Raw genomic sequence first — 57,671 nt, forward strand, 5'->3', positions numbered from 1 at the left:
ACGACCACCTACCGCATCCGCGTGGTGCCGCTGGAGGTGAACCCGTGGTTCCCCTTGGCAGACTGCAACCGCGTTATTCGTCGCGCGCAGGGTGGGCGGAAGCCCGTGTTCATAGGTGCGGACGAGCGCCGGACGATCCGTGAGATGAACGGAGTTCTTCTTAAGGGACACGGCCTCCTCGTTGTCTCGGAGAGCGGCCTCTACAAATACATCATGCGTTCCGACAAGCCGGAGGCTCGGGAGTTTCAGGAGTGGGTGACGCGAGAGGTTCTCCCCACCATCCCCCAGCGCCGGGGGCGCCTGCAAGACGGGCGGCTACGTCCTTCGGGGCGCCGACCGGGCGACCGTGGGCGAGGGCACGGTGGCCGAGATGCCGGACGTTGGGGGAGGCTTACGGGTCCTGTAGAGGGAGGGAAGGTTGTCCCCTAAGGGGCGACGCCCTCACCATCGCCAATATCAACGACAACCCCGCCTCCTCCACACGGCCCCGGAAAGCCGGCCATCCGCCCCCTCAGGAGTGCGCTTCAGCCAAATCGCCGCTGACAGCCTCCTCGTCCGCCTCCACGCTGACGACCGTGAGCGTGTGAACAGTGCCATCACGAGCCGTCCACTTCATCGACTGCCCCCCAGAAAGCCCGATCAACGCGACCCCCATGGGCGTCATCACGGACACCTTCCCCGCCAAGATATCCGCCTCTCCGGGGAGAACGAGCGTCACGGTGCGGTCGTCCCCGTCATCCGTGGTGAACCTGAACCGCGAGCCGAGGCGCACGAACGGGGAGCCGGGCTTCTCCGGGGCGACAACCCGTGCACGGTCCAGCTCGGTGTAAAGCTCTTCGGCAAGGTCGGGATGGCTGGTCGCATAGCTGTCCGCGAGCTTCGTCAGGCGAGCATGGTCGTCGCGGGTGATGTGGATGGCCGGCTTGCGGCTTGCGAGCGTCATTGAAGTCTCCAATTGAGATGAACGCAGAGCGCGGCGCGCGCTTCGCGTGTCATTGGTCCGATGGTGTGGAATTGTGCCGCCTAGGGCGGCTTCGCGGTCTACAGCCTGTGACCACGCGCCCCGGTACTAGGGCGCAGGACGGCCCAGCCGGGGGCTAGTGTCCCGCGATGGGACACACCCGAAAGTGCTGATGCTGTGCGCGCGCAATAGTCATAGCCGGAAATTGGGGGCTGCCACCGCCAAAGTCAAATCTCTGCCGTAGCGGCAGGCGGGAGAGGCGTTCTGTGCCCCATGGCGGTAGAGCAGGGCGGCGCTTTGAGGCGGCCGGGTGGCACCGAGACACTCGACATCGACCACCCGGAGCGGGTGCACCTACTTGGAAGCACCCTAGTGGATCACTTGGGTGCCCCTCTCCGTTTTGGTTCTGCAACCTTCCTCACCCGCGCGGGCGTTCATCAGCTCCTCATGGCCTCCACCAAACCGGCCGCTAAGGAGTTCCGCGAGTGGCTCGCGGCGGGTGGCGCGCACAAGGGTAGCACGCTAGGAGTGGCGGTGCCCTGATCCGCACGTAGGAGAAAGCCCCGTGTCGCTGCTTACACTGTCAGATCAGCCGACGTTCTTTCCCGATGAGGTTCAATGGCGGCTCGGCATGTACGTGTACCGGCTGGTCGATCCACGCAAGAACGAGACCTTCTATGTGGGTAAGGGGACCGGGAACCGGGTCTTCGAGCACGCTCGCGGTGAGATAGAGCCTGATCCGGAGGCGCTTCTGCCGCCCAAGCTCGACACCATCCACCAGATAAAGGCGGCGGGGCTTGAGGTCGTCCATCTCATCCACCGCCACGGCCTTACCGAGACGGAAGCATTTCTCGTGGAGGCGTCGCTCATAGACGCCTACCAAAACCTCACCAATGCCGTTGGCGGCCATGGTTCGGGTGAATTCGGCCTCATGACGACCAAGGAAGTCATGATCAAGTTCGGCCTCCCTGAGCTTTTGGAGAACCCGCCGCACCGCCTCGTGTTGATCAACATTCGGAAGCTCACCGCACGCGAAAGCCAAGAGGATATCTACCGGCTGGTCCGCTACTGCTGGCGGATTAACAAGGTGCGCGCAGAGCGCGCAGACTATGTGCTGGCGGTTCTAAGGGGCGTCGTCCTTGGAGCCTACAAGGCCCATCAGTGGCTCCCCGCGACGCCCGAGAACTTCTACCCCGATATTCCCTATGCGGACGGCTCGGAGGCGCATCGCTTCGGATTCAAGGGGGACAAGGCGCCTGCTGACATTTGGGAGATGTACGTGGGGCAGTATGGCAAGCGCATCACGCAGCCAGAGCTGCGGCATGACCAGTACCCCATTCGTTATTGGCAATGCTGAGGGGGCTGAGCGCGACACCGCGTGAAGTTGCGGATTCCGCGCCTTGACCCTGAATCCCCTTGGATTCATACAGTTAGGGCACGCTAGGGGAGCCGCTCGGGGATGCCGAAGATAGCCACGGATGACCTTCTCAGGTCCCTCATCCAAATCCGTGAGACCTTCTCAGAGATGCCCCTGCCGCTGGCGATAATGCTCCTCACGGTCGCGGAGAGGGAGGGCGCCACGTCCTCCGAGATAGGCCGGCGGGTTGGCGTAGGGCGGCAGTATTTCCGGCAGCTCCAGCGTCTCGGAAGTGGTGACTACACGGGGCCAGGACTGAACCTCGTGGCGGCACTCCCCCATGAGGATGGCCGGGCGGTGGCGATACACCTCACCAAGGCGGGGAGGCGGGTTCTGGAGCATATCGAGGGCGGCGGCAGCGGGAAGAGCACGGCGCGGAGCTGATGCCGATCCATCAGCATCGTGAATCCAAATGGCGGATGGATTCCAAAAACTCGTTGGACGGCAGATTCTCGACGCCATTACTCAGGTGCCCTCACGTCTCCATAAAGGGCTCCTCCGATGACCTTTCGTGCCGCCTCCGATGCCCCCGCCACCACCGAACAGCCCCATACGGCGGAAGGCCCGGCCGCCCGTGGGCGCTGGTATGAGCATCGATCCCTGCGCATACCGGGCATCGGTGGCGTTGTGGCCGAGTGGTGGCCGAAGGCTGAGGGCCCCTTCTTCGATTGCTGGAGTGACGGTAGGGGCGATTTGGAGCTTCGCGCCGGACGCCTCCATATCCTGCTTCAGCGCCCGTGGTCGTTCCTCAGCGCCGATGAGCGGGGGGCCTACATCGCCGCCACGTGCCCGACCCCTCAGCGGCTTGGGGTATCCGTGACCCTGCCGCTTATCGGCGGGGCGTTCTTCGACTGGAACTTCTACCGGCAATCAGCCGCCGTGACGTGGCGTGATTTCTTCTCGCTCGACCTTCAACGGGCGGGCTCCATTGAGATTGGATGCGGGCGCGCGACGATCCAAGCCGACCTCTCGGAGCCGGCCTATCACTGGCCTCGCGCGGCGCGGCTGGCTGCCTCTGTGCCGTGGTTCCTTCTCGGCTTGCCGCTGCTCATCGCCATCGTGCTCTTTGTGGCGCTTCTTACCGCCCTCACTAACCCCTTCCGGTGGCGGCTGAAACGCCTTGCCCTGCGCCTCGCGTGGAAGATACGGCCGGAGCAATTGGATACCAAGGCACGCGCGTGGGCGACGAAAGCGAGCGACCACGAGGAAATGGTGCGGCTCTATGTGGCGCGCGAGGCTGAGCGGATGGTGGCCGAAGAGGCTGCACTTGAGGCTGAGGTAGAGCGCCGCCTCGCTGAACGCCTCGCGGCCGCTGGAGCGTGACCCATGAGGGACCTCATGGAACGCCTCGGGTCCTTCGGGATGCTTGTTCTCGTGCTCGGCTACATCGCCAGCGCGCCCCTCGGGATGATCTATTGGGGCGCGAAGGGCTGGCTCTTGGGCGTCGTGCTGTCGCTCATCCTGCCGGGCTATGGGCTCGTGAGTACGATGTTTGGGGTGCTCGGGTGAAGGGAGAGAAAAGGTGGAGACGTCTCCACCTTTTGTAGTGACAGAAAAGGTCTGGACGTCCAGACCTTCCAGCAGCCGATGGCTAACCCCCCACTATCGATGTTCTCGGCCTATCGCCGCTGCCTGTCACAAACATGAGCCGCCGATGGGCTGTTTGTAGTGTCATGAAAATGATCGGCGTCGAGCGTTTCGGTGATGTCGTGCGCGCGCGACATGCGTGACGCTTTCCTTGCCACTACAGGCATCGCGATGCATGAAACGGTGGGGCTCCATCGTTTTGGTGCCACTACCACCAACGCTCTGTAGTGACAAAATAGGCGCAGCACGCTGCACCTTTCATGACACTACAGCGGCGTGGGGAACGTGGACCCCCACATTTCCTCTGACACTACGATGGGCAGAAAACGGTCCTGCGGGGCCAGTCCTGTGACACTACGGGGATAACGATGTTCGTCAGAACGCGGAAAACGCCCACCGGCTCAACAGCAACTACGCTCATGGAGTCATACCGCTGCCCGGAGACTGGCCGACCTAGGCACCGCGTGATTGCCAACCTTTACGGTGCCCCCAGCCTATTTGAGGCCATCGTCGCCATCACAGGCAAAGTCTCAAGCCGCGCAAAGTGGGTTGAGTGGCACGAGAACAAAGTCGTGATGGCCGAAGCGGAAGTCGAGCGAGTGCGAGCGCGGGGGTATCGCTGGCCCTCGCGGGAGGAACGCGCGGTCAGCGGATGCAAAACGGGCTTGAAGGAAGCGCTCGCAGCAAAAGCGAGAGCCGAGGAGCAACTGGCAGAGTTGCGGCGGGTGCATCTCGTCCACTTCGGCCCGGTGGATGAGGCAGCCGTTCAGCGTTCCCTTGACGAGCGCCGCGTGACCAAGCCGAGTGAGGTAGATCAATTGGACCACCTCGCTCAGGAAATCCGAGAGGCACTGAACGGCGCACGTAATTCGTAGTGCGTGGCTGTCGTGGCAAAAAGGTTGCGGCGACGCGACCTTTGTAGTGACAGAAAAGGTACGGACGTCCGTACCTTTGTAGTGATAAAATAGTTCTCAGCGCCGAGAACTTTTGCGCCGGCGCACTCCCGACCTAACACCCCACTATCGGCAGACCCGAAACGCCGGTGTCGAACACCGGCTGACACCCGTCTGTCCCGGCTCCTCGTAGTGTGCGGGCGCCACCTCCTCAGTCATTCATTCTAGCCGTCGCGGAGGTACCTGTAGGTTCGAACCGCGCTCCTTATGGCTTTGCACCATTCGGTAACGACGCGAGCTGAAATGAGTGCCACACGCAGCACGGCATAGACCGCCGAGCAGGCCAGAATGATCAGGCTAAGAACTTCCAATAGACTCCTCAAAAGGTTCGGGCTCGTTCACGCGGGAACGTGAACTCCATCCGAAGCGGTTGAGCATGGAACCCATGAGGGCAGGAGGCGACGCCCACCGCCCTTCTCCACCACCTCCACGACTCTTTCAAGTTCCCCTCACGCCCCCGTTCAGCACCCCTGAGCGGGGGCTTTTCTATGTCCGGCCGGTCCCCCTCGCGACCGCCTAACGAGCCCCTGAACATCACCATGAACAACGAACTCGCAGACGCCATCCGCGCGTCGTCCCAACGCCTCGGGGTGGACCCCATCCACCTCGCCACGGCCATGTCCTACGAGACGGCCGGCACCTTCGACCCGTGGAAGAAAGGCCCCACCACGAAATGGGGCGAGCATCGCGGCCTCATCCAGTGGGGCGAGCCGCAGCGCGCCAAGTACGGCGTGTCGCAGGGCATGCCCGTCGCGGCGCAGGTAGAGGCCGCTGAGCGCTATCTGAAGGACGCCGGGGTGAAGCCCGGCATGGGCCTCCTCGACATCTACAGCGCCATCAACGCGGGCGGGGTGGGCCTCTACAATCGCTCAGACGCCGCCGCTGGTGGCGCTCCGGGCACCGTCAGGGACAAGGTGGAGACGCAGATGGCCGCCCATCAGGCCAAGGCTGCGGCCCTCCTAGGCGGCACCTATACGCCCTCCAGCGCCTCAGCGCCCGACATCCGGATGTCCGACCGTTCCCCCACACGGCCCATCACGGTCCCCGAGCAGATGGCCGCTGAGGCCGCTCCGGGGCCAGGTATCGGGGAGACCGCGCTCACCGCCGCCCGCGAGCACTCCCTCACCGGGTGGCTCGTCACCAAGCCGTGGCTGATGCCCGATGACCCCGATTTTCAGATGACCGATGAGCGCCTCAAGGCCCTCACGCAGGGCATCCCGAGCGACCGCTGGAGCGCCTTCGAGAACGCCTACTCGGCGGACCAAGCGGAGTCGATCCGGCGCGAGCTTATCGCTCAGATGGACCGGCAGCGGACGCTCTCCGAGGCCGGCATCACGGGCGCTCTGCTCTCCGTGGGCGCAGCCATCGGGGACCCCATCGGCATCGGCGTGGGTGTCGCCACGGCGGGCACCGGCAATGCCATCATGTGGGGCACCAAGCTCTCCCGCATGCAGCGCGTCCTCAGCGCCGGGGTGGCCGGGGCGGCAGTCAATGCCGGCCTCGCGGGTGCGGAAGAGAACCTCAAGCCGAACCCGGAGTGGGATGCGGTACTCCTCGCCGGGGCAGGCGGGGCGTTCCTCGGGGCGGGCTTCGGCGCGCTCTCGAAGATGCCGCACATGACCGATGAGGCGGCGGCCCTGAGGCAGCTCTCCAAGGAAACCGTGGAGGAGGTGGAAGGGGCCTACGGCGCCGTCCCGCTGCGGACCAAGGACAGCTCGGTGGGTGCGGCTTCCTCAGGGATGGAGCACAGCTCGATCCGCATGGATGCGGCCGATTACGTCCAGCACGCGAACCCGAAGAATGCCCCGCAGGCGGCCATGGGGAAGGTCCGCTTTGACGCCACCGGCCGGGCCAAGATGTCGAAGAACCCGCTCACCCGCATGTTCGCCAACGTTCTCGGTGAGGATGCGGTGGGCAGCGCGAACAAGGCGGACGCCACCATCTACACCGCGATGGAGGACCAAGCCCGCATCGCCCGCAAGATGGATGCTCGGCTCTCGCAGGAGCACGAGACCGCCTATCGGGCGTGGGTGAAGGAGAAGGGCTATGGCCTCAGCGAGCGGGACCTCGCCCGGCAGACGTTCAATGAGGAGGTGGCCCGCGCGGCCTCCTCGCTGGACCCCTCGGACAGCTTCGACACGCATGTGGTGAAGGCCGCGAAGGGCACGGAGCGGTTCTTCCACGACTACCATGCGATGGCGAGCGACCCCGGAGCGGCTATCGGCCTTGCCGGTCAACTCCGCCCGGTGGCCGGCTTCGGTCCCGGCGCGCCTCCCGCGAAGGGCTACCTGCCGCGCATCTTCGACTACGCCAAGGTCACGACCAGCTATGCCCGGCATGGCCTCCCGGCTCTCACGGAGGCAACCGCCGCAGCGATGCGCCGGCTCAACCCGGACATGGCGCCCGAGCTGCTCGACAAGGTGGCGCGGGGCTATGTGAGGAAGATGCGGGAGCTGGCCTATGGCGGCAACATCCGTGCCCATGGGGCCTTTTTCGGCAACGACCTTGAGGGCGTTCGCGGCCTCCTCAGCGACCTTGACGGGCTTTCCCCGGATGACGTGGAGAACGTCATGGCCCAGCTCACACGGCCCACGGACAAGGCGTCGGTGACGCGCGCGAAGCATCGCGTGCTTCTCGACGAGAACCTGCGTCTTGCGATGCCGGACGGCACGGTGACGAGCTTCGCGGAGCTGTTCCTAGAGCGGGACGTGCAGAAGCTCACCCGGACCTATAACCGGCAGATGTCGGGGCGCATCGCAACGGCACGCATGCGCGTGGAGAATGCCGTGGACGGTGAGCGCCACCTTCTCATTGACGGCATCACCCATGACGGGGAGTTCGACACCCTCATCACCAAGGTTCGCGCCGTGGCGGCCGAAGTGGGACAGGACCGGGCGGAGCTGGAGAGTGACGTGAACCTGCTCACCTATCTCTACAAGGGAACGGTGGGCATCCCGGTGCACGACCAGAACACCGGCATGGCGACGGCCGGGAGGCTGGCGCGGGACTATGGCCTCGCCCGCGTCCTCGGTCAGGTGGGCTTCGCTCAAATTGCCGAGCTGGGGAACATCTTCGCCTCCTCGGGGGTGAAGGCGGCCATCGCCTCCATGCCCGGCTTCCGGGTGCTCTCGCGCGATGCCGCTACGGGAAAGCTCGGCTCCGCCATCGGACAGGAAATCGAGGCCATTTGGGGCTTCGGTGCCGAGCGGCTCCGCAATGCCGGCAACTGGCGCCAGAGTGGCGACCCGGAATGGGGCACGCAAGCCGTCACCGCGCCGTGGGTAGGGAAGGTGGAGCGCGGGCTTGGTGTCGCCAAGCACACGACGCTTGAGGTGTCCGGCCTGAACGCGATCAACACCGGGCTGCATCGCTGGTCCACCAGCTCCATCCTGCACTGGTTCTCCCGCGCGGCATCGGGGGAGACGATCATCCCGGTGCAGCGGCTCCGCTCGCTTGCCCTGACAGACGAGATGGCGGAGCGGGTCTTCAGCCAGATGCGAACCCACCGCACGCTGGTGGACGGCTCGTCCTTCAAGCTGGAGCGCATCAACCTCGACAAGTGGGACGACCTTGAGGCCGCCGCTCACTTCGAGAGGGCCGTGGACAAGCGGGCGCGGCGCATGGTGCAGGAGAACTCGCTCGGCATGCTGGCGCCGTGGATGTCACACCCGGTGGCGCAGGTGATGCTCCAGTTCCGCACCTTCGTCATCGGTGCGCACTCCAAGCAGCTCCTCCACAACATCCACATGTGGGACCGGGAGAGCGTCTCGGTGTTCCTTGCGACCACCTTCGCGGGGGCCATGGGGCACATAGCGCAGACCGTGGCGAACGCTCCGGCGCTGTCCGAGCGGCAGCTTGAGGAGCGTCTGTCCGCCAAGGGCATCGCCTTGGGCGCCTTCCAGCGCACGGGAATGGCCGCCCTCGTGCCGATGCTGGTGGACACGGCGGCGCGCATCACGGGGCAGGACCCGGTGTTCTCCAGCCGCTCCACGGGCCTGTCCGCGAGCATCTTCGGGAACCCGACCATGGGCCTCGTGGACGACCTGCCGAACGCCGTGAGCGCCATCGTCGCGCCGTTCTCTCAGGGGCGGCAGATGTCCCGGCAGGAGATGCGCGCCGTTTTGCGCCCGCTCATCTGGCAGAACACGCTCCCCGTCACGACGCTCTTCGGGGCGATGTCGCAGGGCCGGCCGGAGTTCGCGCCGAAGGCGAGGTGAGGGCGGGATGAACAAGACCCCAAGGCGGTGTTAAGGCGCCGCCTTGGGGTTAGTATTGGTCACTGCATTGCCATCGATTCGAATGGGCGTAACCCATGAAGCCGCGCATTTTCATAGCCTCGTCAGTCGAGAATCTTGACATGGCATATGGCGTTCAGGAGAATCTTGAACATAGTGCCGAATGCACAGTATGGGATCAAAATGTATTCGTGCCGTCGAAATACTCCATCGAATCGCTGGTGGAGGCTCTCGATGCCGCGGATTTCGGAATCTTCATTTTTGCGCCCGACGATGTGCATCTAATTCGCGATGAAAGCAAAATGACGGTGCGTGACAACGTCATTTTTGAACTAGGAATGTTCGTAGGCCGGCTTGGCAAGGAAAGGAATTTCATCCTTATCCCCCGAAATGCACAGGATTTAAAGCTTCCAACTGATCTGCTTGGATTGACGCCTGCACTATATGATGCGGATCGACAGGATGGAAATATTGCCGCTGCGTTGGGGCCGGCGTGCAATCGTATCCGCAAAGCCGTGAGCAGTCTCGGAAAGCAAGATGTCCCGCCTGTAGATGCCGTAAATCATGAACCTTTGATATCTGACCCTAACGACTGCATTTCGCTTCTAGAGTCGTGGATGGGTGCGCGTCCATCCAGCGACAACAAGAGGGCGATTAAGTTTGATGATGTGGACCGAGAACTGCGCTTGGAACCGGGCTCGGCCCGCACCCATATTGAGACTGCTGCCCGCAAGTGGAATTACCGCGTTGTGCGGCGCGGACAAGACACGATCATGTTCGAAGACATACCCTACGAAAGGGGCTCGAATTACTTCTGAAATTTGGGATATCGTGAGGATGTTTCCGGGTAATTTGCTGGAGAAATCTGAGCGCCCATCTGAATAAGAGGCGGCGCGCGATACCCCCCTCGGGGGCCTCCCGTTCCGCATTCTGACCCCTTTAGGGCCGCCCCTGCGAGCCTCATATACGGCCGCTCTGTCCCGGCGCTCCACATCGTGCCCGGCACCGCTCCCGGTCGCTGGTGAGTCAATCTGACTCGCCCTGAGCACCTTCCTCGGTGTCGCCTTGCGCGGCATCCTCGCGGGCATCATGACACCCTACACGCCCGCCGAACCCCAGCCCCAACGCGCGCCGACCGAGCCCGCCCCGGAGCAGCGCGACGCGTTCCTCGATCAGCTCCGCACCTACCTCGCGGCCATGTACCCCTCAGCGGGCTACAGGACCCGCCGCAGGATACTCAGACGCGCCCGCAACAAGGGCCATTACGGCCGCCTCGGGGAAGTCGCGGGCATCCTCGTGAGCAACTATGTCCGGCACGAATGCACGGACTACGAGCGCCTCTTGCGGATCAATGGCGGCAATGAGGGGCTCACGCGGGAGGAGGCCCGGATGGTCGTGGCGCAGGAGGTGGAAGACATGGCGAACCGTTGGCGCCAAGGCTCGGCTGAGACCGATGAGGGCTATGCCCAGCTCCGCAGGCAGCTCAGGGAGCGGCGCCGCAAGAAGGGCAAGCGCAAGGACAATGCGGGCGTCATCGCTACGCAGAACGCGGCCCTTGCCGAGTACCTGAGGGGATGGCTGGAGCGGCAGGCGCCGGCCTAGGTTCGTTTCCGACCGTGTTGTGGGCGCGGGTAATGTACCTCAGCGAAACTCACGACAAACCAAAGGCCAGCCTGAAACGCCCCTTACGGGTCCAGTAGAGGGAGGGAAGGTCCATGCCTATAGGCGCCGGTGCCGGCCGGGGAGGGGTTCTTGGAGATGGTCCCCACCATCAACACCACCTCAGAGGCCCCAAGCCTCCAGCGCCTTCGCCTGTCCAGCAGGGTCGTCCTTGATCCGGTAGACCGTCTGCCGGGTGAGGCCGGTGTGCTTCGACACGTCGCTCACGCCCGCGCCCTGCGCCAGCATCTCAGCCACGCGGGTGAACTGTTCCCGGCTGAAGGTCGGCTTCCGCCCCTTGTACTTGGTGGCCCCCTCAGCGGCCTTGGCGTGGGCAATGCCGGCCTTCTGCGCCTCCTTGGTCGCCTCTGCCTGCGCCTGTGCGGTGGCCGCCATGAAGCCTATGAGGGCGTCTCTCACGGCCATCTGCACGGGGTCCTTGGTGGCCCCGTCGAAGGTCATGGCGTTGATGATGGTCTTCACCACCACGCCCCGGCGCATGAACTCGCGGATGGTCTCGGTGACATCGGCGTAGTTGCGGCCTAGACGATCCACCCAGCGGACCACGAGGGTGTCCCCGGAGCGCAGCACGTCGAACAGGCGGCGGCCCTCGGGGCGCTCCCTGAGGGGCACGGAGACACCCGACACGCCGTCATCGGCAATCACCATGTCAAAGCTATAGCCGGCCGCTTCGGCCTGCGTGCGCTGGTGGGCAAGGGTTTGGTCGGCAGTCGAGACGCGGGCATAGAGGATGGTGGACATCGGCCTCTCCGGTGTCGGCAAGGATGGTGTCCGCAGATAAGATGTACGTAGACTCGATGTCAACCCCAGCGGACGGGGTTTCTGGCGTCGCCAGAGATGTACGCTAGGGCATACCTCAGGGGTCGTTTAAGGCGCCCCTGAGGAAGCCGAACAGCCCCTAAAGCTTTTGAAGTTCGGCAGTGAAGGGCACGCCGGGTGCTGCCGGCGCTGAGCCCTGAAGACGCAGATGCCCCGCTGAGACTTCGCCATGGAGGTTGATAGTCACGTTATCCTTGCCAAACACCGAGTCCAGCCCGTGCGTATGCCTGCCAGTCGAAACGGTGGCAGTGAACTGATTGCCGTTCAACGAATACGTGCCCTTGTAAAAGAGGGCGCTGTCGCCGCCTTCGATTGTCCCTTCCCGAAGAACCACCACGCCGGCACCAGCGCCCAAAGGCGTTGCGAACTGAACCTTGTAAAAGCCATCGAGAGACATGCTCGTTCCCCTTGGTTAGGATGAGCTATGTAGGTGGGTGGGTGCCAGTCGCACACAAGATGTAGATCGGCGATTTTTATCTGCAATTTCGAACTTCTCGTATTCGCCTTGATTACCCCATCATCTGGAGACCACCGCATCATGACCGATGCCACCCCTATGCACGCCCCCACGTCCCCCGTCCTCCACAAGCTGCCCTTCGGTGAGAAGACCATTCGCGCCACCCGCCACCCCGCTCATGGCCGTATGCTGATGGCGCACGATGTCCTCCTTGCCATCGGCTACACCCCGAAGCCCCCGCACGGTGCCCGGCCCATTCTCGCGGGCCTCAAGGTCTCCGATGCGAACCGCATCACGCTCACCCGCGAGGACTTCGACACCACCGAAGGCCGCCCCGAGCCGACCTTTCCCAAGGCCACCTTCCTCACCCGCGCCGGGCTGGATGAACTGGTGGCGGGTGCCGCAGCGAAGAAGGTGAAGACCTTCGGCCCGTGGATGGTGGATGTGATGGAGAACGGCTCCCCGAAGAGGAAGCCCAAGCCGGTGCCCGAAGTGGCCCCGGAAGTCGCGCCTGAAGGGTTGCCTTGGGAGGAGTGACAGGCCCGGCGCGATGCCCGGCCAACCCCTCACTATAGGAAGCCCCCAGCGGCCTCAGGCTGCCGCGTGGACGGCCGCTAAGCCCCCACTATAGGAAGAGTTGCGGCTGCCGGGCGCCTCCCTCAAAGGTCAGGCCCGGTCAGTCGAGGCCGCCAATGCAGCGTCAATCTCTCGGTACGCCTCCGGCCTCATTGCGCGCTCTTTTTCTATGAACGCAGAATGGCGCTTAGCAAATGCGGGAACCTCGCCAAGCGTTTGCGGGTACGGTTCGCCAACCGGCCAAAATAGAAAGCCATGCCGGACTAGAGCCTCGACCTTTCGCCACTGTTTCTCATCAGCCCGTTTAGGGGGCTTGAACTTTCGAGTAAGGCCAATGCTTGGCCCTCCGCATTCGGGGCAGGGAAGCACAGCCTCCGTCCGACTGGCGCGTTTGAAGCTCTTCCGGCATCTAAAGCAAGCATACGGGTGTAGATAGCTGGATGAAGATGGGCCACCTTTCTGGGCCGGGGGCGATGATGAAGCGTCAATCATCCGAGCAGAATAAATGCTCCACGCGGGCCTGCCAATCGGGCAGTTGTTACCTAGTCCACAAGGTCTCAAGTCACAGCGTCGCGACATCCCCACAAGCCTCCTGTGGATATCTCGGTGTGGGCGTGTGTGGGGGTGTCTATCCCCTTTGCGCGCCCCTTCACGACCCCCGAAACGCCCCTTGAACGCGGACTCCCGGTGCCGCAAAGAGTCCCCATGAGCAAGCATTCCCAACCCCCGGAGCGGCACCGCTGGTTTGACGACTGGCGCGGCGCGAGAGGCCCGGCCCTCCGCAAGCTGGTCGCGGACATCACGGCTGAGGTGGAGGCGCTGGAGCGGGAGAAGGGTGCCCGTAAACGCGCCCGTAAGACGGTCGATCAGAGCCGCTTTGAGATGGCTGTGGAAGTGGTCGTGAGCAACCTCGCGCATGAGGTGCTGGTGCCGAGTGAGTCGGGACGGCTCGCCATCCTCACGGGCAACGGGCCGAAGGGCGCCACCCGGTACGACAACAAGGCGCTTGGGAAACCCCTCCGGGACTTGCTGGTGCGCATCACCGAGCTGGACCTGATCGATTGGCACAAGCCGGCGTCATTGCGCGAGGGGTGGGCCGTGTCGCCCGCCGCGACCTTCCGCAAGCGGGTGGAGAGCGCCGGCATCTGGACGGAAGATTTTGGCCGCGTGCCGGGGGAGGAGACTATCATCCTGACGCGCAAGGAGCGCCTTGGATTGGGCTCCGGCGTCGTCGCGCGGCAGTTGGTGGATTACATCGACACCCCCGAGACGGTCGCCATGCGTCGGACTATGGAGGGGCTGAATTCCTTTCTCTCATCCGCAGACATCGCCTTCGTGGACGACGGAGCCGGCCCCGTTGATGCGCACGACCGCACGATGCGCAGACACTTCATCACCGCTCTGGCTGAGGGCCAGGGATTTGACCGGGGAGGGCGTCTGTTCGGCGGGTTCTGGCAAAATCTCCCATCGGCTCGGCGCAACGGCATCCGCATCAGCGGTGAGCAGGCGGTGGAACTCGACTATGGGCAGATGGCCGTGAGGCTGGCCTACGCGCACGTAGGAGCCACCCCTCCCGAGGGCGACATGTACGCAGTGCCGGGGCTGGTCGGCCACCGCGCGGCGGTGAAGACGGCGTTCAATGTCCTTCTGAACGACAGCCACAGGCGGAACTCGTGGCCCGCGTCGCTGCTCGAAGGCGAGGGCGGCGGCGATTTGAGCAAATCACTCCCCACGGGCTGGACGGTGAAGAGGGTAAAGGCCGCCATCCTCTCGCTGCACCCGTCTCTCGCGCCGTGTTTCGGCTCCGGCATCGGGCTCAAGCTCATGCACACGGAGAGCGAGGTGCTCGTGGCGGTGCTGGCTGAGATGCAGGCGAGGGGGGTTGTGGGTCTCGGCATTCATGATGGCCTCCTCGCTCCGGCATCGAAAGCGGACGAGGTAGCGCGGATCATGGTGGAGGCAGGGCTGATGAGTGCCGGCACCACCATCCCGGTCACGGCCTCGGCTCCATAGGTAACAACCTTCCCTCCCTATACTGGACCCGTAAGGACGGCCTCACTCTCGGCAGGGGCATCACCCTCCGGCCGCTTCGGCTGCTCCCTCGGGAACTGCACGGACGCCACGCAGGCCCGCAACTGGTCCACGCTAGGGCCGCCAGAATAGGTCCCCAGCGTCATTCCCTGCCGCACGTGTCCGACCACGCTGGAGATGATGTGCGGGGGCTGCCCGGCCATCTCAGCCTTCGTGATGAACCAGCGACGGAAGGAGTGGAAGTCGATATTACTCTGTCTCGCTCCGGGCGCCTTCTCGTCCACCTTAAGGGTCGTCCGCAGGCGGCCGAAGTGCTTCGTGATGGCCTGTCCGGGTTCGATAGAGCTGCCCTCTTTGACGGCCGGAAGCTCGCTGAAGAGGCGGTCTTCGGGTGATTTTCCGTCCGTCCGCGCGGCCACGAGGGGGGCCACAAGGGGGTGGATGGGGACGGCACGGTTTCCGGCCTTGGTCTTCGCGTCCAGCACGTGGAAGAGACCTTCGCGCACGTCCTTCACCCGCAGCTTGGCAATCTCGGACACGCGCATTCCTGACAGCGCCGCGATGCGGATGGCGTCACCCAGCATTGTCGCCGGCTCGGTGCCCTTGATGAGGGTCGTTATCTCATTGTCGGTGAAGGGGCGCTTGGTGGTCGCCACCACCTCTAGGTCTCGGTCGTTCACCCCCTGTCCGCGCCAAGGATTGTCCCCCTCCACATAGCCTCGCTTCTCCAGCCATCGCCAGAAGGAGGACAGGCAGGACACATCCTTGTTGATCGTCTTCGGGTGAATGCCCTTCTGAATGAAGTGCTCCGTGACGTACTGCCCTGCCTTGCGCCGGGTCACGTCCTCAATCGCTGAGCAGAAGGCCGCGAACTTGGTGATGGCGCGCCGGTAGTCGTGTTTCTGCCGGGGCTTCATGCTGATGCGTTCATCAAGCCATGGATCGACCAACGGCAGGAAAGGCGTGGCGGCGCCCGTCGCGACAGAAGCGAACTCGACAGCGGCCGCCTCTCCCTCGCTCGCCTCAATCGCCTCCGCGCGCTGGTAAATGAGTTCCCGCAGGAGGCCCTCACGTTCCTCCTCGGGCACGCCCCCGAGCACCTCAGCGGTCTTCCAGCGGAGAGCCTCCTGTAAGCGGCTATCCCGAGCCTTCACACTTCTGCCCCTCGCTTCCTCGAAGGTCTGCCTGATTTCAGCGATGACCGCGTGTTTCAGCCGGGCGGCTTCAGACAGACTCTCCGTGCCCAAGGACACCACAATATGAGGCTTGCCGATGGTCGCTCGGATGTCCTTGGGCACCGCGATGCGGACGCGCCATTGCCGCCGATGCTGCTCAAGGTGCGTTCGGTCATAGCGCATGGGGGGCTCCGATTGGGCGGCTGGGGAAGAAAAATACACCCGGCGAATACACCCATCGGCTACACCAATGCAATGATTTCCTTACAGAATATGGGTTTGAGAGGTAGAATCGGAGTGTCCAGGTCCCCCAGCCAACCCAACCCGAGTAAAATCACATAGTTGCCTGATTACTCGGAGGGGCGCGGTGTCGCCCCGTGTCGCGTGGAAGCGCATTCCAAGCTCTGCGCGAATCTCGTTGGCGCTGAGATCGGTGCCTTTTTTAAGAGAGCCGGGTTCTCGCGGCAGTCCGCCAACCGCCTGCCTTCATCACGCAAATGGTCACGGTACTTCAGGGGCGGGTCGCCATACCGGTCGAGGACAAGGGCGCCGCCGCCGCCCCGAAAAGATCGGGCGGGTTCCGGCTGGAAATCCCCGCTTCACGAGCCGCTGACGGCCGTCCACATCACCACTGGTAGCGAACTCCGGTCTTGGCAGATCCGTTATTATAGTCCCCGTTGAAGAGATAGCTGCCATTCAGGAAGCCACTCCAACCATTCTCTTTGCCGAAGACGTTCAGGCTGGCGACGATTTCGCCGAAGCCACCGTCAAAATTGTCATAGGCCACAAAATTGGTGTCCGGGCCGAGAATCCAGGCCTGATTGTCGCCTTCGAACTCGTACCAGAAACGTCCGGCTAACGACGCCTCGATCCAGTAGACCGCCGCGTCACGCACCCTCCCGCCGATGCGCGCACCGAGGGCGGCGCGAAGACTTTCGCCGTCCTCGAACCGCACCGCCGTGCCCGGGATGTCATCCAGATCGTCGATCCGGGTGTTGACGTAGGACAGAGTCGCGACAGGCTCGAACCAGGCGGTCTCCGACACGGCGAACCGATAGCCGGTGTCGATGACGACGCCGATATTGGTCACGTCGGTGCTCTCGCCGACATAGCCGATGCCGGCCAGGGCGGGAGCGCCATAGTCAAGGCTCAGGAAGTCGGCCTTGAGAAGGCCATCCACGAAGAACCCTTCATTCAGGTAGGTCACATAAGCGCCGACCGTGCCGCCGGTGTAATCGGCCGTCGTGCCGCTGCTGTCGAAGCTCATCTTCGAATGGATGTAGCCACCGAGCACGCCGAAGACCCAGGTGGCTTCGGCCGTGGTCTTGCCGAAATCGGCGCCGGCGATGAAGCCGTAGGTGTCCTGGTCGTAGCCGGTGTCGTAATTGTAAATCCCGGTGAGGCCCACATAGCTTTGCTTCGCGTCGCGCGACGCCCAGCTGCCGAGTGCCTTGCCCCATACGCTGGGCGTGACGCCGGAAGCGGCCGGCCGCAGCGCCCCGGGGACAAGGGCCGTCTCCCGGGCGCCGGGGGTGCTTGCGGGGGCGGTCATGGCAGGGTTCAGGAGATAGCTGCGCAGATCGACCTGTCGATCGAGCCACAGCCCGGTGGTGGTGTGCCAGATGCTCTGGGCGCCGGTGACGAGGCTCGGAAGCTGGTACGCCATAGCGGTCGGTACGACTTCCAGCATCCAGTCATCATCCGGGCCTAGGAACAGATTGTAGATGAAGAATCCCCGGTTTATCGGGGGCACCGCAAGTTCCAGGTCACCGAATTGCGTGGGTCCACCGGTGACGTCGACGACCTTGATGCCCGCTGGGGGCGTGTACGTGATCGCCGGATCCGCCATCGCTGCCCCCGGCTCGAACGCGCCTCCCAGCATCAGCAGCGCGCTGAGCGCCGCGCCGAGACAAAGCCCGTGTCCCGTGAGGCGCCCTGGCGGCAAGGGCGACGATGCGGGTGCGGCCACAAACCTGTTTCCGGCTTTCAGCCCACTCGTGGTGATGTGACGCGAAACAACGCCGCCGCGCGTGCGGATGTGCTTCTTCATTATCGCTTCCCCGCATCGCCGCCGGCACGCTTCCCTCCCGCAACCGCAAGGCGCGGGCGCAACCCGTCTGCACGATAGATTGAGCCAAGTTTCGAAGCAATTCATCAAAACGGCTCGCGGGTTGCTCGCGATCTGCCGGGCGCGAGCACCAACCGTCTTCCGCTTCCAGGCGAGCGGGCACCCGGCGCCTGCGGGGTAGCGCGCCCGGGGCGCTCGTCTGCGTCCACGATGCTGGCGGATGAAGCGGCTGTTCGGGCAACTGCCGCCACCGCCGCTTCGTGCTGATGCGCCCCTGTCAGGGGGCGGCATCGTCCGGATGCGGAGGCTTCGTCGAGCGCCGCGGGAAGATGCGATAGACCGTGGCCGGTGAGACGCCGAGCGCACGGGCGACTTCCGGGACCGCGCTGCCATTCGCCAGCAGCCGGCGAGCTTTCGCGATGTCTTTGGCGGAAAGCGACTGAGGGCGCCCCCGCCGCCGCGGCGGCTCCGACCCGTTGGTCGATGGCGGGCCGGTATCGGTCATCTGCGCCAGGGCGCGGCAGGCGAAGGCCAGCGCCTCGCCGGACGGGATCATCATGTCCATCGGCATCCGGCCGATGCGGATGGTCACACCTCTCTCGCTGAGCGAGGCGATCAGCCGGACCACCGCCTCGACTTCTGCGCCCAGATGGCCGAGCGACAACACCGCCATCTCGTCACCGGCGCGCACGAAATCCAGCGCCGCGCGCAGGCCGGGCCGGTCCGCGCGGCGATCATCGTCGATATCGGTGAAGACCTGTTCGCAGCCGAGATTCTGAAGCACGGAGGCATCCGGTGACGAAAGTCGCGGAGCCTCCGGTGGTGGCGCGCCTGCCGCCACCGGATGTGCTGTGTCAGTTCCCTTTCCGCCGGCCAATCCGCCATCGGATTCCACTAAGCAATAGCCAATGAGCATTTTTCCCCGCAGGCCGAGCGTTCCCCGCAAAAAGAACGTCTGGTCGGAGCCGCTCCGACCAGCCTCTGGCCCTCCCTCGATGAGTAACAAAAATAGCACACTCGGCGAGAACCGCCATGGTGACGTTGGGTAATTTCTCGTCGGTATTATTTTGATGAAATTTCTGAGAAATGGGATCGGGCGAAATTACGATTAATAAAGCCTTGAATTTCCACGTATCTAGCATTTCCAAGGCGTGCAGGTCATTCTTGCAGAATTATTTGAAGACATTTTTGCAACTGGAATGAGGCGCTGAGGTGGCCTTGCGACCGACGATGAGGTCGGACTAGTTTGCCGTCGACTCGGATAACCGGTCATGCGGGTACCGGAAGATTCGAAAAAAGAGCGGCCCAGGTCGCTCGATAATTTTAGGGATTTGGGGGCATTTCGATGTCGAAGAAGATTGTCGTCGCGCGTCGTTGGACGGGCAGTTTCCGGCGCGTCTCGCGCAAGGCAAGTCCTCTTACCTCGGTAGCTTTGGACCATCGCAAGGGCGCATTGTTCGGCTCGGCATCGGGTCTCGCCGTTGCGGCGATGCTCGTCGCCGGCGTGGTGATGGCGCCGCAGCGCGCCGACGCGGCGCCGGCGGGCTGCACCGAGACCCCGAGCACGGGCAGCTGGTTCTGCGACAATGGCGGCGGCGGCGAGCAGGGCGGTAATATCGACGGTAACGGCGATGCCAACACCATCGACATCATCGGCGGTTCGTACACGCTCGGCTCCTATCCCAGCACCAATGTGAACGGCGGCGGCGGCGCGGACACCATCACCATCCGTCCGGTCCCGGGTCCGGGTGAATCGTCGATTGCCATTGACGGTTCCGTTTCGGGCGACGGCGGCGACGATGTGATCACGATCGGTGGCGGCTCGTTCGCGGACTCGAGCTGGACCGGCTGGGTCAACGTCAACGGCGATGTCGACGGCGGCGACGGCGACGACACCATCAACATCACGGCCTCGGACCAGCTCCTGACCGGCATCAACAAGGTCGGCGGCAGCGGCGGCAACGTCCTCGGCGGCCGCGGCGACGACGACATCAACATCTTCAACTCGTCGACCCAGGACATCACCATCGAAGGTTCGGTGATGGGCGAGTCGGGCGATGACGATATCCGCGTGTTCGCGACCGACGGTGCCGACATCTTCATCGGCGGCGACGTGGACGGCGGTCGCGGCGAAGACACCATCGTGCTGGGCGCGTTCGGCTTCCGCAGCGACGTGGTGGCCGACGACGTCGAGGGCGGTTCGGGTGACGACTTCATCGCGGTGGTCAGCGGCTTCGGCGGCGAGACTCGCGTGGACGACATCAACGGCGACAGCGGCGACGACACCATCCTCGTCGGCAATCTGTTCGGCGGCTACACCCGCGCCGACGACATTGACGGCGGTTCGGGCGACGACGTCATCGGCGTGGTCAGCCTCGTCGGCGGCATGACCCGCGTCGACGACATCGACGGCGGCCGCGGCAACGACATCATCGTGCTGGCGGCGGTCGGTCCCGGCGCCGATGTGCGCGCCGACGATATCGACGGCGGTTCGGGCAACGACTTCATCGGCGTGTTCAGCGCGCTCGGCGGCGAAACCCGCGTGGACGACATTGACGGCGGCCGGGGCAACGACCTCATCCTCGTCGGCAGTGCGTTCGGCGGCGAGACCCGTGCCGACGACATCGACGGCGGCGACGGCAATGACTTCATCGGCGTGTTCAGCCTCTTCGGCGGCGAGACGCGCGTCGACGACATCGAGGGCGGCGACGGCAACGACCTGATCGTGCTGGGCGCGGCGTTCGGCGGCGACGTGCGCGCGGACGACGTGAGCGGCAATGACGGCAACGACCTGATCGTGCTGGGCGCGGCCTTCGGCGGCGACGTTCGTGCCGACGACATCAGCGGCAATGACGGCGACGACGCCATCGTGCTGGCGGCGACCGGGCGCTGGAGCGACGTCAGCGTCGACGACATCTCGGGCGGCGACGGTGACGACTTCATCGGCCTGTTCGCCACCGACCGCGCCGAAGTCCGCTTTGACGACATTTCGGGCGACGGCGGCTGGTTCTCGAGCGGCGACGACATCATCGTCCTTGCGGCCACCGACCGCGGCGAAATCACCGGCAACAACATTGACGGCGATCGCGGCGACGACTTCATCGGCCTCTTCGCCTCCGATGGCGGCGACATCCGCGTCGAGGACATTGACGGCGGCTGGGGCGACGACGCCATCATCCTGGCGGCGACCGACCGGCGCAGCGACATCCGCGCCGAGGACATTGACGGCGGCCGTGGCGACGATTTCATCGGCCTGCTGGCGACCGAAGGCGCGGAAATCCGCGTCGACGACATCGACGGCGGCTCCGGCGATGACGTCATCGGCCTGCTGGCGACCCGCGGCGGAGAGATTCGCGCCGACGATATCGATGGCGGTTCGGGTGACGACAAGATCGGCCTGATCGCGACCCGCGGCGGCGATATCCGCGTCGATGACATCTCCGGCGGCGATGGCGACGACTCCATCTTCCTGTCGGCCTCGAAGGGCGGCGACATCCGCTTCGACGACATCTCCGGCGACGGCGGCTGGTTCTCGAGCGGTGACGACAGGATCGTGCTCTCCGCGACGGAAGGCGGCGACATCTCCGGCAACGACATTGACGGCGATCGCGGCGACGACTTCATCGGGCTGTTCGCCTCCGAAGGCGGCGACATCCGGGTCGAGGATATCGACGGCGGCTGGGGCGACGACACCATCATCCTGTCGGCCACCGACCGGCGCAGCGACATCCGCGCCGATGACATCTCGGGCGGCTTCGGCGACGACTTCATCGGCGTCTTCGCCAGCCGCGGCGCCGAAGTGCGCGTCGAGGACATCAATGGCGGTTTCGGCGATGACGAAATCACGCTCCGGGCAACCCGCGGCGGCGAGATCCGTGCCGAGGACATCTCCGGCAGCTTCGGTGAAGACGAGATCAACCTGAGCGCCAGCCGTGGCGGCGAGATCCGCGTCGACGACATCTCCGGTGGCGATGGCGACGACGAGATCACGCTCCGCGCGAGCCGTGGCGGCGAGATCCGCTTCGACGACATCTCCGGCGACGGCAGCTGGTTCTCGAGCGGCGACGACCGGATCGTGCTCTCGGCGACGGAAGGCGGTGACATCTCCGGCAACGACATCGACGGTGATCGCGGCGACGACTTCATCGGCCTGTTCGCCTCCGAAGGCGGCGACATCCGGGTCGAGGACATCGACGGCGGCTGGGGCGATGACGTCATCGTGCTGGCGGCGACCGACCGGCGCAGCGATATCCGCGCCGACGACATCGATGGCGGCTGGGGCAACGATTTCATCGGGCTGCTGGCGTCCGAAGGCGCGGAAATCCGCGTCGACGACATTGATGGCGGCGCGGGCAACGACCTCATCGGCCTGCTGGCGACCAAGGGCGGCGACATCCGCGCCGACGACATCGACGGCGGCTGGGGCGATGACATCATCGGCCTGATCGCGACCAAGGGCGGCGACATTCGTGCCGACGACATCGACGGCGGCTCGGGCGATGATTTCATCGGCCTGTTCGCCACCAAGGGCGGCGACATCCGGGTCGACGACATCGATGGCGGGCGTGGCGATGATACCATCGTGCTGGCGGCGCTCGACCGCCGCAGCGACATCAGCGCCGACGACGTCGACGGCGGCTCGGGCGATGACCGCATCGTCCTCTATGCCGATGGCGGCGAGATCGCGATCGACGACATCGACGGCGGCCGTGGCGACGACACCATCGTCGTTGCCGCGACCGACACGGAGGGGACCTGGATTTCCCTCGACAATATTCGCGGCGGAAGCGGCGATGACCTGGTCGTGCTGTCGGGCCTCGACAACATGAACTCGAATTTCTACATCGACGGTGAGATCGATGGCGGTCGTGGGTTCGACACGCTGGTCGTGACGAATGAGAGCACGCTGATCCTCGACGATGTGGAGCACTTCCAGCAGCTGGTCGTCCGAGACAATTCCTATCTGGACCTCACGCAGCGCTGGGTGAACTTCAACGGCAACAGCGGAAAGGATGGCCTGGTAGTCGTCGACTCCGACTCCTACCTGCGCCTGTCGAACACCAAGGCCGATCTCGACACCGGCACCTTTGTCCTCGCGGGCTGGCAAGAGGGGGCGGAAGGCTACCGCTCGATCTACACCGGCGCCGATGCGGGCTGGCTGGACAATACCGGCGCCGTGCTCGACGTGGCGGGCGACTCGGAGACGGGCGCGCACGACACCCGGATCGAGCTCTATGACACCGAAGGCAGCGAGCCGGACGAGGATCTGCCCGACGCCACCTTCATCAACCAGGGCACCATCGCGCTGCATAATGGCATCGACGACGTCGTCGGTGACCGCCTCACCATCAACGGCAACTACATTGGCGGCGGCAACCTGCTGCTCGATACCTATCTCGGCGGCTCCAACAGCCCGACCGACGTGCTGGTCATCAACGGCAATGTGGCGGAAGACGCGACCACGACCATCTACATCAACAACACCAATGGCGGGCAGGGTTCGCTCACGGGCTTCGGCAAGGGCGACGGCATCAAGGTGGTGGATGTCGGCGAATACGACGCCTCTCCCGACGACGCCTTCCAGCTGGCCCGCAACAAGGTCAGCGGCCAGCGCGAAGTGATGGCGGGCGCTTATTCCTACCGTCTGTTCCAGGATCCGGAGAACGAGATCACCCTCCTGGAGTCCGAGGATACCGGTGCGGGCGACTGGTACCTGCGTTCGGGCTACACGGCCCAGGCGACGGGCTATGCGACGGCGCCCTCGGCCATGCAGCGCCACTTCTATGCCGGCCTCGACACGCTGCATAAGCGGCTGGGCGAAATTCGCCAGCAGGACCAGCTTGAGGGCCGCAACGCCGATCTCGCGCCGTCTGCCGTGAACAAGGCCCCGGCCTATCAGCCGGTTCCTGCGCCCAAGTTCCAGATGTGGGGCCGCGGCGGTGGTTCGGACCTCAGCTACGACGTCAGCGGCGGGTGGGATTTCTCGCAGCAGACCTGGGGCCTGCAGGCCGGCGCGGACTATACCTTCGACTGGAATGACTGGCGGATCAGCGCCGGCGGCTTCGGCGGCTATGGCTGGTCGGATGTCGACGTCGACGGTAACTGGTCGTCCTGGTACGGCAATTCCAGCCTGAAGATCGACGGCTGGGCGGCGGGCGTCTACGCCACCATCCGCCAGGTCGGCCTGGTTGCCGGTGCGGGCTTCTACACCGACATCGTCGGCAAGGTGGACGTGCTCGATCTGGACATCGCGTCCACCAGCAATGTCACGGCGAACACAGACGCGACCGTCTGGGGTGGTTCGATCGAGATGGGCTACGGCTTCGAGCTGTCCAATGGCTGGGTGATCCAGCCGCAGGCCCAGCTCACCTACGCCAATGCCAATCAGGACTCCTATTACGACTCGGTCGGCACCTACATCTCGCCGGGCGATGCGGAATCCCTGATCGGTCGCTTCGGCCTGCAGATCCAGTCGACCTTCGTCATGGCGACGGGCCAGACCATCACGCCGCACGCGATCTTCAACGTGAATTCCGAGTTCATGGGCGACAACAAGACCAATGTCGCGGGCACGGTGTTGACCAGCGACATCAACGGCACCTGGTACAATGCCGGGATCGGCTTCACGGCGGACCTCAATGGCTCCATCGCGCTGTTCGGTGCGGGCGAGTACAACTTCGGCGACGTCCAGGGTTGGGCTGGCCAGGGCGGCATCAAGTACCGCTGGTAGGCCCCGCCGGGGGACAGGTCAGGGCGGTAGCACCTGACACCTCATCGAGATGGGCCGGCCGCGAGGCCGGCCCATTGCTTTGCGAAGCCGCTGTTCGTTGCGGAGGCCACTCGTCCCGCACGTTCATTCATCGGTTAAGGCCGCTCATCGCCGACGCGCCTGTCGCACACGGAGCGTGGAGGTCGTCCGCCGCCCCTGCGTGACACACACAGGGCAGGCGTGATGCGGCTGAATATCTGGCCGGCGCCTCTCGCCATGCGCCTTGCCGAATGGCACAAACGGATCCACGATTCTCAACCCGCTGCTTCTTCGTCGGATGCGGATGGCCGCAATGGATCGAAGAGCGCCCGGGAACTTCGCCGGAGGACATCATGCATCATTTCGCCAAACGGGCGGCCGGCCTGCTGCTGGCGCCTTTCCTTTTCGCGGGCGCGCCGGCCGCGCTGGCGCAGCAGCAGCCCGCCCCGGCCGCCCAGGCGGCGCCCGCCGCCGCCAAGCCGCCGGTGCGCACCGAGACGACGGTGTTCGACAATTGGGTGGTGACATGCCGCTCCAGCATCGAGAAGGGCGCCAAGAAGACCTGCGTCGCCTCGATGAAAGTGACCGAGAGCAAGTCCAAGAAGACCGTCATGCTGTGGCAGATCGGCCAGGACAAGGCCGGGGTGCCGACCTATCTGGTGCGCACGCCGCTCGGGGTGCGCCTGAAGGACGGCGTGCAGATCATCATCGGCAAGGGCAAACCCCGCAAGCTCGACTATGCCTCCTGCGGCAAGGGCGGCTGCGAGGCCATCGGCCCGTTCGATGACGGGTTCGGCAAGGAACTCGCCACCGCCAAGGACGTGGTGGCGAGCTTCGTCCTGTCCAACGGCCAGACGGTCAATGTCACCCTGCCGATCGTGGGGATCGACAAGGCGCTGCCGGCGCTGAAGGGCTGATCCCGGCGTGGCCCGGCGGGCCTGGACGCCCGGCGCGCGCAGCGCGCTTGAAGGCGCGCCTCCGCCGCCGTGAGAGGGTTTCGAGGCCAGCCTGGCAGGGCGCGGACCGCGCCCTCGTCCTAAGGGAATCGTGGCTCCGGCCGTCAGCGGGAGCAGTGATCCGGCCAGCCCGATGCGGCCGGTCGGCATGGGGACTCCCGACCGGCGCATGGAAAAGGCGCAGCTGCCCCGCCTTGCGGGGTGCCTGCGAGGGCGGAAAGCGAGCTCGGCGGGGTCGTCGAGCCCCGCCTCCCACGCCGGGCTGCCATGAAGTCGATTGCGCCTGCGCTCGCGAATGTTACATTTCACGTGAGATGTTGAACAATGCGAGCCTGAGCTGCCCCGGCGGGTGGCCGGGACGACGGCTTCGGCCGGGGATATTAAAATGGTCGACGAGACCCATATGTGGGCCGGCGAGCGGGTAACCGACAAGTCGGCCCGCGACGAGCGGTCCCGTGCCCGCACGCGCCACCGCCCCGGCGGTGGAAACGGCTATGGCGGGGCGTCTTCGGGCGCTATGGGGCGCGACCCGGCGCCAAATGGCCGCCCGCGCAACAATGACCCGTGCTATGCGGCGCTCGACCTCGGCACCAATAATTGCCGTCTTCTGGTGGCGCGCCCGACGGTCGGCGGCTTCCGGGTGGTGGATGCGTTCTCGCGAATCGTGCGGCTCGGCGAAGGGCTGATCTGCTCCGGCCGTCTCAGCGAGGCGGCGATGGATCGTGCGGTCGATGCGCTTAAGGTCTGTGCCGCCAAGATCGAGGCGCGCAACATCGTCGACAAGCGGCTGATCGCGACCGAGGCCTGCCGTTCGGCGGTCAATGGTGCCGAGTTCATCGACCGCGTCGCCCGCGAGACCGGGCTCGAACTCGAAATCGTCGACCGCGAAACCGAGGCGCGGTTGGCGGCCTCCGGCTGCACGCCGCTGGTGGATTCCACGTCGGACGGCGCCGTGCTGTTCGATATTGGCGGCGGCTCGACCGAGGTCGTCTGGCTCGACCGGTTGGAGACGCGCGACGGCGGCCCGCCGGCGGCGGTGATTCGCGCCTGGGTGTCGGTGCCGCTCGGCGTCGTCACCGTGGCCGAGCGCCATGGCGGCGTAAAGGTCACGCGCGACGACTTCGAGGCCATGGTCGACGAATTCAGCCCGCATCTCGCCGGCTTCGTGAAGGCGGTGGGGCCGCATAATTGCGGGCGGCTGCATCTGCTCGGCACGTCGGGCACCGTCACCACCATCGCCGGGGTGCATCTCGACCTGCCGCGCTATGACCGTTCGCAGGTCGACGGCACCTGGCTGGGGGCCGAGCAGGTGCGGGTGGTCGTCGACCGCCTGATTGCCATGCCCTTCGCCGAGCGTGCGGCCAATCCGTGCATCGGGGTGGAGCGCGCCGATCTCGTGCTGGCCGGCTGCGCGATTCTTGAGGCGGTGCGCCGGGCGTTTCCCTGCGACCGGCTGCGCGTGGCCGACCGTGGCCTGCGCGAGGGCATATTGGTGGAATTGATGCGCGCAGACAGTGTCTGGCGGCATCGGAGCGGAGTGCCTACGTGATCGACAAGCCCACGCCCGGCAAGGGTGGAGAGGCGCGGCCGCTGAAGGTTCGGCTGAAGAAGGCCCGCTCGCTCAGTTCGTCCTCGCAGAAATGGCTGCAGCGCCAGCTCAACGATCCCTATGTCGCGCGCGCCAAGCGCGAGGGCTGGCGTTCGCGCGCGGCGTTCAAGCTGATCGAGATCGACGAGCGGCTGAACATCCTCAAGCCCGGCCTGCGGGTGGTCGACCTCGGCGCCGCGCCGGGCGGCTGGAGCCAGGTGGCGGCGAAGAAGGTGAAGGTGGAGGAAGGGCGCGGCAAGATCATTGCCATCGACCTTCTGGAGATAGACCCGATCAGCGGGGTCGACTTTGCCCAGATGGACTTCCTGACCGACGAGGCACCTGAGCAACTGAAGCAGATGCTCGGCGGCGAGGCCGATCTCGTCATGTCCGACATGGCGGCCAATACCACCGGACACCGCGCCACCGACCATCTGCGCATTGTCGGGCTGGTGGAACTCGCCATCGATTTCGCCCGCCAGGTGCTGGCGCCGGGCGGCGTGTTCATCGCCAAGGTGTTCCAGGGCGGCACGGAGAACTCGCTGCTGGCCGAGCTGAAGCGCGATTTCAGCACGGTGCGCCATATCAAGCCGCAGGCGAGCCGGGCCGATTCCTCCGAGCTCTATGTGGTGGCCACGGGCTTTCGCGGCCGCCAGGCAGAGCCGGTCGACTAGGCGGCGCTGCCCATCTCGCCGGGCGTCTCGGCCGGCACGGCCGGCTTCACCCGGTGGCGCGAGAGCTCGGCACCGGCATCGGCCGGCAGCCGCAGGAAGAAGAACACCGAGCACACCGCGATCATCGCCACGACGAGAAAGGCGACGCTGAAATCCTCCAGCGCGATGGTGCCGGTGCCCCCCCAGCCGCGCATGGCGTCCAGCACCAGCGCCGCGACTGCCACGCCGGTGGAAATAGCCACTTGCTGCGCCACGCTGGCGAAGCTCGTCGCCCGGCTCATCTGCTCGCTGGAGACATCGGCATAGGACAGCGCGTTGGTGCTGGTGAACTGCAGCGAGCGGAAGAAGCCGCCGAGCAGCAGCGCGCCGATCAGCAGCACGTAGGGCATGTCCGGCCGGAACAGCGCCGCGACGGCGATGAAGGCCGACGCGATGACGCAGTTCACCACCAGCACGCGGCGAAAGCCGAAGGCGCGGATGATGGGCGCGGCGGTGAACTTCATCGTCATGGCGCCGGCCGCCGAGGCGAAGGTGATCATACCGGACGCGAACGGGCTCATGCCGAAGCCGAGCTGCAGCATCAACGGCAGCAGGAAGGGCAGGGCGCCGATGCCGATGCGGAACAGCGAGGCGCCCACCACGCCGGCGAAGAAGGTGGGGATCTTCAGCAGCGCGAGATCGAGGATCGGCTTCACCGTGCGCCGCGCGTGGCGGACATAGAAGGTCATGGCCACGGCGCCGACGATGATGATGGCGAGCGCGATCAGCGGGCTTACCGCATGCTGCCCGAGCAGCGCGAAGCCGAAGACCAGCCCCGCCAGCCCGAGCCCGGACAGCACCATGCCGCGCATGTCGAAGGGCGGCACGTTCGGCTCGCGAATATCGGGAATGAAACGGCTGGCCAGCACCACGCCGAGCACGCCGATGGGGAGGTTGAGGAAGAAGATGTAGCGCCAGTCGAAATAGGTGGTGATGAAGCCGCCGAGCGGCGGCCCCAGCACCGGCCCCAGCAGCGCGGGAATGGTGAGCCAGGCGAGCGCCGAGACGAGGTCTTCCTTCGGCACGGTGCGCAGGATGACGAGGCGCCCCACCGGCACCATCATCGCCCCGCCCATGCCCTGCAGGATGCGGTAGGCGACAAAGTCCGGCAGCGCCTGGGCGAGGCCGCACAGCAGCGAGCCCGCGGTGAAGATGACGATGGCGGCGCGGAACACGGTGCGCGAGCCGAAGCGGTCGGCGAACCAGCCGCTGGCCGGAATGAACACGGCGAGGCTCAAGAGATAGGACGTCAGCGCCAGCTTGAGCGCGATCGGGTCCTCGTGCAGGTCGGCGGCGATGGCCGGCAGCGAGGTGGCGATCACGGTCGAATCGAGCTGCTCCATGAACAAGGCGCAGGCGACGATGAGCGGGACGAGACGTTCGGAGCGCACAGGCCCATCCGGGTCGGGGGTGGGGGACGAGGAAGCAGCGTCGTGGTGTTTTCCGGCTATAACGCCGGCAGGCGCTTCCGGCGATCACGTTCGCACGCACAAATCTGTCATCGCACGCGGGTTACGCAGGGGCCATGCCGTGCAGGTCGGCATTGCGTGCAGCACAGAGATAGACGCCTAGGAAAGCGTGCAAGGCCATGGTATGAGCCCTCGCCAACTCGAAGGGAGCGGGCAACCTCATTCAGGCCCGGCTCGCTTCGTTCATCCATCCATCGGGCGGGTCGAGCGCGTGCTCCCCCTTGCCCCTAATCGGGAGTTGGCGATGTCGGTCTATGACGGCCTCGCGCGGGAAGCGCTCACCTTCGACGACGTGCTGCTGAAGCCCGGCCTGTCCGATGTCATGCCGGGCGAAGTCGATATCCGCTCGCGGGTGACGCGCACCATCTCGCTGAACATCCCGATCATCTCCTCGGCCATGGACACCGTGACGGAATGGCGCCTCGCCATCGCCATGGCGCAGGCCGGCGGCCTCGGCGTCATTCACCGCAACCTCGATCCCGAGGTGCAGGCCGAGCATGTGCGCCTCGTCAAGAAATTCGAGAGCGGCATGGTGGTGAACCCGGTCACCATCCATCCCGACCAGCCGCTGGCCGATGCGCTGGCGCTGATGAAGAATCACGGCATTTCCGGCATTCCGGTGGTCGAGCGCGGCCCCAATGGGCGCGCCGGCAAGCTGGCCGGCATCCTCACCAATCGCGACGTGCGCTTTGCCACCAACCCGGCCCAGCCGATTTCCGAACTGATGACCAAGGAAAAGCTGATCACCGTCCGCGAGGGCGTCGATCAGGCCGAGGCCAAGCGGCTGCTGCACCAGTTCCGCATCGAGAAACTGCTGGTGGTGGATGAGGAGGGCCGCTGCGTCGGCCTCATCACCGTGAAGGACATGGAGAAGGCTGTCACCAACCCGAACGCCGCCAAGGACGAGCAGGGCCGCCTGCGCGTCGCCGCCGCGACCTCGGTGGGCGACGACGGTTTCCGCCGCGCCGAGCTGCTGATCGAGGCGGGCGTCGACCTGCTGGTGGTCGACACTGCGCACGGCCATTCGCGCAAGGTTCTCGACCAGGTCAGCCGCATCAAGACGCTGTCCAACAGCGTGCAGATCCTCGCCGGCAATGTTGCCACCGCCGAGGGCACGCAGGCGCTGATCGACGCCGGTGCGGACGCGATCAAGGTCGGCATCGGCCCGGGCTCGATCTGCACCACCCGCATCGTCGCCGGCGTCGGCGTGCCGCAGCTCACCGCCATTCTCGATGCCGTGGAAGCGGCGCGGAAGAGCGACGTGCCGGTCATCGCCGATGGCGGCATCAAGTTCTCCGGCGACCTTGCCAAGGCGCTGGCGGCGGGGGCCGATTGCGCCATGATCGGCTCGCTGCTGGCGGGCACGGATGAGAGCCCGGGCGAGGTCTACCTCTATCAGGGCCGCTCCTATAAGTCGTATCGCGGCATGGGCTCGGTGGGCGCCATGGCGCGCGGCTCGGCCGACCGCTACTTCCAGGCCGAGGTGAAGGACACGCTGAAGCTGGTGCCGGAAGGCATTGAGGGGCAGGTGGCGTATAAGGGCCCGGTCGGCGGCGTGCTGCACCAGCTCTCCGGCGGCCTGCGCGCCGCCATGGGCTATGTCGGCGGCGCCACCCTGCAGGATTTCCGCGAGAAGGCGCAGTTCGTGCGCATCTCCGGTGCCTCCCTGCGTGAAAGCCACGTTCACGACGTGACGATCACCCGCGAGAGCCCGAACTATCCGGGCGCCGTCTGAGACTGCCCGGCCAACCGCCCGCGCAGAGCCGATGAGGAGGGCTGACCCATGTACGTTACCGCTACGCTGCTTCCGGTCTTCGTGCAGGTCGCCCTCACTTTCGCCGTGCTGTTCCGACTCGGCTATGTGCGGCGGCACGCGCTGCGGCAGGGCGGCATCGTCCGCGACGACGCGATCATCGACGACCGCGCGTGGCCGGTGAGCGTGCGGCAGGCCGGCAACTGCTTCCGCAACCAGTTCGAACTGCCGGTGCTGTTCTACGTGCTGGTCATCCTGGCGCTGGTGACGCGTCAGGCGAGCTTCCTCTTCCTCGTTCTGGCGTGGCTGTTCGTGATCAGCCGCGTCGTCCACGCCCTCGTCCACGTCACCACCAACGATGTGCGCTGGCGCTTCCCGGCCTATGCCGTCGGCGCCATCGTGCTCCTGGTGATGTGGGTTCTCTTCGCGATGGCGATCCTGCTCGCGCCGGCGCTGCCGTGACGCATTTCATATCGGAGTTCAAATGACGCCGGCTGCCAGGCTCTCCGCCGCTATCGAGGTGATCGGCACCCTCCTTGCCGAACGCCGACCGGCCGCGGACGTGCTGAAAGAATGGGGCCGCAGCCACCGCTTCGCCGGTTCGGGCGACCGGTCCTCACTGGCCTCACTGGTCTATGACACCCTGCGCCGCCGCGCCTCCGCCGCCTGGGTGATGGGCGAGGAGACTCCGCGCGCTCTGCTGCTGGGCATGCTGAAGGTGGCGCGCGGACACGATGCCGAGGCCATCTCCGCATTGTGCGACGGCTCCCGTTTCGCCCCGGCGGCGCTCAGCGCCGATGAACAGGCGCGGCTTGCCGGCGGCTCTCTTGAAGACGCGCCCGCCCATGTGCGGGGGGACTATCCCGAGTGGCTGGACGCCTCGCTGGCCGCCGTCTTCGGCGAGGCCCGTGCGGAGGAGGGCGCCGCGCTGGCCGAGCGGGCGCCTCTGGACCTACGGGTCAACTCGCTGAAGGGCGATATCGAGAAGGCGCGCGAGCTGATTTCCCACCTCTCGCCCGAAGCCGGCGGCTGGTCGCCGCTCGCCCTGCGCATTGCGCTGGAGGCTGAGGGCAAGGCGCCCCCGCTCACCTCCGAGCCGGCCTATCTCAAGGGGCTGGTCGAAATCCAGGACGAGGGCTCGCAGATCGCCGCCATCCTCGCCGCCCCGCCACGCGGCGGGCAGGTGCTGGACCTGTGCGCCGGCGGCGGCGGCAAGACGCTGGAACTCGCCGCGCTGATGGATGGCGCCGGGCAGCTCTATGCCTATGACGACGATTTGCGCCGCCTCGCGCCTATCCATGAGCGGGTGCAGCGCGCGGGCGCCCACAATGTGCAGGTGCGCTCGCCGCGCGGCAAGACGGACGTGCTGGAAGACCTCGAAGACCGCATGGACCTCGTGCTGGTCGATGCTCCCTGCACCGGCACCGGCACCTGGCGCCGCAACCCCGACGCCAAATGGCGCATGCGCCCCGGCGCGCTCGCCGAGCGGGTGAAGGAGCAGGCCTCGATCCTCGACGCCGCCGCACGCTATGTGAAGCCGGGCGGGCGCCTTGCCTATGTCACCTGCTCGCTGCTCGACGAGGAGAATGTCGACCAGGTGCGCGCCTTCGTCGATCGCCACCCCGCCTTCCGCCTCGTACCGCCGGCCGAGATGGTGCTGGCGCTGGGCGAGCGCGGCATGACGCTGCGCGCCGCAGCGCTGGAGCGCCCGGAAGGGCTGCTGCTGACCCCGCGCCGCACCGGCACTGACGGCTTCTTCGTCAGCCTCATGGTGCGCGGCGACTGAGCCGGATATTGAACTGAACCAAGGCCGCAAAGCCGCCGAGAGCCACCAGACAGAGCCCGCCATGACCCAGATCGAACCGACCGCCTCCCCCGCCGAGCACGACACCATCCTCATCATCGACTTCGGCTCGCAGGTCACGCAGCTCATCGCCCGGCGCGTGCGCGAGGAGGGGGTCTATTCGGAGATCGTGCCGTTCCAGAGCGCGGCCGAGGCGGTGCGGCGGCTCAACCCGGTCGGCATCATCCTGTCCGGCGGCCCGGCCTCGGTGACGGACGAGGGCAGCCCGCGCGCGCCGCAGGAGGCGTTCGAGCTTGGCGTGCCGATCTTCGCCATCTGCTACGGCCAGCAGACCACCGCGCTGCAGCTCGGCGGCGAGGTGGAGGGCGGCCACGCCGCCGAATTCGGCCGCGCCGAGGTGACGGTGAACAAGCCGAGCGCGCTCTATGAGGGCGTGTGGGAGGTGGGTGAGCGCTACCCCGTCTGGATGAGCCATGGCGACCGCGTGACCCGCCTGCCGGACGGCTTCGAGGTGGTGGCCACCTCCGAGAATGCGCCCTGCGCGGTCGCGGTGAACGAAGAGCGTCGCATCTACACCACCATGTTCCACCCCGAAGTGGTGCACACCCCGCACGGCGCGGCGCTGATCCGCAATTTCGTGCGCAAGATCGCCGGGGCGCGCGGCGATTGGGGCATGAAGGCCTATCGCGAGGAATCCATCCGCCGCATCCGCGACCAGGTGGGCGATGGCCGGGTGATCTGCGGGCTCTCGGGCGGCGTCGATTCCTCGGTGGCGGCGGTGCTGATCCATGAAGCGATCGGCGACCAGCTGACCTGCGTGTTCGTCGACCACGGCCTGCTGCGCCTCGGCGAGGCGGAGAAGGTGGTGACGCTGTTCCGCGACGCCTACAACATCCCGCTGGTGCACGTGGACGCGGCCGAGATGTTCCTCGGCGCGCTGGAAGGCGTCACCGACCCCGAGGTGAAGCGCAAGACCATCGGCAAGCTGTTCATCGACGTGTTCGAGGCGGAGGCCAAGAAGGTCGGCGGCGCCGGATTTTTGGCGCAGGGCACGCTCTATCCCGACGTGATCGAGAGCGTGAGCTTCACCGGCGGCCCCTCGGTGACCATCAAGAGCCACCACAATGTCGGCGGCCTGCCCGAACGCATGAACATGAAGCTCGTCGAGCCGCTGCGCGAACTGTTCAAGGACGAGGTGCGCGTGCTGGGCCGCGAACTCGGCCTGCCGGAGGTCTTCGTCGGCCGCCACCCCTTCCCGGGGCCGGGCCTCGCCATTCGCTGCCCGGGCGAGATCACCCGCGAGAAGCTCGACATCCTGCGCCTCGCCGACGAGGTCTACCTCGAAGAGATCCGCCGTCACGGCCTCTATGACGACATCTGGCAGGCCTTCGCGGTGATCCTGCCGGTGAAGACCGTGGGCGTGATGGGCGACTACCGCACCTATGACTACGTGGTCGGCCTGCGCGCCGTGACCTCGGTGGACGGCATGACGGCGGACTTCTACCCCTTCGACATGGCCTTCCTCGGCCGCGTGGCCACCCGCATCGTCAACGAGGTAAAAGGCGTCAACCGCGTCGTCTACGACGTGACAAGCAAGCCGCCGGGCACGATCGAGTGGGAATGATTTTTGTCCCTCCGGCGGTATCCGAAGCTGCGCTGCGGGGCATTCTAACTCGTTGAAATAAAATAGCGTGCCGCCGCAGATCGTCCGGCTGATCCCGGACGGCGGCAGATGTCCGTCCAGCGGCGGGCTCTCGTCGACGTGCTCGATGACGTCTTACCGGTGCCCGCCGCCGATTTCGGCAAGGTCGACAAGGTCTCTATGCCGATGCGGGCTCGATCGTGCGGACGAGATGAGGGCGATCCGTCAGTCGCCCGGCCGCGAAGCGGTGGCGGGGTCTCAGTCGAAGCTGCCCGATGAATCGCTTTTCCAGCGATCGAGCGCCGAAGCGAGACGATGCGGCTGTGCCTGCCCGCGCGATTCCAGCCAGCCGGGCAGGACATCGGTGGAACGCACCAGCTTCATGACGCGATCGGGATGAATGCCGATGCCGGCTTTCGACATCGGCTTGAGCACTTGCGCGAGACCCAGCACCAGCTGGCGCGGGATGACATAGGTCCTTGCCTTGGGAAAGTGGTTGGACCGAAATATAGTGACGATATCTTCCAGCGTGTAGCGTTCGGGATAGCAGCCGTTGAAAAGAATGTATTTGTCATTCTGAAGTGTCGCGAACTCGATCGCCTGCAACAGGTCCCCGACATAGAAGCAGGATTTGATCGTATCCTTGCGGCCGGGATAGATGAAGACGCCCTTCTTGAGCAGATGCGCCAGCCGGGTGAAATTGCCGCCTTCCTTGTGGCCGAAGATCACCGCCGGGCGGCAGATAACCAGACGGCGCCTGTCATCCTCTTCCACCCACGCGCGATGAATTCCCTCCGCCAGCCATTTCGACCAGCCATAGGCCGAGGTCGGAGCCGGGGGCGTTGCTTCGGACTTTGGCTCTTCGCTCGGCCCATAAACCGAGATCGAACTCGTGAAGACGATGAACCCGGCCGCGCACCGGCGCGCGAACGCGGTTACTTCGGTGGCGCCGCGGATATTGGTCTCGTAATATTCATGGGTGGGATGGCCCGGCGTCGTGTGAACGGCGGCGAGATTGTAGATGCGGTCGATCGGCGCATCGACGCGCAACCTTGACAGGTCTCTCACATCGTGCAGGCGATAATCGACGCCGGGCACGCGCATTCGCGGTTCCCGTATATCGACGCTGATCAGCCGATGGGTGCCGTGCTCAGCAAGGCTCCGCAACAGGTGCGATCCGATGAAGCCGGCGCCGCCAAAAACGACCATTGCCTTGAGAGTCATGCCGAGTCGTTCTCTGTGATGGCGCGTCGCACTTGCTCTGCGAGAGCCAGCGCAGCCTAGCAGATTCGCCGAACCGAGCCCCCCGATTGTGCCGCTTTTCCGAGGTCCCTGCGTGCCCGCGCGGAGACGGCGCGTGACTGTCTTATAAGGATAGGGCTGCGCGGCTTTGACATCGCCGCGCAACCGGCATCAAAAGGACGTTGGCGTGTGGAACCGCTCGCGCGATGGCGCGTTCTGGAACGCTGGACGTACGTCCGCGAACTCTCTTGGGGTCTAAGCCTGAGCCATGGGTACTGACGTGCAGGCGGACGATAGCCTTGGTAAAATCCGCCGCGGCTATTTCGCCGTTGATGGCGCGCTCGCGCGCCGCATTGCCGAGTTCGACTGGAGCGCCACACCCATCGGCGCGATAGACGAATGGCCCTCCAGCCTGCGCAATACCGTCAGCCTGTTGCTCGCAAGTCCCGTACCCCTCGTTCTGCTGTGGGGCGAGCACGGCGTCATGATTTATAATGACGCCTATTCCGTTTTCGCCGGAGGCCGCGACAGCCGGCTGCTGGGTTCCAATGTGCGGGAGGGGTGGCCGGAGGTCCGGGAGTTCAACGACAACGTCATGCGCGTGGGGCTGGCGGGCCGCACGCTCAGCTACCGGGACTTCCCCCTCACCTTGCACCGCGACGGTCATCCCGAGCAGGTGTGGCTGAACCTCGATTATTCCCCGGTTCCCGGCGACGATGGCCAGCCGGCTGGCGTCATCGCCGTCGTCGTGGAGGTGACAGAAGCGCACCGCACGCGGGTTGCGCTGGAGGAAAGCGAGACGAGGCTGCGCTTTCTCGACGATCTCGGCCGCGCCGTTTCCGAATGCCGCGACGCGGCCGAAATCCTCGACATCACCACGCGCATGACCGCGCAGCATCTTGGCGTGTCCATCTGCGCCTATGCCGACATGGACGAGGACGGGGACGGCTTCAACATTCGCGGGAATTGGCACGCGGAAGGGTCTCCCTCCATTGTCGGGCACTACAGCCTCCGTGATTTCGGTGCGGTTGCGGTTGCGGAACTCGGCGCCGGCAGCCCCCTGGTGCTCCACGACATCCCCGCCGAGCTCGAGCCCGACGTAGCCCGCGCCTTCGAGGCCATTGGTGTTGCCGCGACCATCTGCATGCCTCTGGTCAAGCAGGGGCGGCTTACGGCCCTGATGGCGGTTCATCACAAGGCGCCGCATGTCTGGTCCGACTATGAGCTAAGCGTCCTGCGGGAGGTTACCGAACGCTCCTGGGCGCACATCCAGCGGGCCGGCGCCGAAGGCGTGCTGCGCGAGCGCGAGGCCCATCACCGGCAGATCCTCGACAGTGCCGTTGACTACGGCATCGTGGCTACCGACCTCAACGGCCACGTCACCCTGTGGAACCGGGGTGCGGCGGAGATGCTGGGCTGGACTGAGGCCGAGATGCTCGGCCGGCCGATGGAAACATTCTTCACCGCCGAGGATCTGGAAGCGGGGCGGCCGGCCGCCAAGCGTCACGAAGCGCTCGAATCCGGGCGTGCCCATGATGCGCGCTGGCATTTGAGGAGTTCGGGCGAGCGTTTCTGGGGTCTCAGCGAGATGATGCCCCTGCGCGACGAGTGGGGCGCGCCGATTGGCTTCGTCAAGCTGATACGCGACAGGACCGCCGAGTATGAGGCGCAGGAAGCGCTGCGCCAGAGCGAGGAGAGGCTGCGCCGTGCGCAGGCGGCGGGCGGCGTCGGGCTTTTTTCCATCGACCTTGGCAGCAACCTCATCAGTGCCACTGCCGAATTCTGCCGGCTGTTCGGCATTCCGCCGGCAGAGGAAATCGCCGCGGCGACGATCGAGCGTCTGGTGGTGCCGGAGGATGCCGCCCTCGTCTCAAACGCGGCAAGCCGCGCCGCCGGGGTTGCGCTGCTGGACGTGGAGTACCGCATCCGCCGCCATGACACGGGGGAGGAGCGGATCCTTGCCCGCAAGGCGGGTTTCGATCGTGACGAGGCCGGCCGGCCGGTGCGCCTGGTGGGTGCGGTGCTGGACGTCACCGAGCGGCGCAGGATCCAGCTCGCGCTGGAAAAGAGCGAGGCGCAGTTCAGTGCGCTGGCGCAGAACATGCCCAACCAGGTGTGGACCGCACGCGCCGATGGCGGGCTGGATTGGTTCAACGACAAGATCTACGCCTATTCCGGCGCAGAGCGTGGCAGCCTCGACACGGATGGCTGGACCCGCCTCGTTCACCCGGACGATCTTGCCGCCGCGCGTGCGCGCTGGTCGCAGTCGCTCGCCTCCGGCGAGACCTACGAGGCAGAACTTCGGCTGCGCGGCGTCGACGGTTCGTACCGCTGGCATCTGTCGCGGGCCGTGCCGCTGATCGACACGCGCGGTGCGATCACCGCGTGGATCGGCACCAATACCGACATCGAGGCGCAGAAGCGCGCCGAGGAGGCCTACGCCCAGGATCGCGACCGGCTGTGGCGGATCAGCCGCGACCTCATGCTGGTTTGCGATTTCGAGGGCGTTATCACCGCCGTCAACCCGTCGGCCGAGACGCTTCTGGGCTGGGAAGAAGCGGAGATGGTGGGCCGGAAGGTTTCCGATTTTCTGCACCCGGAGGATGTCGAAGCCAATGCGCAGGCGCTGGCGGCCTCCTCGGCCGGTGGCACCACCTCTGCCTTTGAGAACCGCTACCGCACCAAGGCGGGCGAGTTTCGGCTGCTCGCCTGGAGCGCGGTTTCCGACAATGGCCGCATCCACGCCGTGGGACGCGACGTGACGGAACAGCGCGTTGTCGAGGAAGCGCTGCGCCAGAGCCAGAAGATGGAGGCGGTCGGCCAGCTCACCGGCGGCATCGCGCATGATTTCAACAATCTGCTGCAGGGCATCACCGGAAGCCTGGATATTCTCGGCAACCGCATCGCGCAGGGCCGGACCGACGACCTGTCGCGCTGGGTAGGCGGGGCGAAGACCTGCGCCGACCGCGCGGCCGCGCTCACCCACCGCCTGCTCGCCTTTTCGCGCCGCCAGCCGCTCGATCCGCGACCGGTGCGCGCCAACCCGCTCATCTCCTCGCTTGAGGACATGCTGCGGCGTACTCTCGGCGAGCGGATCGAGCTGGAACTGGTCCTCGCCGGCGGCCTTTGGCTCACGCGCTGCGATCCCAATCAGCTGGAAAGCGCGATCCTCAACCTCGCGATCAATGCGCGCGATGCCATGCCGGGGGGCGGCAAGCTGACGATCGAGACCTGCAACGCGCATCTCGACAGCCACTTCGCCGCCCGCCAGCGCGAGGTGAAGCCCGGCCAGTATGTGTGTATCTGCGTCACCGATACCGGCACCGGCATGAGCAAGGAAACCATCGCGCGGGCCTTCGAGCCATTCTTCACCACCAAGCCCATCGGGCAGGGCACGGGGCTCGGCCTTTCCATGGTCTACGGCTTCACGCGGCAATCGGAGGGCTATGCCCGCATCTATTCCGAGGTCGGGCAGGGGACGACCATCAAGCTCTATCTGCCGCGCTTTCGCGGGCAGGAGGACCAGGACGAGACGATTGTCGGTCTGGGCGAGGCGCCCGGCTCCGAGGCCGGCGAGGTCGTGCTGGTGGTGGAGGATGAGCCGGTGGTGCGCGGGCTCATCGTCGAGGTGCTCGGCGATCTCGGCTACCACGCCATCGAGGCCGGGGATGGGCCGAAGGGGCTGGAGATTCTCCAGTCCTCGCGCCGCATCGACCTGCTCATCACCGATGTCGGTCTGCCGGGCCTCAATGGCCGGCAGGTCGCGGATGGCGGCCGGGTCTCGCGGCCCGGGCTCAAGGTGCTGTTCATGACCGGCTACGCCGAGAATGCGGCGCTGGCCTCCGGCTTCCTCGAGCCCGGCATGGCGATGATCACCAAGCCCTTCGCCATGGAAGTCCTCGCGAACCGCATCCGCGAAATCATCGAGAAGTAGCGGGCGGAGCTTCCACGGCGTGAATGCCCACTAATTGGGCGGTCGTGCCTGCGCCTTGATATCTGCCCATCCAACAATCGGTGCGCTCCCAGACAAGTCTCCTCGACACGTCCTGCGTCACACTTTCGGCCTCGGTATCCGTCTGGCCGCCCGTCAAGGGCAAGCTAGCAGAGGAGAAGGTTCAGTGGCACACGCTCTCGACATCCGTTCCGGCAGGTCTCGCCTGTCTGTCGTTTCGCATCTTCGCTCGGCGCTGCTCGGCGCGCTGGGGCTGGTCGCCGCTGGCGGGCTCACCGCCGGCCTGACGCAGAAGGCCGAAGCCGCGACGCCGGCAGCCTGCGCCGCGCTGCAGGCCAAGTATCCCGGCCTGAAGGGCAAGGCGCTGGTCAACGCCATCAACCCGCACACGCCGGGTTACGAGACCATCGATCCCAGCGACCCGACCAAATATATCGGCTTCGACATCGATCTCGGCGAGGCTATCGGCGACTGCCTCGGCTTCACCCTCAGCTACAAGGCGGTGACCTTCGCTTCCCTGCTCACCACCTTGCAGGCCGGGCAGGCGGACATCGTCATCTCCGACATCTACGCCACCAAGGACCGCGCCAAGGCGGCCGACTTCATCACCTATCTGAAGGTGTATGACGGCGTTCTCGTCGCCAAGGACAACCCGAAGAAGATCACCGGCATCGACACCTCGCTGTGCGGGGCGGTGGCGGCCGAGAATACCGGCTATGTCGAGGTGCCGCTGATCCAGGCGCTGGAAGCCGACTGCAAGGCCGCCGGCAAGCCGGCGCCGGAAATCCTGCTGTTCGACAACAACGCCAACTGCATCCAGGCGATTCTCGCCGGGCGCGCCGACACCTATATCAACGACGTCAACACGGTGGACGGCGCGGTGAAGGCCTATCCGGACAAGCTGGAGAAGGCGACAGCGGTGACGCTGCCCTATTCGGTCGGCATCGCCGTGCCGCGCAACAATCTCGAATTCCGCGACGCCGTCATGTCGGCGCTCACCGAGCTTCAGAAGGCCGGCGTCCAGGCCGAGCTGATGAAGAAGTGGAACCTGCCCGCCGACCAGCTCGAGACCCCCAAGCTGGTGCTCGCGGACTGATCCACGCGGCACTGACGAGCCGGCGGCCGCGCACCCCCTCGCGGCCGCCACTCTCCTACGGTTGTGAAACAGGCCGATGGATCTTTTCCTTCATTATCTGCGCATGCCCTATCTCCTCGACGGGGTGGGCTACACCCTGCTCATCACCGTGCTGGGGCTGCTGGGCGGGCTTGTCATGGGCGTCGTCCTCGCCGCCATGCAGCTCTCGCGGTTCCGCACGCTGGCGATCGTCGCGCGCGCCTATGCCATCGTGTTCCGCGGCACGCCGCTGATCCTGCAGATGGTGTTCTGCTACAACGCCCTGCCGATGATCGGCATCAAGCTGTCCGCCATCTCGGCCGCCAGCCTGGCGCTGGCCCTCAATGAGGCGCCGTTCATCGCCGAGATCCTGCGGGCCAACGTGCTCGGCGTGGAGCGCGGACAGGTGAGCGCCGGGCAGGCGCTGGGCATGACGCCGGCCGCCATCATGCGCCGCATCATCGCCCCGCAGGCCATCCGCTCCATGGTGCCGGCGCTCGGCAATGAAGCGGTGAGCGCGCTGAAGAACTCTTCGCTCGCCTCCGTGGTGGCGGTGCAGGAGCTGACGCTGCGCTCGACCCAACTGGCCTCGGCGACCTTCGACTTCTTCTCCATCTTCTTCGCCTCCGGGCTGATGTACTTGGTGCTGACCGGCGCCATCGCGGTGATCCAGATCGTGGTCGAGATGCTGCTCGACCTCGACCGCCCGCCGCCGCGCGAGCAGCTTCGCCGCTTTGCGCGTGCGCTGGTGCCGGGGCGGCCCGAGGCGGTGCCGGCGCTGGCCGGTGCGGCAGATGCCGTCCCGCCGGAGGTCGCCAGCGAAATCGTCGCGGAAATCGTGGCCGATCCCTTGCCGCCGGCGGCGCCCAAATCCGTGCCGCGCGACCGTGCCGCCCGCGCGGCACGCCTCGCGGGCAACAATGTCGCGGTGGAAGTGCGCGGGCTGCGCAAGAGCTATGGCGCCCAGACCGTGCTCGACGGCATCGACCTGACGGTGCGGGCCGGCGAGGTGGTGGCGCTGCTCGGTCCCTCCGGTTCCGGCAAGTCGACGCTGCTGCGCTGCATCAACCGGCTGGAAGGCTGGGAGGACGGCACCATCCGCGTCGGCGGTCGCTCGCTGGGGACGGACGAGAGCGGACGCGCGCTCTCGCCCCGCCTGACCGCGCAGATGCGCGCCGGCGTTGGCGTCGGCATGGTGTTCCAGCAGTTCAACCTGTTCGGCCACCTCACCGCCCGCGAGAACATTGCCGGCCCGCTGCGCTGGGTGCAGGGGCTCTCCCGCTTCGATGCCGACCGTCGCGCGCGGGAATTGCTGGAGCGCATCGGCCTGGCGCACCGGGCGGACGCGTTGCCGCGCCACCTCTCCGGTGGCCAGCAGCAGCGCGTCGCTATCGCCCGCGCCGTGGCGCCGGCACCGACCGTGCTGTTGCTCGACGAGCCGACCTCAGCCCTCGATCCCGAGCTGGTCGGGGAGGTGCTGGAGGTGATCCGCCGCCTCGCCGTGGAGGAGGGGCTCGCCATGATCATCTCCACCCACCAGCTGCGTTTCGCCGGCGACGTGGCAGACCGCATCGTGTTCCTCTCCGGCGGCGCCATTGTCGAGGAAGGCCCGGCCGAGCGCATTCTCACCGCTCCGTCGCATCCGCTCACCGTGCGCTTCCTCAGCTCCATGACCGCCGAATAGGCGCGACGACCTGCGCGCCGCTCTTCAGTTCCGAGGTTCGACATGACCAAGCATCACCTGCCCGCCACGCCCGAGACGGTTCATTGGGGCTATTTCAGCAAGACCCTCGCCCCCGTGCTGACGCTGAAGTCCGGCGAGCGGGCAGTGATCGAATCCATCACCCATCATGCCAATGACGATTATGCCCGCATGATCGAAGGCGACCGGGCGGCGGAAGACATCTTCCGCTGGACCAAGGACCAGAAGACCCTTCGTCGACGCGGTGCCGGCGCCACCGACGGACCGTTCACCTATGGCTCCGGCGAGGGGCTGGGCGTGCATCTGCTCACCGGCCCGGTGGCGGTGGAAGGTGCCGAGCCCGGCGACATCATCGAGGTGCGCGTCATCGACACCTGGCCGCGCCCGAGCGCCAACCCGGCCTATGAAGGCCGCTTCTTCGGCTCCAACCCCTCGGCCAATTGGGGCTTCCAGTACAAGGACCTGATCGAAGAGCCCAAGCCCCGCGAGGTCGTCACCATCTATGAGCTTGACATGGGCGAGGCGGTGGTGAAGGCGCTCTACTCCTATCTCTGGACGCCGCAGACCGACCCCGACGGCATCGTCCACCCGACCATCGACTATCCCGGCGTGCAGGTCGACCATTCCACGGTCGTCAAGAAGGAGGGCATCCTGCCGGGCATCAAGGTGCCGGCGCGGCTGCATTTCGGCACGATGGGGCTGGCCCCGGCCGAGGCGGATTTCGTCTCCACCATTCCGCCGAACTATACCGGCGGCAACATGGATGACTGGCGCATCGCCAAGGGGGCGCGGATGTATTACCCGGTCGCCGTGCCGGGCGGCCTGTTCTCCTGCGGCGACGCCCATGCCTCGCAGGGCGACAGCGAATTGTCGGGAACGGCCATCGAGATTTCGCTCACCGGCGAGTTCGAGTTCATCCTGCACAAGAAGGAGCAGCTCGAGGGCACCTTCCTGGAGGGGCTCACCCATCCTTTGCTCGAAAACGACGAGGTCTGGTCGGTCTATGGCTTCAGCGTCGCCAATTACCTCGCCGAACTCGGCCCCGACCACCAGTCGGAGATCCTGAAGCGCGGCAGCCTCGACAGCGCCATGCGCGACGCCTTCCGCAAGCTGCGCCGGTTCCTGATGACGGTGCACAAGCTCTCGGAGGACGAGGCCATCTCGCTGATGTCGGTGGCGGCGGACTTCGCGGTGACGCAGGTCGTCGACGCGAATTGGGGTGTCACCGGCTCGATCCGCAAGAGCCTGTTCCAGAGCCGCTAAGCCGCCGGACGACGCGCGGCCAAGATGTGACGGGAGCCGTGCCGCCGACGTGGAGGGCATGTTTCTTGCTTCTAGGCAGGCCATGCCGAGAGCCGGTCTATGAACGCGCAGCCCTTCACCAGCGAGTCCTATTCCGGGGACGCGGGCGAGCACGCCTGGCAGGACGTGCTGCGCGGTTTCGGCCTGCAGTCTCTCCGGTCGCGGATCGGCGCACCCGCCCACGCGGCGGCGCTCTCGCGCCTGTCCTCGGCAGGTGTGCGGGTGGGCAAGTTCACGGCCGATGCGCAGATCCTGCGGTCCTTGCCCGCACGCGCCGGCCTGCCGTTGCTGCTTCTCCCGCTGGAGAACAGCAGCCTGCTCGTCACCGGCGACGACCGCCAGATCGTGCCGGCCGGGCAGCTCATCCTCGCGCCGCGCGGAGCGGACTGGCAGCTGCAGTTCCAGCGTGGGCTGCGGGCGGTGGTGCTTTCCGTTCCGGCGGAAGCGTTCCGTGGCCGCAAGGTGCCGCCTCTCGCCGGCTCGCAGCCGCGCGTGTTCAGCGCGGAGGGGCTGCCGGACATTCTGGGGCGTACCGCGCACGCCACCGCCGACGCGCTCGATCGCTTGTCGGAGGCCGAATGGGAGGCGGTGGCACAGGGCGCCGCCGAGCTGCTGCTCGCTTTGTCGGCCGAGCTCGTGGTGACGACCGCCGACCCCTCATCCGGCCGGGCGGCGCTGCTGCAGCGTCTGTACGCCACCATCGAGCGCAGCATCGGCGGCGAGGAGATCACCATCGCCGACATCGCCCAGGCCGAGGGTATTTCCGAGCGCTATGTGCAGAAGCTGTTCGAGGGAACGGGCGAGAGCTTCAGCCACTATGTGCGCGAGCGCCGGCTGCAACGGGCGTGGCATGACCTTGCCAACCCGGCGGAAGCCGCCGTGCCCATCACCGACATCGCCTATCGCTACGGCTTCTCGGATGGCGCGCATTTCAGCCGCCTGTTTCGCGAGCGGTTCGGCCTACCGCCCCGCGAGCTGCGCCGCCGCGAAGCGGACCGGCAGACGCACAGCGCGGTGGCGAGCGGCCAGCGCGGCTGGCCGCAGGAAGCGCTGGTGCAGCTGCGCGCCCGCCAGGGGGTGGGAGGGCCCGCCGCACGCCGGCCACTGCTGAGCGACCAAAGCGCGGACGCGACCGCACCCGAAGCGCCGGAGCGGCATTATCTGCCGGTTCACGCCCAGAACGTCCACTGGGGCTATTTCAGCCGCTCTCTCAAACCTTTGGTCGAGATAGCCTCCGGCGACATCGTCACCGTCGAGACATTGACCCAGCACGCCTCCGACGATCCAGAGCGCATGATCGAGGGCGATCCCGGCGCCGAGAGCGTGTTCCATTGGACGTCCACTGCCAAGGCGGTGGACCGGCGAGGGGCCGGACCACTCGACGCGTCGGTCTTCGGGCGCGGGGCGGGGGAGGGGTTCGGCGTGCACATCTGCACCGGCCCGATCGCGGTGCGCGGTGCCCAGCCCGGCGATGTGCTGGAAGTGCACATTGTGGACATCGAGCCGCGCCGCTCGCGCCACCCCGCCCATGCCGGACGGGTCTTCGGCAGCAGCGTCGCGGCCTGGTGGGGCTATCACTACTCAGAATTGCTGAGCGAGCCGCATCCGCGCGAGTCGGTAACGATCTACGAGATCATCACCGAGGTTGAGGAGCCCTATGCGAAGGCTCTCCATTCCTACCGCTGGGAACCGCAGACGGACCCCTTCGGCGTGCAGCATGTGCTCTACGACTATCCCGGCGTGCTGGTGCGGCCCGATAGCGTCACCTTCCAGACCAAGGTGCTGGAAGGAGTGCGCATTCCGCTGCGGCCGCATTTCGGCGTCATCGCGGTGGCGCCGCGCGAGGCGGAGCTCGTCGATTCGGTGCCGCCGGCCTATTTCGGCGGGAATCTCGACAATTGGCGGCTGGGCAAGGGGGCGACCGTGTACCTGCCGGTTTCCGTGCCGGGCGCCCTGCTCTCCGTCGGCGACCCGCACGCCGTGCAGGGCGATGGCGAACTTTCCGGCACCGCCATCGAATGTTCGATGACCGGCACCTTCCGTGTCACCCTGCACAAGAAGGCCGATATCGGCGGCACGGTGCTCGCGGACCTCACCTATCCGCTGATCGAGACCCCGAAGGATTGGGTGCTGACCGGCTTCAGCCACCCCAACTACCTCGCCGAATTCGGTGCCAGCGGCCAGAGCGAGGTCTATTCCAAATCCTCGCTCGACCTCGCCATGCGCGACGCCTTTCGCAAGATGCGGCGCTTCCTGATGACCACGCAGAGCCTGAACGAGGACGAGGCCATCGCCCTGATGTCGGCCGCGGTTGATTTCGGCATCACCCAGGTGGTGGATGGCAATTGGGGCGTACACGCCATTCTGAGCAAAAGCCTTTTTCATGCAGCCGGCGTCGCGGCGCTGCGAACGGTCGCTCGGTAACGCCCCGCCGAGCCCCGGGGACGCTACGTCATCTCGAGCGGGGATCGTTCCACAACGACAGGCTTCGGTCGAGCCTCTTGTTTTTGTGCAGTGCAGCAACGATGTCTTTGCGAGCGCGTTGTCCCTTTGCCGTCCAGTCCCTGGGCGCCGCAACCAGGAGGCCTCCCTTGCGGAAGATGTCCGATACCATTGCGATGCTCACTGCCCTCGGTGGGCAACAGCCTTCGTTTTTCCCGACGTCACCGGCGAATGACCGTCTCTCGGTGCTGTCGGATTTCGGTTCTAATCCGGGTGCATTGAAGGCGCGCTACTACTGTCCGGCGAACCTTTCCAAGCGCGCGCCTCTCGTCGTGGTGCTGCATGGCTGCAAGCAGGACGCACCGGAATACGACCACCGCGCCGGCTGGTCGCAACTGGCCGATCAGGCCGGGTTCGCGCTGCTCTATCCCGAGCAGCGGCACGGCAACAATCCCAATATGTGCTTCAACTGGTTCCGGCCCGGCGATGCGCGGCGCGATGTCGGCGAGGCGCTCTCCATCCGCCAGATGATCGAGGCGATGATAGAGAGCCACGATCTCGACCGCGACCGGGTATTCGTTACCGGCCTCTCCGCAGGCGGGGCCATGGCGAACGTGATGCTCGCGACCTATCCCGAGCTATTCGCCGGCGGCGCCATCATCGCCGGCCTGGCCTATGGCACGGCCACCACCGTGCCGGAGGCGTTCGACTGCATGCGCGGGCAGGGCACGGCCTCCGACGAGGAACTTTGGGCGCTGCTACGAGACGCATCGGCCCATTCCGGGCCATGGCCGCGCGTCGCGATCTGGCAGGGTGCCGCCGATCACACCGTCGCGCCTTCCAATGCCGAGGACATCGCGTTGCAGTGGCGGAACGTTCACCACCTCGATGACAGGCCGACCCTTTCCGAAGTGTCCGGTGGGCGGGCCAAGCGCGTCTGGTGCAATGAGAGCGGCGAGCCGGTGATCGAACTCAACACCGTTGCCGCGATGGGCCATGGCACTCCGCTGGCCGACGATCTGGGTGCGCCGGGCCCATATATGCTGGATGTCGGCATTTCGTCGACGCGCGAGATCGCCCGATTCTGGGGGCTGGACGCGACGGAAAAGACGGTCGCCGCACCCTCGCCGGTCCCCAAGAAGGGCATTTTGGCGAAGGTCCAGCCTCCCGTCGCCCCTGCCTCCACATCACCGAAGGAGAAGGCTCGGCCGAGTGCGCCGCCGGCCGCAACAGGTTTTCCGGGTGTGAAAAGTATCATCGAGGATGCGCTGCGCGCGGCCGGGCTGATGCGCTGATCTTCCTCGCCTTTTCGCCGGATCGCCCGTTCTCCAGAGTGTCAGACCGGGCCGCCGACAGGTTCTTCCGTCGGATGGGCGCGAGGCGGTGCTGGCGTTGGCCGTTTTTTATTTCCGGAAGGGTGCGTTTATTCGGCCTGCAGGGCCAGGAGCCCTGCCTGGCGCTGTAGTCTATTGGTTTCAGCCTTGTTTGAATCGTAATTTGCGTATAAGATAAAGACAGTATCCGGTTAAATCGACATTGCGGCGCCGGTTATAAGGCCGCTCTCGCCCGTAATATTTTCGATGGACAGGAAGTGGCGCCGCCTCGGTGCTGACTTGGCCCTATCCCGTTCCAGATCAATTCCTGCCGCGCTTACCGATCTACTCGCGGTCGTCGAGGCAGGTCGGTTCAGGGGAGGGGAGCGGTCGGGCGCGCCTCCTTCAATGTTCTCGAAGACGATTTTCCTTCAGTCCACCGGTGCGTTGACTCCGGCGGCTGCACTGCCTGCATAAAGGACCACCCGTTACCATGACCGTCGCCCATACGCCGTCACGCCGTGAACCGGCCCCCCGGGATTCCACGACACATCTCTTCGAGGTCGGCCAGGTCGTCCGGCTGAGGGGTGGATACGGCATCTTCACCTCCCGCTTCGGCGACATTTACCGCATCACCGCCACGATGCCGCCGAGCGGAAGCTCGTTGCAGTACCGCATCCGCAACGAGCGCGAGCAGCACGAACGGGTGGCGACGGAAGACAGCCTCGAGGCGGTCCGTGCGACCGAGCCGGGCGAGGGCGTGGCGCTTCTGGACAAGACGTTCAGCCGCTGACGCCGGTGTCTGGCGGGCGCAATGCGCGATGAAGATCGTGATCGAGTTCTATCGAACCCGTGAGCAGGACAGCGCGCACGCGCTTCTCGGCCGCCAGACTGCCGAGGTGATCGACCTCCGCGCGGCGATCGAACTGGCGCGTGCGCTGTCCTCCTCGCTCGACATGCCGCAGCGGCCCGACGCGCTTGCGATCACCGATGCCGATGGGCGGGTGCTCCATTCCTGCACCTTTGACAGCGTCCAGAGCGATGCAGAAGGGCCTATGCCGTGAAGCCTGAGCTCAACAGGGCCGAAGGACGCGAAACCGCGCCGTTCAAGGGTGTCCGCCAGCAAAGGCGGGATGCGTATGGTCGAGCCATGGCGGGCCCGTCATGACGCTGATCTTTCCCAATCCGAGCCGCAGCTTCGACAAGGCGCGCAGCGCCGTGCGCTTCTCCGGCTATGACGGCATGTTCGAGGTGCCGTTTCTCATCGAGATCGCCGCGCTCGGCAAATCCGCCAGCGAACTGCGCATGCCGGAGGCGCTGGAGGCGACGTGCCTGACAGCTTTCGACACCTTGCGCGGCACGATCTATGCAGCGGCGTCGAAGGCCTATGCCGAGGGGCGACGGGCGCCCCGCGTCCTGACATCCGCCGACCTTCGCTGATCGATCACTGTTTCCGGGAACACTTCATGCTGATCCGCTACGGCTACGAGATGACGCTTAACTGCCCGCAGCCGACCGCGCTGGTCTGCCTGCTGTCCGTTCACCAGGACAGAAAGGCCGACATCCGTGCGGGCGAGACGTTCTTCACCACGCCGGACATTCCCTCTTCGACCTATTTCGACCTGTTCGGCAACCGATGCCGGCGTCTGGTGGCTCCTGTCGGTGATCTGATGATCTGGGGCGACGCCACGATCGAGGATGATGGCAAGCTGGACCCGGTCCATCTCGACGCTCGCGAGATTCCGGTGCCTGAGCTGCCCGACGATTGCCTCGTTTATCTGCTAGGCAGCCGCTACTGCGAGACAGATCTCCTTAGCCAGACCGCCTGGGACCTGTTCGGCGGGCTCGCGCCCGGCTGGAGCCGCGTTCAAGCGGTCTGCGACTTCGTGCACAACCATATCCGCTTCGACTACCAGCAGGCGCGCTCGACCCGGTCGGCCTTCCAAGCCTATCAGGAACGCATCGGCGTCTGCCGCGATTTCGCGCATCTCGCCGTCACCCTGTGCCGATGCCTCAACATTCCGGCCCGTTATGTGAACGGCCATCTCGGCGATATCGGCGTGCCCGTGGTCGACCCGATGGATTTCAGTGCCTGGATCGAGGTTTTTCTCGACGGAAGATGGCACACCTTCGATCCGCGCAACAACAAGCCGCGGATTGGCCGGATCGTCGTCGCGCGCGGCCGCGACGCGGCGGATATTCCGCTTATCAACTCGTTCGGCCCCCACCTTCTGAAGTCGTTCAGAGTGTGGACCTACGAGGTTGCCGAAGCGCCCCCGACGTAAGGCGCGCGACATAAGCTATGGCTGGAGAAGGAACCGGACGTGAGAGGCTAGAGCCGCTGCCAGTCCGCGCCCACCGGCAGGTCGCCGGTCACGTCGACATGCGCGGCGGCCTCGCCGGAGGCGAGGCGCTTCTCGGAAAACCGCAGCTTGAGCAGCCGGCCATCCGCTGTCCGCAGATGCAGGTCGACGCGACCGAAGACACCCTTGAGCACGGGGGGTGGCACGCGTATCTCGCCGCAACTCGTCACCATCCCGCCCTTGGTGAGATAGCCGTCGAAATCATACTGGGCGGGGGCAAGACGCACCTTTCCGCGTATCAGGACGCCGGTCCCCTGCAATCCGCCGAGATAGTCCATGTTCTCTGTCCTAAACGGCGCGATCTAATCCTCAGATCGGACCCGCGCATTAACCTGTTGCTGGCTCCGACTGCCTCGCAACGCTTGCCGTTGCTGTCTCTGCGGATCGGACGTTCAGTTCTTCTTCTTGGGAAGTGCAAGCGGGGGCGATGTTCCCTTGGCGGGGGTAACCGCCGTCACGGGGTCCTTGGCCTTCTTCGGCTTCTTGGCTTCCCGGTTGCTGCGCTGCTGCTTGGCCATGCTGCTTGCTCCCAATGAGGCTGAACGAAGCCCATCACATGAAAAGCCCCGCTGCCTCCAGGAGGAGCGGGGCTGACAAGCGCCAGGCGCATTGTCGTTTTCGCATCGCTCAGTTCCGGCCGCCAGTACATCCGTGGTCGACGCGGGATGAGCAATGGCGACGCCGGCCGGCTCCGATACGGAGCTTCCGGCATCGAGCCATCAGCTCAGCGATTCGAGCTTGTCGGCTGTCATCTTGCCGCTGCGCTGGTCGGTGACGAGCTCGAAGCCCACCTTCTGACCTTCGCGCAGATCGCTCATACCGGCACGTTCCACCGCGCTGATATGCACGAAGGCGTCGCTGCCGCCGTCGTCCGGCGCAATGAATCCAAAGCCCTTCTGGGCGTTAAACCATTTTACGGTTCCCGTGGTCATGGGAAAACCCTTTCGTACTTGTAGGCATAGCTTGCCCGCGTTGGGTGCGGGCTGTCGAAATTGCATTTTCAGGGATAAGACGCCACGAAACACACATGAATACACGTGCGCAAACTGGCCAAAGTCACCGTCCATCGACCATCCCAATATGCGCCGTTGGGACGTATTATTCAAGAGCCGACGGTTTTTTAATTTTGAACGACCTTTTAGCAGAACAGAATGTCTCGTCCGATGGCGGAAAAATACATGGCGACGGCGGCAAAAACTTTGCGGATCAATCCGGGCGCGAACGATGACCCGACACGGCCTCCGGCGGGTATGCCGCGTGCATTCCCGTTGCACTGCGGACAACGCGATGGGAAATGTGGGCACAGGCGGCGGCAGTGCCGGATGAGAGGCAACACGGAGTGAGAGATGATCATCGAGATCGCCGAACTGCACATCAAGGCGGGTGAAGAGGCGGCGTTTGAAGGCGGTGTCGCCAATGCCGTGCCACTGTTCCTGCGCGCCAAGGGCTGCCACGGCGTGGAACTGCATCAGGTGATCGAGTCGCCCGGCATCTATCGCCTGGTCGTGCGCTGGGAAACGCTGGAGAACCACATGGTGGACTTCCGCAATTCCGAAGATTTCCAAAGCTGGCGCGCATTGGTTGCCGGCACTTTCGCCGCGCCGCCCGCCGTCACGCATGAGCGGATCGTCGATCTCGGCCCGTCTGTCTGAGCGCGATGCGCCATGCGCCGGATGCGGGCGCGCGCACCGAGGAGGGTAGCCCGGCCGGAGCCGGGCCGCCGGTGTCAGATGAGGCTTACCTTGCCGCTGGAGAGATCGTAGAGGCCGCCTACGATCTTCAGTCGGCCATTGGCCACGAACTCGGTGATGATCGGGTTTGCTTCGCCAAGTTCCTTCACATTGAAACGCACATTCTCGACGATGGCGGCGTTGAGGGGATCCTGCGGCTTTTCCTTCAGCGCGATCTCGACGGCGGGCTTGATGTTGTCGACGAGGTCGTCGAGGTGGCCCGGCAGGCTGATATTGTTCTTCACCACCTTGATGGTCGCGTCGACCGCGCCGCAATTGGTGTGGCCGAGCACCATGATGAGCGGAACGCCGAGGAACTTGACGCCGTATTCAAGGCTCGCAAGCCCGTCGATATTCACGAAATTGCCGGCGACGCGGACCACGAAAAGTTCGCCGGGGCCCTGGTCGAAGGCAAGTTCGGGCGACACGCGCGAATCGGCGCAGCTCACCAGCCCCGCAAACGGATACTGCGCCTGCGCGCGCGCGGCGCGGCCGGCAGAGTAGTCCCTGTTTGATTGCGCATTGGCGGCGTAGCGGGCATTGCCGTCCATCAGGCGCTTGAGCGCCTCATCCGGGCTGATCGCATTCGGTGCCGGCGCGGGGTCCTGCGCCCATGCGCCGGTTGGAAGCGCAAATCCGCCAAGGAAGGCGGTCGAGGCCGCCCCGATACCGAGACCGAGCGCCCGCCGGCGCGAAAGGGCGAAGGGATGATCAATGCACATGGGCTGCCTCCCGGGGCATGTCGGGGCTGAGAATTGTTACTCGCGGTCGGCGACAGCGGGTGCCCCACCCTTCCGTGTTACCTCCGCATTCGACTTTGTTCCAAGTATTTCTGAGTGGAGCGAGCAAACCAGCCTAAACTTTGCAGGTATGCGCACGTGCCAAGGCGGCCATTGCGGGACGGGACGACCGGACCGACCGGACGAGGGGCGGCTGAACTGCCCGAAGGTTTCGGCGAAAGCGCCGGGCGCCTGCTCGGCCATCCACGCCTGCGGTCGGCCCTGATGCATTATTGCCAGGGCATGGCCGCCGGGCCGACCCTTCGCTGGCCCTATTACAAGCTGTTCGACCAGCTTGGGCGCTATCTCGTCTGCTTTATGCTGATCCATAATTACTTCAGCTGGCGCCAGCGCGGCGGAGCGACGCCCACGCTCTCGGCGCTGCAGAAGGTCGCCGGGGTGAGCCCGCGGCAGACCGCCGGCTTCGTCGCCGCGCTCAAGGCCGGGCGGCTGGTGGCGGCGGAGCCCGATCCCGCCGACCGCCGCGCGACGCTGTTACGACCGTCGCCCCTTGTCATCGGTGAGATCGGCCGCTCCCTGCGCCTGTTCGTCGAAGCGCTCGACCTGATGGAGGATCGCCACCCCGGACGCGCCGTGCGGCTCGGCGACACGGATGCACTGGGGGAACTGATCGCTCTCTCGGCGGCCTATGTGCTGGCCAATGGCACATTGCTGCATCCCTTTCCCCGCGTGCTGCATTTCACCCAGCGCGATTGCGGCTACCCGCTGCTGACTGCGGTGATCGCCGCCCACTACGCGCAAGCGCTCGATGCCGCATCGGCACCGCGCCTGTTGCTCAGGCGCACGCTGGCCGGCCGCTTCCAGGTTTCCCCCGCCCATATTGGCAGCCTGTTTGCGGAAGCCGCAGCACAAGGCTGGTTCCGCGTTGAGCCGGGCGGCCGCCTTGCAGGCGTCGATGCTGATTTCCTGGCCGAGTTCGAGCGCTGGGCGGTCTGGCAGATGGTGCATTTCGAGAGCTTGCTGACCCTGTGTGATCGGGAAGCGCCCGCGCCACGGTCGTAATAGACGGCAGGCGGATCGGGAACGTTCCGCCGCAGCGTGCCCGAGGCCGCTCGGCGGCTCCCGCGACGAAATGTGCCGGGATTTTTGAGGAAGTTGGGCTGGACCTTTGATCCCCTAGGATCATTCTAAAGGTAGCGCTATCATTCGCGCCTCATCGCAAGCGTCCCACATAAGGGCGCCGTTCAATGATCATTGCCTGGAAGGACGCCATGAATCGCTTCGCTACAGCTGCTGCCCTGTTCGTGCTCGGCTCCACCGCCGCCTTGGCCCAGAGCCCGGCCGGCGATCCGGAAAAGGGCGCCAACGTCTTCAAGAAGTGCATGGCGTGCCATGCCATTGGCGAGAACGCCAAAAACAAGGTCGGCCCGGAATTGAACGGCATCATCGGCCGCAAGATGGGTGCCGTCGAAGGCTTCAACTATTCCGATACGCTGAAGGAGCACAACGCCAAGGGCGACGTGTGGACGGCGGAAATCCTCAGCAGCTATCTTGAGAATCCCAAAGCCTACATGCCCGGCGTCAAGATGGTGTTCGCCGGCCTGCCGAAGGAAACCGACCGGGCGAACCTCGAGGCCTATCTCGCGACCTTCAACGCCGACGGCACCAAGAAGTAGCCTCCGCCGCCTCGGCGCACGAGGCCGCCTACGCGAGAGGCTGCGATGCCGGTCTTGCCGCGACTGGATCGACGCGCCCTGCTCGCCCTTGCCGCCGCGCTCGCGGCGGGGGGCGGGCAGGCGCCGCGGGCCCATGCGAAGGAGGGGCGCGGCGTCGGCGCCCTGCCGCTCGACGCCGTCGCCGACGGCGTTCACGTGTTCCGGGCGCCCTATGAACTGATCGACACCGCCAATGGCGGGGCTATCGCCAACATGACGCTCATAGTCGGCGACGAGGCCGCCGCTGTCATCGACACCGGCAACAGCCATCTCGCGGGCGCACGCATGCGTGCGGCGGTGCGGGCCACCACCGACAAGCCGCTGCGCTATGTGATCAACACCCATATGCATCCCGACCACACGCTCGGAAACGCGGCGTTCGTGGAGGACGGAGTGCGGTTCGTCGCGCACCACAAGATGCCGCGCGCCCTTTCCCTACGGTCGGAGACCTATCTCGCCCAGGTCGAGCGTCTGCTGGGCGCGCAGGCCGAGGGGACCCGTATCGTGCTGCCGGACCTGCTGGTCGAGGATCGCCTGGTGCTCGACCTCGGCGGAAGGCCGCTTGAGCTGCAGGCTCACCCGACGGCGCATACCGACAACGACCTCACGATTTTGGATGTTGCCACCAACACCTGGGTGATGGGCGACATCCTCTTCATCGGCCATATACCCACACTCGACGGCAGCCTGCTGGGCTGGCTGAAGCTGCTCGACGCGCTGACGGCGATTCCCGCCGGGCGCGCCGTGCCCGGTCACGGCCCCGCCAGCGTGGTATGGCCGCAGGCCAGCGCTGCCGAGCGCCGCTACCTCGATGCGCTGCGAAGCGACATTGGCCGCCTGCTTGCCGGGGGCCGCCCGATGAGCGAGGCGCCCGCCCATGCCGCCATTTCGGAACGTGCCGAATGGGCACTTTTCGACGAATTTAACGCTCGCAATGCCATCGCTGCATATCATGAAATGGAGTGGGAGTAGATTGTGCAGTGCAACATGGTTGCTGCCCGGCAAATGTCCTAAATCCAGTATTTGTGTCTGGTATATTGTATATTTATTCGCTGTTGCAGCAAAATCATAATAAGAGCGATTTCTCATAAGAGTTCTTATTGCCAGTCTCAGGGATTCGGATTAGCGTAATCTCGTCTTCGGCTTCAACGGCGCTCGGGAAGAAGTTCCCGATCCGGTTCGTAGGCCAGCTTGGGGCGGGACGCCCCCGTGAGATCCGGCTGTTTCTCCCCCAGCCGGTCGTGACACGCTGTCGAAGACAAAAAGGTCAGACGGCAAACAAGCCGCGGCGGATCGTCCGTGCATTCGGTCGGTCCCGGAGGATCGTTCAGGAGGAGAATAGGCATGCGCAAGATTCTTGCGACGGCATTGCTGGGTGCTGCGGCACTTTATGCTTGGCCGGCATCGGCCAATGATGGGCTGATGAACATCATAAAAGACCCCAAGCAATGGGGTATCCAGACCGGCGACTACGCCAACACCCGCTATTCCAAGCTCGATCAGATCAATGCCGGCAATGTCGGCAAGATCCAGGTGGCCTGGACATTTTCGACCGGCGTCCTGCGTGGCCATGAGGGCGGTCCGCTCATCATCGGCGACGTGATGTACGTCCACACGCCGTTCCCGAACATTGTCTACGCCCTCGATCTCAACGATGACGGGCGGATCATCTGGAAGTACGAGCCCAAGCAGGACCCGAACGTCATCCCGGTGATGTGCTGCGATACGGTCAATCGCGGTCTCGCCTATTCCGACGGCATGGTCTACCTGCACCAGGCCGACACCACGCTCGTGGCGCTCGATGCCAAGACCGGCGCCAAGAAGTGGTCGGTCGTCAACGGCGATCCCAAGAAGGGCGAGACCAACACCGCCACCGTTCTGCCGGTGAAGGACAAGGTCATTGTCGGCATCTCCGGCGGCGAGTTCGGCGTGCGCTGCCATGTCACCGCTTACGACAGCAAGACCGGCAAGCAGATCTGGCGCGGCTATTCGATGGGCCCCGACAGCGAGATGATCGTCGACCCGGAGAAGACCACGGCGCTCGGCAAGCCGATCGGCAAGGACTCCTCGCTGAAGAGCTGGGAAGGCGACCAGTGGAAGATTGGCGGCGGTTGCACCTGGGGCTGGTATTCCTACGACCCTGAGACCAACCTCGTTTATTATGGCTCGGGCAACCCCTCGACCTGGAACCCGGCCCAGCGTCCCGGCGACAACAAGTGGTCCATGACCGTCTGGGCGCGTGACGCCGACACCGGCATGGCCAAGTGGGTCTACCAGATGACCCCCCACGACGAGTGGGACTTCGACGGCGTCAACGAGATGATCCTCACGGATCAGCAGTTCGACGGCAAGCCGCGCAAGCTGCTCACCCATTTCGACCGTAACGGCTTCGGCTACACGCTGGACCGCGTGTCGGGCGAACTCCTCGTCGCCGAGAAGTTCGATCCGGTGGTCAACTGGGCCACCAAGGTGGACATGGATAAGAGCAGCGCAACCTATGGTCGTCCGCTGGTGGTGTCCAAGTTCTCGACCCAGGCTCAGGGTGAAGACGTCAACACCAAGGGCATCTGCCCGGCGGCGCTCGGCACCAAGGACCAGCAGCCGGCGGCGTTCTCGCCGAAGACCAACCTGTTCTACGTGCCCACCAACCATGTCTGCATGGACTACGAGCCGTTCCGCGTCAGCTACACCGCGGGCCAGCCCTATGTCGGTGCCACCCTGTCGATGTACCCCGCGCCGAACAGCCATGGCGGCATGGGCAACTTCATCGCCTGGGATAACACCAAGGGCAAGATCGTCTGGTCGCTCCCCGAGCCCTTCTCGGTGTGGTCGGGCGCTCTCGCTACTGCCGGCGACATCGTGTTCTACGGCACGCTCGAAGGCTACCTGAAGGCTGTCGACTCCAAGACGGGCAAGGAACTCTACAAGTTCAAGACCCCGTCGGGCATCATCGGCAACGTCACCACGTATGAGCACAAGGGCAAGCAGTTCATCGCCATCCTCTCGGGTGTCGGTGGCTGGGCGGGCATCGGCCTTGCGGCCGGCCTGACGGACCCGAACGCCGGTCTCGGTGCGGTGGGTGGTTATGCCGCCCTGTCCAACTACACCAACCTCGGCGGTCAGCTCACCGTGTTCGCGCTGCCGAACTGAGCCAACGGAAGGCGGGCCTCCCTGGAGTGCCCGCTTTTCCCGAGACAACCAAAGGGCCTGGCCGCCGGTCTATCCGGTGAGCCGGGCCCTGACGTCTCGGGACATCGAGCTTTATGAGAATCTTAGAACAATTCCGAGCCGCCGGGCGGCGCCCTCAAAGGCACCCGCCCCATGCCGGAACCGGCCCCCGATGCGGCGCCTTGAGGAGACTGCTTCATGAAGAATACCGTTTGCGGATGGTTTGTTTCCGGCATGCTGCCGGCGTCCGCCGGCG

General features: G+C 65.4%; 48 protein-coding genes and 1 pseudogene (2 of these 49 running past the window's edge). 36 read left to right on the forward strand and 13 right to left on the reverse strand.

The window, feature by feature from the left end; all coding sequences use genetic code 11:
• Positions 1–8: the start of a hypothetical protein gene (locus ACQY76_RS14970; protein WP_428029531.1), read on the reverse strand. Its footprint begins 784 nt before the window's first position; only the first 8 of its 792 coding nucleotides appear in the window; the start codon lies at positions 6–8; the stop codon falls past the left edge of the window.
• A gap of 28 nt (positions 9–36) precedes the next feature.
• On the opposite strand from ACQY76_RS14970, the pseudogene ACQY76_RS14975 reads away from it, so the two are divergent.
• Positions 37–282 (forward strand): annotated as a pseudogene (locus ACQY76_RS14975) (BRO-N domain-containing protein); the annotation flags it as partial.
• A gap of 229 nt (positions 283–511) precedes the next feature.
• Here ACQY76_RS14975 and rnk read toward each other — a convergent pair.
• The gene (gene rnk, locus ACQY76_RS14980; protein ID WP_428029532.1) at positions 512–943 is read right to left on the reverse strand and encodes a nucleoside diphosphate kinase regulator; all 432 of its coding nucleotides are present in this window, start codon (positions 941–943) and stop codon (positions 512–514) included.
• 465 nt (positions 944–1,408) lie between these two features.
• Between rnk and ACQY76_RS14985 the strand changes: the two genes are divergently transcribed.
• The 9 genes from ACQY76_RS14985 (at position 1,409) to ACQY76_RS15025 (ending at position 10,755) form a co-directional block, all read left to right on the forward strand.
• Positions 1,409–1,504 (forward strand): hypothetical protein, encoded by a 96-nt coding sequence (locus tag ACQY76_RS14985; RefSeq protein ID WP_428033021.1) that lies wholly within the window; start codon positions 1,409–1,411, stop codon positions 1,502–1,504.
• 22 nt (positions 1,505–1,526) lie between these two features.
• Complete coding sequence (locus ACQY76_RS14990) at positions 1,527–2,318, forward strand: LEM-3-like GIY-YIG domain-containing protein (RefSeq protein WP_428029533.1); 792 nt, start codon at positions 1,527–1,529, stop codon at positions 2,316–2,318.
• Positions 2,319–2,420: 102 nt separating this feature from the next.
• Positions 2,421–2,762 (forward strand): hypothetical protein, encoded by a 342-nt coding sequence (locus tag ACQY76_RS14995; protein WP_428029534.1) that lies wholly within the window; start codon positions 2,421–2,423, stop codon positions 2,760–2,762.
• 117 nt (positions 2,763–2,879) lie between these two features.
• Positions 2,880–3,701, forward strand: a complete 822-nt coding sequence (locus tag ACQY76_RS15000) for a hypothetical protein (RefSeq protein WP_428029535.1) — start codon at positions 2,880–2,882, stop codon at positions 3,699–3,701.
• Between the two features lie 3 nt (positions 3,702–3,704).
• Complete coding sequence (locus ACQY76_RS15005) at positions 3,705–3,887, forward strand: hypothetical protein (protein WP_428029536.1); 183 nt, start codon at positions 3,705–3,707, stop codon at positions 3,885–3,887.
• Positions 3,888–4,429: 542 nt separating this feature from the next.
• Positions 4,430–4,840: a hypothetical protein gene (locus tag ACQY76_RS15010; RefSeq protein ID WP_428029537.1), complete on the forward strand. Its 411-nt coding sequence runs from the start codon at positions 4,430–4,432 to the stop codon at positions 4,838–4,840.
• Positions 4,841–5,457: 617 nt separating this feature from the next.
• Positions 5,458–9,135 carry a hypothetical protein gene (locus tag ACQY76_RS15015; protein WP_428029538.1) on the forward strand — a complete coding sequence of 1,226 codons (3,678 nt, stop codon included), beginning with the start codon at positions 5,458–5,460 and terminating at the stop codon, positions 9,133–9,135.
• A gap of 95 nt (positions 9,136–9,230) precedes the next feature.
• Positions 9,231–9,971 (forward strand): TIR domain-containing protein, encoded by a 741-nt coding sequence (locus tag ACQY76_RS15020; protein WP_428029539.1) that lies wholly within the window; start codon positions 9,231–9,233, stop codon positions 9,969–9,971.
• A gap of 247 nt (positions 9,972–10,218) precedes the next feature.
• Positions 10,219–10,755: a DUF2293 domain-containing protein gene (locus ACQY76_RS15025; protein WP_428029540.1), complete on the forward strand. Its 537-nt coding sequence runs from the start codon at positions 10,219–10,221 to the stop codon at positions 10,753–10,755.
• Between the two features lie 180 nt (positions 10,756–10,935).
• On the opposite strand, the gene ACQY76_RS15030 is transcribed toward ACQY76_RS15025, so the two are convergent.
• On the reverse strand, positions 10,936–11,574 hold the full coding sequence (locus tag ACQY76_RS15030; RefSeq protein WP_428029541.1) for a recombinase family protein: 639 nt from the start codon (positions 11,572–11,574) through the stop codon (positions 10,936–10,938).
• 157 nt (positions 11,575–11,731) lie between these two features.
• The gene (locus tag ACQY76_RS15035; RefSeq protein WP_428029542.1) at positions 11,732–12,049 is read right to left on the reverse strand and encodes a GrlR family regulatory protein; all 318 of its coding nucleotides are present in this window, start codon (positions 12,047–12,049) and stop codon (positions 11,732–11,734) included.
• Between the two features lie 141 nt (positions 12,050–12,190).
• On the opposite strand from ACQY76_RS15035, the gene ACQY76_RS15040 reads away from it, so the two are divergent.
• Both ACQY76_RS15040 and ACQY76_RS15045 read left to right on the forward strand, forming a co-directional pair.
• Entirely contained in the window at positions 12,191–12,646 is a 456-nt protein-coding gene (locus ACQY76_RS15040) for a hypothetical protein (protein ID WP_428029543.1), read from the forward strand.
• 744 nt (positions 12,647–13,390) lie between these two features.
• The gene (locus ACQY76_RS15045) at positions 13,391–14,698 is read left to right on the forward strand and encodes a hypothetical protein (protein WP_428029544.1); all 1,308 of its coding nucleotides are present in this window, start codon (positions 13,391–13,393) and stop codon (positions 14,696–14,698) included.
• Between the two features lie 17 nt (positions 14,699–14,715).
• Here the strand turns inward: ACQY76_RS15045 and ACQY76_RS15050 are convergent, their stop codons facing one another.
• From ACQY76_RS15050 to ACQY76_RS15060, 3 genes are all read right to left on the reverse strand, one after another.
• On the reverse strand, positions 14,716–16,074 hold the full coding sequence (locus ACQY76_RS15050) for a DUF6538 domain-containing protein (RefSeq protein ID WP_428029545.1): 1,359 nt from the start codon (positions 16,072–16,074) through the stop codon (positions 14,716–14,718).
• 442 nt (positions 16,075–16,516) lie between these two features.
• Positions 16,517–17,941, reverse strand: coding sequence for an autotransporter domain-containing protein (locus ACQY76_RS15055; RefSeq protein WP_428029546.1), 1,425 nt, complete (start codon positions 17,939–17,941; stop codon positions 16,517–16,519).
• 295 nt (positions 17,942–18,236) lie between these two features.
• Positions 18,237–18,743: a recombinase family protein gene (locus tag ACQY76_RS15060; RefSeq protein ID WP_428029547.1), complete on the reverse strand. Its 507-nt coding sequence runs from the start codon at positions 18,741–18,743 to the stop codon at positions 18,237–18,239.
• 561 nt (positions 18,744–19,304) lie between these two features.
• Here ACQY76_RS15060 and ACQY76_RS15065 point away from each other — a divergent pair.
• The 4 genes from ACQY76_RS15065 (at position 19,305) to ACQY76_RS15080 (ending at position 27,925) form a co-directional block, all read left to right on the forward strand.
• Entirely contained in the window at positions 19,305–24,689 is a 5,385-nt protein-coding gene (locus ACQY76_RS15065; protein WP_428029548.1) for an autotransporter outer membrane beta-barrel domain-containing protein, read from the forward strand.
• A 371-nt stretch (positions 24,690–25,060) separates the two neighbouring features.
• Positions 25,061–25,624, forward strand: coding sequence for an invasion associated locus B family protein (locus ACQY76_RS15070; protein ID WP_428029549.1), 564 nt, complete (start codon positions 25,061–25,063; stop codon positions 25,622–25,624).
• 424 nt (positions 25,625–26,048) lie between these two features.
• Positions 26,049–27,212, forward strand: coding sequence for a Ppx/GppA phosphatase family protein (locus ACQY76_RS15075; RefSeq protein ID WP_428029550.1), 1,164 nt, complete (start codon positions 26,049–26,051; stop codon positions 27,210–27,212).
• Positions 27,209–27,925, forward strand: a complete 717-nt coding sequence (locus tag ACQY76_RS15080) for an RlmE family RNA methyltransferase (protein ID WP_428029551.1) — start codon at positions 27,209–27,211, stop codon at positions 27,923–27,925. Before ACQY76_RS15075 ends, ACQY76_RS15080 begins: the two co-directional genes overlap by 4 nt.
• On the opposite strand, the gene ACQY76_RS15085 is transcribed toward ACQY76_RS15080, so the two are convergent.
• Positions 27,922–29,355: an MFS transporter gene (locus ACQY76_RS15085; RefSeq protein WP_428029552.1), complete on the reverse strand. Its 1,434-nt coding sequence runs from the start codon at positions 29,353–29,355 to the stop codon at positions 27,922–27,924. The genes ACQY76_RS15080 and ACQY76_RS15085 overlap by 4 nt on opposite strands.
• Positions 29,356–29,677: 322 nt before the next feature.
• On the opposite strand from ACQY76_RS15085, the gene guaB reads away from it, so the two are divergent.
• The 4 genes from guaB (at position 29,678) to guaA (ending at position 34,614) form a co-directional block, all read left to right on the forward strand.
• Positions 29,678–31,168: an IMP dehydrogenase gene (guaB, locus tag ACQY76_RS15090; protein ID WP_428029553.1), complete on the forward strand. Its 1,491-nt coding sequence runs from the start codon at positions 29,678–29,680 to the stop codon at positions 31,166–31,168.
• 48 nt (positions 31,169–31,216) lie between these two features.
• A complete protein-coding gene (locus tag ACQY76_RS15095) occupies positions 31,217–31,648 on the forward strand; it encodes an MAPEG family protein (protein WP_428029554.1) in 432 nt (143 codons plus the stop codon).
• A gap of 22 nt (positions 31,649–31,670) precedes the next feature.
• Positions 31,671–32,972, forward strand: coding sequence for an RsmB/NOP family class I SAM-dependent RNA methyltransferase (locus tag ACQY76_RS15100; protein WP_428029555.1), 1,302 nt, complete (start codon positions 31,671–31,673; stop codon positions 32,970–32,972).
• A gap of 61 nt (positions 32,973–33,033) precedes the next feature.
• Positions 33,034–34,614, forward strand: a complete 1,581-nt coding sequence (guaA, locus tag ACQY76_RS15105; RefSeq protein ID WP_428029556.1) for a glutamine-hydrolyzing GMP synthase — start codon at positions 33,034–33,036, stop codon at positions 34,612–34,614.
• 276 nt (positions 34,615–34,890) lie between these two features.
• On the opposite strand, the gene ACQY76_RS15110 is transcribed toward guaA, so the two are convergent.
• A complete protein-coding gene (locus ACQY76_RS15110) occupies positions 34,891–36,039 on the reverse strand; it encodes an NAD-dependent epimerase/dehydratase family protein (protein ID WP_428029557.1) in 1,149 nt (382 codons plus the stop codon).
• A gap of 103 nt (positions 36,040–36,142) precedes the next feature.
• Between ACQY76_RS15110 and ACQY76_RS15115 the strand changes: the two genes are divergently transcribed.
• The 10 genes from ACQY76_RS15115 (at position 36,143) to ACQY76_RS15160 (ending at position 49,984) form a co-directional block, all read left to right on the forward strand.
• Complete coding sequence (locus tag ACQY76_RS15115; protein ID WP_428029558.1) at positions 36,143–39,808, forward strand: PAS domain S-box protein; 3,666 nt, start codon at positions 36,143–36,145, stop codon at positions 39,806–39,808.
• 184 nt (positions 39,809–39,992) lie between these two features.
• Complete coding sequence (locus ACQY76_RS15120) at positions 39,993–40,922, forward strand: ABC transporter substrate-binding protein (RefSeq protein ID WP_428029559.1); 930 nt, start codon at positions 39,993–39,995, stop codon at positions 40,920–40,922.
• A gap of 76 nt (positions 40,923–40,998) precedes the next feature.
• Positions 40,999–42,624: an amino acid ABC transporter permease/ATP-binding protein gene (locus ACQY76_RS15125; RefSeq protein WP_428029560.1), complete on the forward strand. Its 1,626-nt coding sequence runs from the start codon at positions 40,999–41,001 to the stop codon at positions 42,622–42,624.
• 42 nt (positions 42,625–42,666) lie between these two features.
• The gene (locus ACQY76_RS15130; RefSeq protein WP_428029561.1) at positions 42,667–43,905 is read left to right on the forward strand and encodes an acetamidase/formamidase family protein; all 1,239 of its coding nucleotides are present in this window, start codon (positions 42,667–42,669) and stop codon (positions 43,903–43,905) included.
• Positions 43,906–44,004: 99 nt separating this feature from the next.
• The gene (locus tag ACQY76_RS15135) at positions 44,005–46,368 is read left to right on the forward strand and encodes an acetamidase/formamidase family protein (RefSeq protein ID WP_428029562.1); all 2,364 of its coding nucleotides are present in this window, start codon (positions 44,005–44,007) and stop codon (positions 46,366–46,368) included.
• A 167-nt stretch (positions 46,369–46,535) separates the two neighbouring features.
• Positions 46,536–47,681 (forward strand): extracellular catalytic domain type 1 short-chain-length polyhydroxyalkanoate depolymerase, encoded by a 1,146-nt coding sequence (locus tag ACQY76_RS15140; protein WP_428033022.1) that lies wholly within the window; start codon positions 46,536–46,538, stop codon positions 47,679–47,681.
• Positions 47,682–48,192: 511 nt separating this feature from the next.
• Complete coding sequence (locus ACQY76_RS15145; RefSeq protein ID WP_428029563.1) at positions 48,193–48,492, forward strand: hypothetical protein; 300 nt, start codon at positions 48,193–48,195, stop codon at positions 48,490–48,492.
• A gap of 28 nt (positions 48,493–48,520) precedes the next feature.
• Positions 48,521–48,763 (forward strand): hypothetical protein, encoded by a 243-nt coding sequence (locus ACQY76_RS15150; protein WP_428029564.1) that lies wholly within the window; start codon positions 48,521–48,523, stop codon positions 48,761–48,763.
• 100 nt (positions 48,764–48,863) lie between these two features.
• Positions 48,864–49,139: a DUF1488 domain-containing protein gene (locus ACQY76_RS15155; protein WP_428029565.1), complete on the forward strand. Its 276-nt coding sequence runs from the start codon at positions 48,864–48,866 to the stop codon at positions 49,137–49,139.
• Between the two features lie 26 nt (positions 49,140–49,165).
• Positions 49,166–49,984, forward strand: coding sequence for a transglutaminase-like domain-containing protein (locus ACQY76_RS15160; RefSeq protein WP_428029566.1), 819 nt, complete (start codon positions 49,166–49,168; stop codon positions 49,982–49,984).
• Between the two features lie 47 nt (positions 49,985–50,031).
• On the opposite strand, the gene ACQY76_RS15165 is transcribed toward ACQY76_RS15160, so the two are convergent.
• The 3 genes from ACQY76_RS15165 to ACQY76_RS15175 all read right to left on the reverse strand — a co-directional run bounded on the left by ACQY76_RS15165 (position 50,032) and on the right by ACQY76_RS15175 (position 50,994).
• Positions 50,032–50,340 carry a hypothetical protein gene (locus ACQY76_RS15165; protein ID WP_428029567.1) on the reverse strand — a complete coding sequence of 103 codons (309 nt, stop codon included), beginning with the start codon at positions 50,338–50,340 and terminating at the stop codon, positions 50,032–50,034.
• 114 nt (positions 50,341–50,454) lie between these two features.
• Positions 50,455–50,580, reverse strand: coding sequence for a hypothetical protein (locus ACQY76_RS15170; RefSeq protein ID WP_428029568.1), 126 nt, complete (start codon positions 50,578–50,580; stop codon positions 50,455–50,457).
• A 201-nt stretch (positions 50,581–50,781) separates the two neighbouring features.
• On the reverse strand, positions 50,782–50,994 hold the full coding sequence (locus tag ACQY76_RS15175; protein WP_213373326.1) for a cold-shock protein: 213 nt from the start codon (positions 50,992–50,994) through the stop codon (positions 50,782–50,784).
• Between the two features lie 414 nt (positions 50,995–51,408).
• Here ACQY76_RS15175 and ACQY76_RS15180 point away from each other — a divergent pair, with 414 nt between their 5' ends.
• The gene (locus tag ACQY76_RS15180) at positions 51,409–51,714 is read left to right on the forward strand and encodes an antibiotic biosynthesis monooxygenase family protein (protein WP_428029569.1); all 306 of its coding nucleotides are present in this window, start codon (positions 51,409–51,411) and stop codon (positions 51,712–51,714) included.
• Positions 51,715–51,788: 74 nt separating this feature from the next.
• Here the strand turns inward: ACQY76_RS15180 and ACQY76_RS15185 are convergent, their stop codons facing one another.
• Positions 51,789–52,514 (reverse strand): carbonic anhydrase, encoded by a 726-nt coding sequence (locus ACQY76_RS15185; protein WP_428029570.1) that lies wholly within the window; start codon positions 52,512–52,514, stop codon positions 51,789–51,791.
• Positions 52,515–52,796: 282 nt separating this feature from the next.
• On the opposite strand from ACQY76_RS15185, the gene ACQY76_RS15190 reads away from it, so the two are divergent.
• The 5 genes from ACQY76_RS15190 to ACQY76_RS15210 all read left to right on the forward strand — a co-directional run.
• Positions 52,797–53,594, forward strand: coding sequence for a hypothetical protein (locus ACQY76_RS15190; RefSeq protein WP_428029571.1), 798 nt, complete (start codon positions 52,797–52,799; stop codon positions 53,592–53,594).
• Positions 53,595–53,803: 209 nt separating this feature from the next.
• Complete coding sequence (locus tag ACQY76_RS15195) at positions 53,804–54,208, forward strand: c-type cytochrome (RefSeq protein WP_428029572.1); 405 nt, start codon at positions 53,804–53,806, stop codon at positions 54,206–54,208.
• Positions 54,209–54,253: 45 nt separating this feature from the next.
• Positions 54,254–55,219, forward strand: a complete 966-nt coding sequence (locus ACQY76_RS15200) for a quinoprotein relay system zinc metallohydrolase 2 (protein ID WP_428029573.1) — start codon at positions 54,254–54,256, stop codon at positions 55,217–55,219.
• Positions 55,220–55,591: 372 nt separating this feature from the next.
• Positions 55,592–57,397: a lanthanide-dependent methanol dehydrogenase XoxF5 gene (gene xoxF5, locus ACQY76_RS15205; RefSeq protein WP_428029574.1), complete on the forward strand. Its 1,806-nt coding sequence runs from the start codon at positions 55,592–55,594 to the stop codon at positions 57,395–57,397.
• Between the two features lie 216 nt (positions 57,398–57,613).
• Positions 57,614–57,671: the start of a c-type cytochrome, methanol metabolism-related gene (locus ACQY76_RS15210; RefSeq protein ID WP_428029575.1), read on the forward strand. 542 nt of this gene lie beyond the right edge of the window; the window shows 58 of its 600 coding nt (coding positions 1–58); it begins with the start codon at positions 57,614–57,616; the stop codon falls past the right edge of the window.

It is taken from the genome of Ancylobacter sp., assembly GCF_965279025.1.
GTDB lineage: Bacteria > Pseudomonadota > Alphaproteobacteria > Rhizobiales > Xanthobacteraceae > Ancylobacter.

Excerpts from the sequence above, each read along its gene's own strand:
- rnk (WP_428029532.1), bottom strand. The coding sequence starts at position 943 with ATGACGCTCGCAAGCCGCAAGCCGGCCATCCACATCACCCGCGACGAC.
- ACQY76_RS14985 (WP_428033021.1), top strand. The coding sequence starts at position 1,409 with ATGGCCTCCACCAAACCGGCCGCTAAGGAGTTCCGCGAGTGGCTCGCG.
- ACQY76_RS14995 (WP_428029534.1), top strand. The coding sequence starts at position 2,421 with ATGCCGAAGATAGCCACGGATGACCTTCTCAGGTCCCTCATCCAAATC.
- ACQY76_RS15000 (WP_428029535.1), top strand. The coding sequence starts at position 2,880 with ATGACCTTTCGTGCCGCCTCCGATGCCCCCGCCACCACCGAACAGCCC.
- ACQY76_RS15005 (WP_428029536.1), top strand. The coding sequence starts at position 3,705 with ATGAGGGACCTCATGGAACGCCTCGGGTCCTTCGGGATGCTTGTTCTC.
- ACQY76_RS15015 (WP_428029538.1), top strand. The coding sequence starts at position 5,458 with ATGAACAACGAACTCGCAGACGCCATCCGCGCGTCGTCCCAACGCCTC.
- ACQY76_RS15020 (WP_428029539.1), top strand. The coding sequence starts at position 9,231 with ATGAAGCCGCGCATTTTCATAGCCTCGTCAGTCGAGAATCTTGACATG.
- ACQY76_RS15030 (WP_428029541.1), bottom strand. The coding sequence starts at position 11,574 with ATGTCCACCATCCTCTATGCCCGCGTCTCGACTGCCGACCAAACCCTT.
- ACQY76_RS15035 (WP_428029542.1), bottom strand. The coding sequence starts at position 12,049 with ATGTCTCTCGATGGCTTTTACAAGGTTCAGTTCGCAACGCCTTTGGGC.
- ACQY76_RS15040 (WP_428029543.1), top strand. The coding sequence starts at position 12,191 with ATGACCGATGCCACCCCTATGCACGCCCCCACGTCCCCCGTCCTCCAC.
- ACQY76_RS15045 (WP_428029544.1), top strand. The coding sequence starts at position 13,391 with ATGAGCAAGCATTCCCAACCCCCGGAGCGGCACCGCTGGTTTGACGAC.
- ACQY76_RS15050 (WP_428029545.1), bottom strand. The coding sequence starts at position 16,074 with ATGCGCTATGACCGAACGCACCTTGAGCAGCATCGGCGGCAATGGCGC.
- ACQY76_RS15055 (WP_428029546.1), bottom strand. The coding sequence starts at position 17,941 with ATGAAGAAGCACATCCGCACGCGCGGCGGCGTTGTTTCGCGTCACATC.
- ACQY76_RS15065 (WP_428029548.1), top strand. The coding sequence starts at position 19,305 with ATGTCGAAGAAGATTGTCGTCGCGCGTCGTTGGACGGGCAGTTTCCGG.
- ACQY76_RS15070 (WP_428029549.1), top strand. The coding sequence starts at position 25,061 with ATGCATCATTTCGCCAAACGGGCGGCCGGCCTGCTGCTGGCGCCTTTC.
- ACQY76_RS15075 (WP_428029550.1), top strand. The coding sequence starts at position 26,049 with ATGGTCGACGAGACCCATATGTGGGCCGGCGAGCGGGTAACCGACAAG.
- guaB (WP_428029553.1), top strand. The coding sequence starts at position 29,678 with ATGTCGGTCTATGACGGCCTCGCGCGGGAAGCGCTCACCTTCGACGAC.
- ACQY76_RS15095 (WP_428029554.1), top strand. The coding sequence starts at position 31,217 with ATGTACGTTACCGCTACGCTGCTTCCGGTCTTCGTGCAGGTCGCCCTC.
- ACQY76_RS15100 (WP_428029555.1), top strand. The coding sequence starts at position 31,671 with ATGACGCCGGCTGCCAGGCTCTCCGCCGCTATCGAGGTGATCGGCACC.
- guaA (WP_428029556.1), top strand. The coding sequence starts at position 33,034 with ATGACCCAGATCGAACCGACCGCCTCCCCCGCCGAGCACGACACCATC.
- ACQY76_RS15115 (WP_428029558.1), top strand. The coding sequence starts at position 36,143 with ATGGGTACTGACGTGCAGGCGGACGATAGCCTTGGTAAAATCCGCCGC.
- ACQY76_RS15125 (WP_428029560.1), top strand. The coding sequence starts at position 40,999 with ATGGATCTTTTCCTTCATTATCTGCGCATGCCCTATCTCCTCGACGGG.
- ACQY76_RS15130 (WP_428029561.1), top strand. The coding sequence starts at position 42,667 with ATGACCAAGCATCACCTGCCCGCCACGCCCGAGACGGTTCATTGGGGC.
- ACQY76_RS15135 (WP_428029562.1), top strand. The coding sequence starts at position 44,005 with ATGAACGCGCAGCCCTTCACCAGCGAGTCCTATTCCGGGGACGCGGGC.
- ACQY76_RS15145 (WP_428029563.1), top strand. The coding sequence starts at position 48,193 with ATGACCGTCGCCCATACGCCGTCACGCCGTGAACCGGCCCCCCGGGAT.
- ACQY76_RS15150 (WP_428029564.1), top strand. The coding sequence starts at position 48,521 with ATGAAGATCGTGATCGAGTTCTATCGAACCCGTGAGCAGGACAGCGCG.
- ACQY76_RS15155 (WP_428029565.1), top strand. The coding sequence starts at position 48,864 with ATGACGCTGATCTTTCCCAATCCGAGCCGCAGCTTCGACAAGGCGCGC.
- ACQY76_RS15160 (WP_428029566.1), top strand. The coding sequence starts at position 49,166 with ATGCTGATCCGCTACGGCTACGAGATGACGCTTAACTGCCCGCAGCCG.
- ACQY76_RS15165 (WP_428029567.1), bottom strand. The coding sequence starts at position 50,340 with ATGGACTATCTCGGCGGATTGCAGGGGACCGGCGTCCTGATACGCGGA.
- ACQY76_RS15170 (WP_428029568.1), bottom strand. The coding sequence starts at position 50,580 with ATGGCCAAGCAGCAGCGCAGCAACCGGGAAGCCAAGAAGCCGAAGAAG.
- ACQY76_RS15175 (WP_213373326.1), bottom strand. The coding sequence starts at position 50,994 with ATGACCACGGGAACCGTAAAATGGTTTAACGCCCAGAAGGGCTTTGGA.
- ACQY76_RS15180 (WP_428029569.1), top strand. The coding sequence starts at position 51,409 with ATGATCATCGAGATCGCCGAACTGCACATCAAGGCGGGTGAAGAGGCG.
- ACQY76_RS15185 (WP_428029570.1), bottom strand. The coding sequence starts at position 52,514 with ATGTGCATTGATCATCCCTTCGCCCTTTCGCGCCGGCGGGCGCTCGGT.
- ACQY76_RS15190 (WP_428029571.1), top strand. The coding sequence starts at position 52,797 with ATGCATTATTGCCAGGGCATGGCCGCCGGGCCGACCCTTCGCTGGCCC.
- ACQY76_RS15195 (WP_428029572.1), top strand. The coding sequence starts at position 53,804 with ATGAATCGCTTCGCTACAGCTGCTGCCCTGTTCGTGCTCGGCTCCACC.
- ACQY76_RS15200 (WP_428029573.1), top strand. The coding sequence starts at position 54,254 with ATGCCGGTCTTGCCGCGACTGGATCGACGCGCCCTGCTCGCCCTTGCC.
- xoxF5 (WP_428029574.1), top strand. The coding sequence starts at position 55,592 with ATGCGCAAGATTCTTGCGACGGCATTGCTGGGTGCTGCGGCACTTTAT.